56 protein-coding genes are annotated in these 52578 nt (G+C 69.9%); 23 read left to right on the top strand and 33 right to left on the bottom strand.

Going from position 1 to position 52578, the window contains the following annotated elements:
- Positions 1-158 precede the first annotated feature (158 nt).
- The 4 genes from ACK4TH_RS07315 to ACK4TH_RS07300 are packed head-to-tail and all read right to left on the bottom strand — an operon-like array spanning position 159 to position 1746.
- Positions 159-737, bottom strand: coding sequence for a chemotaxis protein CheW (locus ACK4TH_RS07315; RefSeq protein WP_409624403.1), 579 nt, complete (start codon positions 735-737; stop codon positions 159-161).
- The gene (locus tag ACK4TH_RS07310) at positions 721-1113 is read right to left on the bottom strand and encodes a PleD family two-component system response regulator (protein WP_409624400.1); all 393 of its coding nucleotides are present in this window, start codon (positions 1111-1113) and stop codon (positions 721-723) included. The genes ACK4TH_RS07315 and ACK4TH_RS07310 overlap by 17 nt, the downstream gene beginning before the upstream one ends.
- A 20-nt stretch (positions 1114-1133) precedes the next feature.
- The gene (locus ACK4TH_RS07305) at positions 1134-1541 is read right to left on the bottom strand and encodes a response regulator (RefSeq protein ID WP_409624397.1); all 408 of its coding nucleotides are present in this window, start codon (positions 1539-1541) and stop codon (positions 1134-1136) included.
- 28 nt (positions 1542-1569) lie between these two features.
- The gene (locus ACK4TH_RS07300; RefSeq protein WP_082955266.1) at positions 1570-1746 is read right to left on the bottom strand and encodes a rubredoxin; all 177 of its coding nucleotides are present in this window, start codon (positions 1744-1746) and stop codon (positions 1570-1572) included.
- Positions 1747-1808: 62 nt separating this feature from the next.
- On the opposite strand from ACK4TH_RS07300, the gene ACK4TH_RS07295 reads away from it, so the two are divergent.
- Genes ACK4TH_RS07295 through ACK4TH_RS07285 form a run of 3 tightly spaced genes read left to right on the top strand, consistent with a single transcriptional unit; the run spans position 1809 to position 4943 of the window.
- Positions 1809-2678 carry a hydroxymethylpyrimidine/phosphomethylpyrimidine kinase gene (locus tag ACK4TH_RS07295; RefSeq protein ID WP_409624393.1) on the top strand — a complete coding sequence of 290 codons (870 nt, stop codon included), beginning with the start codon at positions 1809-1811 and terminating at the stop codon, positions 2676-2678.
- Positions 2675-3970 carry a glutamate-1-semialdehyde 2,1-aminomutase gene (gene hemL, locus ACK4TH_RS07290; RefSeq protein WP_409624390.1) on the top strand — a complete coding sequence of 432 codons (1296 nt, stop codon included), beginning with the start codon at positions 2675-2677 and terminating at the stop codon, positions 3968-3970. Before ACK4TH_RS07295 ends, hemL begins: the two co-directional genes overlap by 4 nt.
- Before the next feature lie 7 nt (positions 3971-3977).
- The gene (locus ACK4TH_RS07285) at positions 3978-4943 is read left to right on the top strand and encodes a cyanophycinase (RefSeq protein WP_409624387.1); all 966 of its coding nucleotides are present in this window, start codon (positions 3978-3980) and stop codon (positions 4941-4943) included.
- 13 nt (positions 4944-4956) lie between these two features.
- Here the strand turns inward: ACK4TH_RS07285 and yegQ are convergent, their stop codons facing one another.
- From yegQ to ACK4TH_RS07265, 4 genes are all read right to left on the bottom strand, one after another.
- Positions 4957-6414 (bottom strand): tRNA 5-hydroxyuridine modification protein YegQ, encoded by a 1458-nt coding sequence (gene yegQ / locus ACK4TH_RS07280; RefSeq protein ID WP_409624384.1) that lies wholly within the window; start codon positions 6412-6414, stop codon positions 4957-4959.
- Positions 6415-6499: 85 nt separating this feature from the next.
- Positions 6500-9094: a bifunctional aconitate hydratase 2/2-methylisocitrate dehydratase gene (gene acnB, locus ACK4TH_RS07275; protein WP_409624381.1), complete on the bottom strand. Its 2595-nt coding sequence runs from the start codon at positions 9092-9094 to the stop codon at positions 6500-6502.
- 26 nt (positions 9095-9120) lie between these two features.
- Entirely contained in the window at positions 9121-10134 is a 1014-nt protein-coding gene (locus tag ACK4TH_RS07270) for an HpcH/HpaI aldolase/citrate lyase family protein (RefSeq protein WP_409624378.1), read from the bottom strand.
- 17 nt (positions 10135-10151) lie between these two features.
- On the bottom strand, positions 10152-11138 hold the full coding sequence (locus ACK4TH_RS07265) for a malate dehydrogenase (protein WP_409624375.1): 987 nt from the start codon (positions 11136-11138) through the stop codon (positions 10152-10154).
- Positions 11139-11242: 104 nt separating this feature from the next.
- Between ACK4TH_RS07265 and ACK4TH_RS07260 the strand changes: the two genes are divergently transcribed.
- The 19 genes from ACK4TH_RS07260 to ACK4TH_RS07170 all read left to right on the top strand — a co-directional run bounded on the left by ACK4TH_RS07260 (position 11243) and on the right by ACK4TH_RS07170 (position 30764).
- Positions 11243-12064, top strand: coding sequence for a GntR family transcriptional regulator (locus ACK4TH_RS07260; RefSeq protein ID WP_409624372.1), 822 nt, complete (start codon positions 11243-11245; stop codon positions 12062-12064).
- A 150-nt stretch (positions 12065-12214) separates the two neighbouring features.
- Positions 12215-12646 (top strand): succinate dehydrogenase, cytochrome b556 subunit, encoded by a 432-nt coding sequence (sdhC, locus tag ACK4TH_RS07255; RefSeq protein ID WP_409624369.1) that lies wholly within the window; start codon positions 12215-12217, stop codon positions 12644-12646.
- A 25-nt stretch (positions 12647-12671) separates the two neighbouring features.
- Positions 12672-13037: a succinate dehydrogenase, hydrophobic membrane anchor protein gene (sdhD, locus tag ACK4TH_RS07250; RefSeq protein ID WP_409624366.1), complete on the top strand. Its 366-nt coding sequence runs from the start codon at positions 12672-12674 to the stop codon at positions 13035-13037.
- A 3-nt stretch (positions 13038-13040) separates the two neighbouring features.
- The gene (gene sdhA, locus ACK4TH_RS07245) at positions 13041-14846 is read left to right on the top strand and encodes a succinate dehydrogenase flavoprotein subunit (protein ID WP_409624363.1); all 1806 of its coding nucleotides are present in this window, start codon (positions 13041-13043) and stop codon (positions 14844-14846) included.
- Between the two features lie 24 nt (positions 14847-14870).
- Positions 14871-15572: a succinate dehydrogenase iron-sulfur subunit gene (locus ACK4TH_RS07240; RefSeq protein ID WP_068606612.1), complete on the top strand. Its 702-nt coding sequence runs from the start codon at positions 14871-14873 to the stop codon at positions 15570-15572.
- Positions 15573-15597: 25 nt separating this feature from the next.
- Positions 15598-15894 carry a succinate dehydrogenase assembly factor 2 gene (locus ACK4TH_RS07235; protein ID WP_409624360.1) on the top strand — a complete coding sequence of 99 codons (297 nt, stop codon included), beginning with the start codon at positions 15598-15600 and terminating at the stop codon, positions 15892-15894.
- 27 nt (positions 15895-15921) lie between these two features.
- Positions 15922-17232, top strand: coding sequence for a citrate synthase (gene gltA / locus ACK4TH_RS07230; protein ID WP_409624357.1), 1311 nt, complete (start codon positions 15922-15924; stop codon positions 17230-17232).
- A gap of 106 nt (positions 17233-17338) precedes the next feature.
- Positions 17339-18760 (top strand): 3-isopropylmalate dehydratase large subunit, encoded by a 1422-nt coding sequence (gene leuC / locus ACK4TH_RS07225; protein WP_409624354.1) that lies wholly within the window; start codon positions 17339-17341, stop codon positions 18758-18760.
- 19 nt (positions 18761-18779) lie between these two features.
- Positions 18780-18908, top strand: coding sequence for an entericidin A/B family lipoprotein (locus tag ACK4TH_RS07220; protein ID WP_068606618.1), 129 nt, complete (start codon positions 18780-18782; stop codon positions 18906-18908).
- Entirely contained in the window at positions 18909-19562 is a 654-nt protein-coding gene (gene leuD, locus ACK4TH_RS07215) for a 3-isopropylmalate dehydratase small subunit (RefSeq protein ID WP_409624351.1), read from the top strand.
- Positions 19563-19631: 69 nt separating this feature from the next.
- Positions 19632-20702: a 3-isopropylmalate dehydrogenase gene (gene leuB / locus ACK4TH_RS07210; RefSeq protein WP_409624348.1), complete on the top strand. Its 1071-nt coding sequence runs from the start codon at positions 19632-19634 to the stop codon at positions 20700-20702.
- Between the two features lie 274 nt (positions 20703-20976).
- Entirely contained in the window at positions 20977-22095 is a 1119-nt protein-coding gene (asd, locus tag ACK4TH_RS07205) for an aspartate-semialdehyde dehydrogenase (RefSeq protein WP_409624345.1), read from the top strand.
- A 190-nt stretch (positions 22096-22285) separates the two neighbouring features.
- Positions 22286-24883, top strand: a complete 2598-nt coding sequence (locus ACK4TH_RS07200) for a FimV/HubP family polar landmark protein (protein WP_409624342.1) — start codon at positions 22286-22288, stop codon at positions 24881-24883.
- 36 nt (positions 24884-24919) lie between these two features.
- Complete coding sequence (gene truA / locus ACK4TH_RS07195) at positions 24920-25708, top strand: tRNA pseudouridine(38-40) synthase TruA (protein WP_409624339.1); 789 nt, start codon at positions 24920-24922, stop codon at positions 25706-25708.
- A gap of 46 nt (positions 25709-25754) precedes the next feature.
- Complete coding sequence (locus ACK4TH_RS07190; protein ID WP_409624336.1) at positions 25755-26438, top strand: phosphoribosylanthranilate isomerase; 684 nt, start codon at positions 25755-25757, stop codon at positions 26436-26438.
- Between the two features lie 53 nt (positions 26439-26491).
- Complete coding sequence (gene trpB, locus ACK4TH_RS07185) at positions 26492-27799, top strand: tryptophan synthase subunit beta (protein ID WP_409624333.1); 1308 nt, start codon at positions 26492-26494, stop codon at positions 27797-27799.
- Positions 27796-28641, top strand: coding sequence for a tryptophan synthase subunit alpha (gene trpA, locus ACK4TH_RS07180; protein WP_409624330.1), 846 nt, complete (start codon positions 27796-27798; stop codon positions 28639-28641). The genes trpB and trpA overlap by 4 nt, the downstream gene beginning before the upstream one ends.
- Before the next feature lie 63 nt (positions 28642-28704).
- Positions 28705-29574 (top strand): acetyl-CoA carboxylase, carboxyltransferase subunit beta, encoded by an 870-nt coding sequence (gene accD / locus ACK4TH_RS07175; protein ID WP_409624327.1) that lies wholly within the window; start codon positions 28705-28707, stop codon positions 29572-29574.
- A 44-nt stretch (positions 29575-29618) separates the two neighbouring features.
- Positions 29619-30764: a GGDEF domain-containing protein gene (locus ACK4TH_RS07170; RefSeq protein WP_409624323.1), complete on the top strand. Its 1146-nt coding sequence runs from the start codon at positions 29619-29621 to the stop codon at positions 30762-30764.
- Positions 30765-30795: 31 nt separating this feature from the next.
- Here ACK4TH_RS07170 and nagZ read toward each other — a convergent pair whose 3' ends face one another.
- The 22 genes from nagZ to ACK4TH_RS07060 all read right to left on the bottom strand — a co-directional run bounded on the left by nagZ (position 30796) and on the right by ACK4TH_RS07060 (position 49795).
- A complete protein-coding gene (nagZ, locus tag ACK4TH_RS07165) occupies positions 30796-31881 on the bottom strand; it encodes a beta-N-acetylhexosaminidase (RefSeq protein WP_409624320.1) in 1086 nt (361 codons plus the stop codon).
- A complete protein-coding gene (gene acpS, locus ACK4TH_RS07160; protein WP_409624317.1) occupies positions 31878-32273 on the bottom strand; it encodes a holo-ACP synthase in 396 nt (131 codons plus the stop codon). The genes nagZ and acpS overlap by 4 nt, the downstream gene beginning before the upstream one ends.
- Positions 32274-32278: 5 nt before the next feature.
- Positions 32279-33067 carry a pyridoxine 5'-phosphate synthase gene (locus ACK4TH_RS07155; protein WP_409624314.1) on the bottom strand — a complete coding sequence of 263 codons (789 nt, stop codon included), beginning with the start codon at positions 33065-33067 and terminating at the stop codon, positions 32279-32281.
- The gene (gene recO / locus ACK4TH_RS07150; RefSeq protein WP_409624311.1) at positions 33064-33858 is read right to left on the bottom strand and encodes a DNA repair protein RecO; all 795 of its coding nucleotides are present in this window, start codon (positions 33856-33858) and stop codon (positions 33064-33066) included. The genes ACK4TH_RS07155 and recO overlap by 4 nt, the downstream gene beginning before the upstream one ends.
- A gap of 1 nt (position 33859) precedes the next feature.
- Positions 33860-34897 carry a GTPase Era gene (gene era / locus ACK4TH_RS07145; protein WP_409624308.1) on the bottom strand — a complete coding sequence of 346 codons (1038 nt, stop codon included), beginning with the start codon at positions 34895-34897 and terminating at the stop codon, positions 33860-33862.
- The gene (gene rnc / locus ACK4TH_RS07140) at positions 34894-35586 is read right to left on the bottom strand and encodes a ribonuclease III (RefSeq protein ID WP_409624418.1); all 693 of its coding nucleotides are present in this window, start codon (positions 35584-35586) and stop codon (positions 34894-34896) included. Before rnc ends, era begins: the two co-directional genes overlap by 4 nt.
- A gap of 15 nt (positions 35587-35601) precedes the next feature.
- Positions 35602-35946 carry a DUF4845 domain-containing protein gene (locus ACK4TH_RS07135; RefSeq protein WP_409624415.1) on the bottom strand — a complete coding sequence of 115 codons (345 nt, stop codon included), beginning with the start codon at positions 35944-35946 and terminating at the stop codon, positions 35602-35604.
- A 74-nt stretch (positions 35947-36020) separates the two neighbouring features.
- Entirely contained in the window at positions 36021-36986 is a 966-nt protein-coding gene (lepB, locus tag ACK4TH_RS07130; protein ID WP_409624412.1) for a signal peptidase I, read from the bottom strand.
- Between the two features lie 11 nt (positions 36987-36997).
- A complete protein-coding gene (lepA, locus tag ACK4TH_RS07125; RefSeq protein ID WP_068606653.1) occupies positions 36998-38812 on the bottom strand; it encodes a translation elongation factor 4 in 1815 nt (604 codons plus the stop codon).
- A 97-nt stretch (positions 38813-38909) separates the two neighbouring features.
- Positions 38910-40355, bottom strand: coding sequence for a DegQ family serine endoprotease (locus tag ACK4TH_RS07120; RefSeq protein ID WP_409624409.1), 1446 nt, complete (start codon positions 40353-40355; stop codon positions 38910-38912).
- Between the two features lie 142 nt (positions 40356-40497).
- Positions 40498-41517 (bottom strand): MucB/RseB C-terminal domain-containing protein, encoded by a 1020-nt coding sequence (locus ACK4TH_RS07115; RefSeq protein ID WP_409624305.1) that lies wholly within the window; start codon positions 41515-41517, stop codon positions 40498-40500.
- Positions 41518-41535: 18 nt separating this feature from the next.
- A complete protein-coding gene (locus ACK4TH_RS07110) occupies positions 41536-42162 on the bottom strand; it encodes an RseA family anti-sigma factor (protein WP_409624302.1) in 627 nt (208 codons plus the stop codon).
- Between the two features lie 37 nt (positions 42163-42199).
- Positions 42200-42832, bottom strand: a complete 633-nt coding sequence (rpoE, locus tag ACK4TH_RS07105) for an RNA polymerase sigma factor RpoE (protein WP_409624406.1) — start codon at positions 42830-42832, stop codon at positions 42200-42202.
- The gene (locus tag ACK4TH_RS07100) at positions 42832-43347 is read right to left on the bottom strand and encodes a hypothetical protein (protein ID WP_409624299.1); all 516 of its coding nucleotides are present in this window, start codon (positions 43345-43347) and stop codon (positions 42832-42834) included. Before ACK4TH_RS07100 ends, rpoE begins: the two co-directional genes overlap by 1 nt.
- Before the next feature lie 5 nt (positions 43348-43352).
- The gene (gene fabF / locus ACK4TH_RS07095; protein WP_409624296.1) at positions 43353-44597 is read right to left on the bottom strand and encodes a beta-ketoacyl-ACP synthase II; all 1245 of its coding nucleotides are present in this window, start codon (positions 44595-44597) and stop codon (positions 43353-43355) included.
- Positions 44598-44603: 6 nt separating this feature from the next.
- Positions 44604-44843 carry an acyl carrier protein gene (acpP, locus tag ACK4TH_RS07090; protein ID WP_068606668.1) on the bottom strand — a complete coding sequence of 80 codons (240 nt, stop codon included), beginning with the start codon at positions 44841-44843 and terminating at the stop codon, positions 44604-44606.
- Between the two features lie 86 nt (positions 44844-44929).
- Positions 44930-45679, bottom strand: a complete 750-nt coding sequence (gene fabG, locus ACK4TH_RS07085; RefSeq protein WP_409624292.1) for a 3-oxoacyl-ACP reductase FabG — start codon at positions 45677-45679, stop codon at positions 44930-44932.
- A 49-nt stretch (positions 45680-45728) separates the two neighbouring features.
- Positions 45729-46682, bottom strand: a complete 954-nt coding sequence (gene fabD, locus ACK4TH_RS07080; protein ID WP_409624289.1) for an ACP S-malonyltransferase — start codon at positions 46680-46682, stop codon at positions 45729-45731.
- A gap of 28 nt (positions 46683-46710) precedes the next feature.
- Positions 46711-47730: a beta-ketoacyl-ACP synthase III gene (locus ACK4TH_RS07075; protein ID WP_409624286.1), complete on the bottom strand. Its 1020-nt coding sequence runs from the start codon at positions 47728-47730 to the stop codon at positions 46711-46713.
- 40 nt (positions 47731-47770) lie between these two features.
- Entirely contained in the window at positions 47771-48823 is a 1053-nt protein-coding gene (plsX, locus tag ACK4TH_RS07070) for a phosphate acyltransferase PlsX (RefSeq protein WP_409624283.1), read from the bottom strand.
- A gap of 56 nt (positions 48824-48879) precedes the next feature.
- Positions 48880-49062, bottom strand: coding sequence for a 50S ribosomal protein L32 (rpmF, locus tag ACK4TH_RS07065; RefSeq protein WP_068606675.1), 183 nt, complete (start codon positions 49060-49062; stop codon positions 48880-48882).
- Positions 49063-49162: 100 nt separating this feature from the next.
- Positions 49163-49795, bottom strand: coding sequence for a YceD family protein (locus tag ACK4TH_RS07060; protein WP_409624280.1), 633 nt, complete (start codon positions 49793-49795; stop codon positions 49163-49165).
- A gap of 103 nt (positions 49796-49898) precedes the next feature.
- Here ACK4TH_RS07060 and pdxH point away from each other — a divergent pair, with 103 nt between their 5' ends.
- Positions 49899-50531 (top strand): pyridoxamine 5'-phosphate oxidase, encoded by a 633-nt coding sequence (gene pdxH, locus ACK4TH_RS07055; RefSeq protein ID WP_409624277.1) that lies wholly within the window; start codon positions 49899-49901, stop codon positions 50529-50531.
- A gap of 15 nt (positions 50532-50546) precedes the next feature.
- Here pdxH and ACK4TH_RS07050 read toward each other — a convergent pair whose 3' ends face one another.
- From ACK4TH_RS07050 to ACK4TH_RS07040, 3 genes are all read right to left on the bottom strand, one after another.
- Positions 50547-50966, bottom strand: a complete 420-nt coding sequence (locus tag ACK4TH_RS07050) for an ACT domain-containing protein (RefSeq protein ID WP_409624275.1) — start codon at positions 50964-50966, stop codon at positions 50547-50549.
- 29 nt (positions 50967-50995) lie between these two features.
- A complete protein-coding gene (gene folK, locus ACK4TH_RS07045; RefSeq protein WP_409624272.1) occupies positions 50996-51472 on the bottom strand; it encodes a 2-amino-4-hydroxy-6-hydroxymethyldihydropteridine diphosphokinase in 477 nt (158 codons plus the stop codon).
- A partial coding sequence (locus ACK4TH_RS07040; protein WP_409624270.1) for a polynucleotide adenylyltransferase PcnB occupies positions 51465-52578 on the bottom strand: 1114 nt, incomplete at its 5' end. The genes ACK4TH_RS07040 and folK, both read right to left, overlap by 8 nt.

Raw genomic sequence — 52578 nt, 5'->3', positions numbered from 1 at the left:
GGCCGCGGGCGGACGGGCCCCCGCGCCCCGCGGCGGAGGGACGGGCGTAGGTCGAGTCCCCCAGGGTCGACCCCACCTCGCCCAGCGTGGAGTCGAGCCCGGACGGCACATCGTCCGCGACCGGGGCGCGGGAGGGAGCGGCGCGCTGGCGCAGGGCATCAAACATGGTCGGTCCTCGGTGGCGGTGCCCAGGCGGGCTGGTGCAGCCCCCCTGGGGCGATGCGGTCGCGGATCAGGGCGGCGTCCATTTGGGGATACACCCGGCCATCGGCGTCCCGCCAAGCGCTGCGCCATGGGTCCGGCGCAGCAGCCGGCGTCAACGGCGCGGGGCCGCGCAGCCCCGGCAGCCGGTCCACGCACAGCGCCAGGGGCAAACCGGTGGCGGGGGCCAGGATCAGCCAGTGGGTCGGCACGGGCCAGTGCGGGCCACCCACACCACCGGCAGGCGGCAGACCCAGCGCCTCGACCCAGTCGATGAGGGCGACCACCGCCCCGCGCACACCGGCGACACCCCGCACCCACGGTCGGGTGTGCGGCAGCGGCTGCACCGGCAGGGGGGACACGATCTCGCTGGCATCGGTGAGGGGCAGCAGCACCTCGACGCCCCGCCAACTCAAGGCCATCCAGCCCGGGCGCACCGGCTCGCGCACAGCCGCCGCGAGCCGCCGGGCCAGATCGGCCTGAAACGCCGACAGACCATGCGAGCGCTGTGCCGAATGCTCAACCGGCGCCGCCATCGCCCTCTCCGCTGGCCGCCAGAATCGCCTCGATCTTGCCGAGCAGCACGGCCGGATCGAGCGGCTTGGTCAGATAATCGCGCGCCCCCTGCCGCAGGCCCCAGACGCGATCGGTCTCCTGGCGCTTGCTGGAGCAGATGACGATGGGCACACCGGCATAGGCCGGATGGCGGGCAATCGTTCGGGTGAGCGCAAAGCCGTTGGTCCCCGGCATGACCACATCCATCAGAATCAGGTCGGGCCGTTGGGCCTCGAGCGCGCGCCACGCCTGCTCGGCATCGTAGGCGCTGCGCACTTGGTAGCCATGGCGCGTGAGCAGATGGCGCAGATACACCTGCTCGGTGCGCGAATCGTCGACCACCAGGATGTCCTTCACGGCCGCCGCTCCGCCGCCCGCTACGGCGCCTCCGCCACCGCGCCGGCAGGGGCGTAGCGCGCCACCGCCTCCAGCAGCCCCTCGGCCGTGAACGGCTTGGGCAGATGATCGCTGGCGCCGGCCAAGCGGGCACGCGCAATGTCAAACACCCCATCGCGCGAGGACAGCATCACCACCGGCACGGCCGCAAAGCGCGGGTGGCGCTTGATGATGGCGCAGGTCTGGTAGCCGTCCAGCCGCGGCATCAGAATGTCGCAAAAGACCAAGTCCGGCGCAAAGTCGTGGATCAGCGCCAGCGCCTCGAAGCCGTCGGCCGCCAGCAACACCTCGTGCCCCCCGCCGCGCAAGGCGCGCTCGGCGCTGCGGCGCACGGTCAGGCTGTCGTCGACCACCAGCACCTTGCGAGTCGTGGCAGGGCGGGGGTCCATGGCCGGTGCGGGCGTCGGGGGCGGGGTGTCAGATCTGCACCATCTCGAAATCTTCCTTGCGCGCGCCGCATTCCGGGCAGGTCCAGTTGACCGGCACGTCCTCCCAGCGGGTGCCCGGCGCGATGCCATGCTCGGGGTCGCCCGCCGCCTCGTCGTAAATCCAGCCGCAGATCAGGCACATCCAGGTACGGTTTGGGGTGGTCATGGCAGGTGGGTCAGGCGCGTCCAAGTAGAATGGGCTCATTGTAGCCACGGCCCCCGCGCCCCATGCCCGAGACCCCGACCGCTGCCAGCGAAGCGCCGGCCCGCCCGCCTTGCGTGCTGTGCTTCAATGCCAGCGACCCCAGCGGCGCCGGCGGACTGGCGGCCGACCAGACCGCCATCGCCAGCGCGTCATGCCATGTGCTGCCGGTGGCCACTTGCGTGTGGTTGCGCGACACGCGCCACCTGCACGGCCACCATGCGCTGGAGGCCGACTGGATCGACGATCAAGCCCGTGCCGTGCTGGAAGACGTGTCCGTGGCGGCGATCAAGGTGGGCTTTGCCGGCAGTCCGGCCGGGCTGGCCGCCATCGGCGCCATCCTGAGCGACTACGACGAACTGCCCGTGGTCACCTACCTGCCCGAGCTGGCCTGGTGGACCGACGGCGAGCGCGAGGCCTACCTGGAAGCCTGCGAGGCGTTGGTGCTGCCCCAGACCGATGTGCTGGTGGGCAACCACCACACCCTGGCGCGCTGGCTGCTGCCCGATTGGGACGACGAGCGCCCGCCCGGCCCGCGCGACATCGCCCGCGCGGCGGCGGTGCACGGCGTGCCCTACACCCTGGTCACGGGCCAGGCGCGCGGCGAGCGCATCGACAACCATCTGGCCTCGCCCGAGGTCGTGCTCGCCCACGCCGAGTTCGAGCGCATCGACGCCACCTTCATCGGGGCTGGCGACACGCTCTCCGCCGCCCTGACCGCGCTGCTGGCACACGGTAGCGAGCTCTCGCAAGCCGGCGCCGAGGCGCTGGGCTACCTGGACCAGGCGCTGGCCCATGGCTTTCAGCCCGGCATGGGCCACGCCGTGCCCGACCGACTGTTCTGGGCCGACGACGACAGTGCCGACGCCCCGGACGAATCCTCTCCCTCACCATGACCGACCGCAATCAACTCTTGTTCGACCGCGCCAAGGCCGTCATCCCCGGCGGCGTCAACTCGCCGGTGCGCGCCTTCCGCGCCGTCGGCGGCACGCCGCGCTTCATCACCCGCGCCGAAGGCCCCTACTTCTGGGACGCCGACGGGCGGCGCTACATCGACTACATCGGCTCGTGGGGGCCGATGATTCTCGGCCACGGCCATCCGGAGGTGGTCGAGGCGGTGCAGGCCGCCGTGCGCGACGGTTTTTCGTTCGGCGCGCCCACCGAGCGCGAGATCGAACTCGCCGAAGCCATCATCCGCCTGCTGCCGAGCCTGGAGATGGTGCGCCTGGTCAGCTCCGGCACCGAGGCCGGCATGAGCGCGATCCGCCTGGCGCGCGGCGTCACCGGCCGGCCCAAGATCATCAAGTTCGAGGGCTGCTACCACGGCCATGCGGACGCGCTGCTGGTCAAGGCCGGCTCGGGGCTGGCGACCTTCGGTCACCCCACCAGCGCCGGCGTGCCGCCGGAGGTGGTGCAGCACACGCTGGTGCTCGAATACAACAACGTCGAGCAGCTGGAAGCGGCCTTCGCCGAGCATGGGCCGCAGATCGCCGCGCTGATGATCGAGCCGATCGCCGGCAACATGAACTTCGTGCGCGCCAGCGTGCCGTTCATGCGCCGCTGCCGTGAGCTGTGCACGCAGCACGGCGCGCTGCTGGTGTTCGACGAGGTCATGACCGGCTTTCGCGTCGCGCTGGGCGGTGCGCAAAGCCTCTACGCGCGCCTGATCCCGGGCTTTGCGCCGGACATGACGGTGATGGGCAAGGTCATCGGCGGCGGCATGCCGCTGGCGGCCTTCGGCGGCAAGCGCGCGGTGATGGAACAGCTCGCCCCGCTCGGGCCGGTCTATCAGGCCGGCACGCTGTCGGGCAACCCGGTGGCCACGGCCTGCGGGCTGGCCACGCTGCGCGTCATCCAGCGCCCGGGCTTCTTCGAGCAACTGGCGGCGCGCACGCGTGCGCTGGTGGAAGGCCTGAAGGCCGAGGCCGACCGCGCCGGCGTGCCGTTCAGCGTCGACAGCGAAGGCGGCATGTTCGGCTTCTTCCTGCTGCCCGAGCTGCCGCAAAACTACGCGCAGGTGATGGCCAGCGACGCACAGCGCTTCAACCGCTTCTTTCACGGGATGCTGGAGCGCGGCGTCTACTTCGCCCCGGCGCTGTACGAGGCCGGCTTCGTCAGCGCGGCTCACGCCGAGGCCGACATCGAGGCGACGTTGCAGGCCGCGCGCGCCGTTTTGACCACCCTGTAAGCCGCGCATGCCCACCCGTCGTGACTGTGTGCTGGGCGTGGCTAGCAGTCTGGCCGCAGGACTGGCTGGGGTGCTGGGCCTGCCCGGCATCGGGCACGCCGTCCCCGCCCGTCGCCGCTACGGCCATCTGATCGCGGTCGGCGGAGCCGAGGATCGCCAGCGCGACCGGCTGATCCTGCGCCGCTTTCTGGAGATCAGCGGCGGCCCGCAGGCGCGCCTGCTGGTGCTGACCGCCGCCAGCAGTGATCCGGCTGCCGCCTGGGAAGGCTACCGCCGCGTCTTCGAGGAGCTGGGGGCGCAGCGCGTCGAGCCGCTCGACTTCCGCAGCGCCGAGGAGGCCAACGACCCCGCAGCGGTGCAGCGCATCCTCGACGCCGACGGCATCTACCTGAGCGGCGGCGACCAGCGCCGGCTCATGGCCGCGCTGTGGGAGACCGCGGCGGCGCGCGCCCTGCACCTGGCCTTCCATGTGCGCGGCTGCTGCATCGGCGGCACCAGCGCGGGGGCGGCAGCGCTGTCGCGGCAAATGCTGGCCATTGGCGAGCCCACGCTGCGGCCCTACCGCGACGCGGTGTCGCTCGACATCGGCCTGGGGCTGCTCGCCAGCGCCATCATCGACCAGCACTTCAACGAGCGGCACCGCCTCGGACGGTTGCTGTCGGCGCTCGCCCTGCGGCCGGATCTGCTGGGCGTGGGCATCGACGAGGACACCGCGCTGCTGATCGAGCGCGGCCGGGCCATCGAAGTCCTGGGCAACGGCGCCGTGACCCTGGTGGACGGTCGCCAGATGCGCTCCAACGTGCGCGAGGCGGATCCCGAGCAGCCGCTGCAGCTGCTGGACGTGCGCGTGCACCTGCTGCCGGCCGGCACCCGCTACGAGCTGGTGGACACCGACCCGGACACGCCTGCCCCGCCACCGGCCCTGCGGCAGGCGCTCGAGTTGCTGGTTCGCCCCGGTCCCATCCGGGGCTGAGGCCTGCGCCCCATCACAGCAAACGGGCCAGCAAGGCCCCGTGGGCCGGCCCCTCCAGCGGCACCCAGACGCGCAGCGGATTGCCGGCCGCCACCTCGATCGCACGCCCCTCGGCGTCCTGCATCGCCGCCAGCGTCACCACGCGGTTGCCGCGCGGGTGGATGACCTCCAGCCGGTCGCCGACGGCAAAGCGGTTCTTCGTCTCCACCTCGGCCCAGCCGTCGGCGCGCACACCAACGACGTCCCCCACATACTGGCTGCGGGTGGGCGCGGAATGACCGCTGGCGTAGTTCTGATAGTCCTGCGCCGGCCGGCGCTCCAGCAGTCCGCTGGTGTAGCCGCGGCTGGCCAGCCCCTCCAACTCCGCCAGCAGGCTGGGGTCGAACGGCCGGCCCGCCACCGCGTCGTCGATCGCGCGCCGGTACACCTGCGCGGTGCGCGCCACGTAGTACACGCTCTTGGTGCGGCCCTCGATCTTGAGCGAGTCGACGCCGATGCGCACCAACCGCCCCACATACTCCACCGCGCGCAGGTCGCGGCTGTTGAGGATGTAGGTGCCGTGCTCGTCCTCCATCACCGGCATCAGCTCGCCGGGGCGCGAGGTCTCCTCCAGCAGCCAGACGCGGTCCGCCAGCGGATGGCGCCGCCCGTCGCCGGTGGTGGCCGGCGCCGCTTGCCACTGCGCCTCGGCCTGCGCCTGCTCGCGCGCGAAGTCGAAGTCGGCGCCCAGGCGTGCCGCTTCGCCCTCGCCGTCCGTGCCCGCCGCGCCACCGCAGCCGGTGCTGCAGCCCGTGGGGGCCAGCGGCTGCACGTCGCCGGCGTCGGTCCCGGCGGTCGCGTGCGTGCGGTAGCCCCAGCGGCAGGCGTTGGTGCAGGTGCCCTGGTTGGGGTCGCGGCGGTTGAAGTAGCCGCTCAGCAGGCAGCGCCCGGAGTAGGCGATGCACAGCGCGCCGTGCACGAACACCTCCAGCTCCACGTCCGGGCAGGCGTCGCGGATCTGCGCGATCTCCTCCAGGCTCAGCTCGCGGCTCAGGATGATGCGCGCCACCCCGGCGCGCTGCCAGAACTTCACCGCCGCCCAGTTGGTGGTGTTGGCCTGCACCGACAGGTGGATGGGCACCTCGGGCCAGCGGCCGCGTTCCATCTCCTCGCGCACCAGCATGATCAGGCCCGCGTCGGCCATGATCAGCGCATCCGGCCGCAGCGCCACCACCGGCGCCAGGTCGCGCAGGTAGGTGCGCACCTTGTCGTTGTGCGCGATCAGGTTGCTGGTGACGAAGAAGCGCTTGCCGCGCGCGTGCGCCTCGGCGATGCCCTGCGCGATCTGCTCGAGGCGAAATTCGTTGTTGCGCGCGCGCAGCGAGTAGCGCGGCTGGCCGGCGTAGACGGCATCGGCGCCGAAGTCGAAGGCCGCGCGCAGGTGCGCCAGCGATCCAGCCGGCAGCAGCAGTTCGGGAATCCGCAAAGTCATGCGTAATGGTAGCGGCCCGCTCGCGAGCGGGGCAAACGAAAAACGGCCCCCGAGGGGGCCGTTCGGCAGGGCAAACGCCGCGGCGTCAGACCGTCACGGCCTTGGCGGTCTCCGCGTACTCCTCGATTTGGTCGAAGTTCATGTAGCGGTAGACCTCGCCGGCCTTCTGGTTGATGACGCCCATCTCGGCCATGTACTCCTCCACCGTCGGCAGGCGCCCCAGGCGCGAGGCGATCGCCGCCAGCTCCGCCGAGGCCAGGAACACGTTGGTGTTGCGGCCCAGGCGGTTGGGGAAGTTGCGGGTGCTGGTGGAGACGACCGTGGCGCCCTCGCGCACCTGCGCCTGGTTGCCCATGCACAGGCTGCAGCCGGGCATCTCGGTGCGCGCGCCGGCGGTGCCGAAGGTGGCGTAGTAGCCTTCCTTGATGAGCTCGTTCTGATCCATCTTGGTCGGCGGCGCCACCCACAGCCGCACCGGGATGTCACGCTGGCCGTGCAGCAGCTTGGCCGCGGCGCGGAAGTGGCCGATGTTGGTCATGCACGAGCCGATGAAGGCCTCGTCGATCTTGGTGCCGGCCACCTCCGACAGCGGGCGCGCATCGTCCGGGTCGTTGGGGCAACACAGGATCGGCTCCTTGATCTCGTTGAGGTCGATCTCGATCACGGCGGCGTATTCGGCGTCGGGGTCGGCCTCCAGCAGCTCCGGCTTGGCCAGCCACGCCTCCATCGCCTTGATGCGGCGGGCCAGCGTGCGGGCGTCCTGGTAGCCGTCGGCGATCATGTTCTTGAGCAGCACGATGTTGCTCTGCAGGTACTCGATGATCGGTTCCTTATTGAGCTTGATCGTGCAGCCCGCCGCCGAGCGCTCGGCCGAGGCGTCCGACAGCTCGAACGCCTGCTCCACCTTCAGATCGGGCAGACCCTCGATCTCCAGGATACGGCCGGAGAAGATGTTCTTCTTGCCCTTCTTCTCCACCGTCAGCAGGCCCTGCTTGATGGCGTAGTAGGGAATGGCGTGCACCAGGTCACGCAGCGTGATGCCGGGCTGCATCTGGCCCTTGAAGCGCACCAGCACGCTCTCGGGCATGTCCAGCGGCATGACGCCAGTGGCGGCGGCAAACGCCACCAGCCCGGAGCCAGCCGGGAAGCTGATACCGATCGGGAAGCGCGTGTGGCTGTCGCCGCCGGTGCCGACCGTGTCGGGCAACAGCATGCGGTTGAGCCACGAGTGGATGACGCCGTCGCCCGGGCGCAGGCTGACGCCGCCGCGGCTGCTGATGAAGGCCGGCAGCTCGCGGTGCATCTTGACGTCCACCGGCTTCGGATAGGCCGCCGTGTGGCAGAACGACTGCATCACCAGATCGGCCGAGAAGCCCAGGCAGGCCAGGTCCTTGAGCTCGTCGCGCGTCATCGGGCCGGTCGTGTCCTGGCTGCCGACGGTGGTCATCTTGGGCTCGCAGTAGGTGCCGGGGCGGATGCCCTTGCCTTCCGGCAGCCCGCAGGCGCGACCCACCATCTTTTGCGCCAGCGTGTAGCCCTTGCCGCTGTCCACCGGCGCCTTGGGCAGGCGAAACACCGTGGAGGCCGGCAGACCCAGGAACTCGCGCGCCTTGCCCGTCAGGCCGCGGCCGATGATCAGGTTGATGCGGCCGCCGGCACGCACCTCGTCCAGCAGCACCTCGCTCTTGAGCTGGAAGGTGGCGATGACCTCACCGTTCTTCTCGATCTTGCCGTCGTAGGGGTAGATGTCGATGACGTCACCGAACTCGATCTTGCTGACATCCACCTCGATCGGCAACGAGCCGGAGTCCTCCTGCGTGTTGAAGAAGATCGGCGCGATCTTGCCGCCCAGCGTGACGCCGCCGTAGCGCTTGTTGGGCACGTAGGGAATGTCGTGGCCGGTCCACCAAATGACGCTGTTGGTGGCCGACTTGCGGCTGGAGCCGGTGCCCACCACGTCGCCGACGTAGGCCACCAGGTGGCCCTTCTCCTTGAGCTTTTGCAGCACGCTGATCGGGCCGCGCTTGCCGTCCTCGTCCGGCTCGAACGGCGCGTCCGGGCGCTTGTTCTTCAGCATCGCCAGCGCGTGCAGCGGGATGTCCGGGCGGCTCCAGGCGTCCGGCGCGGGCGAGAGATCGTCGGTGTTGGTCTCGCCAGGCACCTTGAAGGCGGTGACGGTGATTTTCTTCGGCACTTCCGGACGCGACAGGAACCACTCCGCATCCGCCCAGCTCTGCATGACGGCGCGCGCGAGCGCGTTGCCCGCCTGCACCTTCTCGGCCACGTCGTGGAAGGCGTCGAACATCAGCAGCGTCTTCTTCAGACCCTCGGCCGCGATCGGCGCCACCTCGGCGTCGTCCAGCAAGTCGATCAGCGGCTTGACGTTGTAGCCGCCCACCATCGTGCCGAGCAACTCGGTCGCTTTGGCCTTGCTGATCAGCCCGACCTGGATGTCGCCATGGGCCACGGCGGCCAGGAACGAGGCCTTGACCTTGGCCGCATCGTCCACCCCCGGCGGCACGCGATGCGTCAGCAGGTCCAGCAGAAACTGCGGATCCTCGCCCGCGGGCGGGTTCTTGATCAGCTCGATCAGGTCGGCCGTCTGCTGCGCATTCAGCGGCAGCGGCGGGATGCCCAGCGCGGCGCGCTCGGCCACATGGTCACGATAGGCTTGCAACATGGTGTGTGCTCCAGTCGGTGGAAATCTCATCGAAAGTGGCCGCGCACCGTCTCGGGCAGCGCCACGCCGGTGGCGTGGGCCCGCTCCAGCACCTGCCAAAAGTAGCGGAAAGACGCGCGGTCGTGCAAATGCCCCTGGTGGGATATCGGGGCCCAATCGGCCGCGGCGGCGCGGCCGATGATCTCGGCAGCCTGCTCGACCTCATCGGGTCGCGGCCGAAACGCCGCGACGATGGGCTCGATCTGGTCGGGGTGGATGCTCCACATGCGCGTGTAGCCGAAAGCCCCGGCGGCGCGCTCGGCGGCGCGCCGCACCGCGTCGCGGTCGCGAAACTCGGTCACCACGCCGTGCGACGGCACCTTGCCGTGCGCATGTGCGGCGCTGGCGATCTCCAGCTTGGCACGACAGACCAGCGGATGCTCGAACTGCCCCTGCACCGTCATCGCCGCGGCGGGAATCGCCCCGCCGTGCGCGGAGACGAAGTCCATCAGCCCAAAGCTGAGCGACGCCACGCGCGGATGCGCGGCGATGTCGAACGCGCGGTGCACCGCCGCCGGCGACTCGATCAGCGCGTGCAGCGGCAGCGCGGGCGCGCCGGCGGCATCGACCGCCGCCACGGCACGCGCGACGTCGGCCACCGACTCGACCTTCGGGATCATCACGTGCGTCAGGCGCGCGCCGACGGCGCCGACGATGGTGGCCACGTCGGCCTCGAAGGCCGGGTGGTCGACCGGGTGCACCCGCACACCCACGCGCGGGGGCACCGGCGCGGCCCAGTCCAGCCCGCGCACCAGTTCGACCACCAGCGCGGCGTGCTCGGCCTCGCCCCCCACCGGGGCGCCGTCCTCGCAATCCAGCGTGACGTCGAACAGGCACGTCCCGTGGCGCGCAGACCACTCGGCCTGCAGGTCCAGGCTCTTGCGCATGCGTGCCTCGACACCTGCATAGTGGTCGCAGGCCGGCAGCCAGACCGCCCCGGCCTGGGCCCCAAGCAACACCTCGCGCGGATGGCGCGATGGGGCCGACGGGGGCGTGGACATGCGCGCGTCCGTCCTGTTCAGATCAGGTGCGCGACGCCCTGGCGCTCTTCTTCCAGCTCGGCCAGGGTCTTGTTCAGGCACTGCTGGCTGAAGTCGTCGATCGGCAGGCCTTCGACCACCGTGTACTCACCGTTGGCACAGGTGACCGGGAAGCCGAACATGACGTCTTGCGGAATGCCGTACCAGCCCTGCGACGGGATACCCATGGTCACCCACTTGCCGTTCGTGCCCAGCGCCCAGTCGCGCATGTGGTCGATGGCAGCATTGGCGGCCGAGGCCGCCGACGACAGGCCGCGCGCCTCGATGATGGCCGCACCGCGCTTGCCGACCGTGGGCAGGAAAACGTTGCGGTTCCAGTCCTCGTCGTTGATCATCGCCTTGACCGACTGGCCCTCGATGGTGGCGAAGCGGTAGTCGGCGTACATCGTCGGCGAGTGATTGCCCCACACGCACAGCTTCTCGATGCTGGAGACCGGCTTGCCGGTCTTGGCCGCGATCTGCGACGCGGCGCGGTTGTGGTCCAGGCGCAGCATCGCGGTGAAGTTCTTCGCCGGCAGGTCGGGCGCCGACTTCATGGCGATGTAGGCGTTGGTGTTGGCCGGGTTGCCCACGACCAGCACCTTGACGTTGCGCGACGCCACGGCGTTGAGGGCCTTGCCCTGCACCGTAAAGATCTGCGCATTGGCGGCCAGCAGGTCCTTGCGCTCCATGCCGGGGCCGCGCGGACGCGCGCCGACCAGCAGCGCGTAGTCGGTGTCCTTGAACGCACCCATCGGGTCGCTGTGCGCCTCCATCCCGGCCAACAGCGGGAAGGCGCAGTCCTCCAGCTCCATCATCACGCCCTTGAGGGCTTTTTGCGCTTTCTCGTCGGGAATCTCGAGCAACTGCAGAATCACCGGCTGGTCCTTGCCCAGCATCTCGCCGGAAGCGATGCGAAACAGCAGCGCATAACCAATCTGGCCGGCGGCACCGGTGACGGCCACGCGGACGGGCTTTTTGCTCATGGAAATCTCCAAAGGGGAACGTGGGGATGAACGGCGCGAGTGTACTCTGGTAAACCCGGAGGCGTCAATTTGTCTTATGTCTTATATAAGATATGATTGCGACCATGAGACCCGACGGCCCGCTGTCCGCCCGCCCCCCGACCCCCGCCTTGGGCGCGGAGGGTTCGGCCGTCGGCGCCGCGCCAGCCGCCAGCACCTCCACGCCCGCCTTCAGTCCGCTCTATCAGCAGATCAAGACGCTCATCCTGCACAGCCTGCAGGCCGGCGAATGGAAACCGGGGGACCTGATCCCCAGCGAAACCGAGCTGGCCGCCCGCTTCAAGGTCAGCCAGGGCACGGTGCGCAAGGCCATCGACGAGCTGGCGGCCGACAACCTGCTGGTGCGCCGGCAAGGCAAGGGCACCTTCGTCGCCACCCACGCCGAGCAGCACATCCAGTACCGTTTTCTGCGGCTGCACCCCGACGTGGGCACGCTGGACAGCGAAGGCCCCGCGATGCGCGAGGTGCTGGGCTGCCGGCGCATGCGTGCCAGTGCCGAGGTGGCCGCCGCCCTGCAACTGCGCGCGGGGGATGCGGTGGTGCAGGTCAGCCGCGTGCTCAGCTTCCAGGGCATGCCGACGATCCTGGAGGATCTCTGGCTGCCCGGCGGTCCGTTCCGCGGCCTGACGCTGGAGACGCTGTCCGAGCACGCCGGCCCCATGTATGCCCTGTTCGAGACGCAATTCGGCGTGCGCATGGTACGCGCCGAAGAGCGCATCAAGGCGGTCGCCGCCAGCGAGACGGCCGCCGAGCGCCTGCAGGTCCCCGCCGGCACCCCGCTGCTGAGCGTGGAACGCTTGGCCTATACCTACAACGGCGTGCCGATGGAACTGCGCCGCGGCCTGTACCGCACCGACCGGCACCACTACCGCAACGAGCTCAGCTAGTCCTTTGTCCACCCCTTCGTCATGCTGCATTGCAATAGAATGTGACAGTTCCCCGTCAGCGACCTGATGAACCATAACGAGTTCGCCGTCATGGCCGCCAACGGCCTTGCCGACCATGGTGGCACGTTCTGACCCCCAGGAGAAAACCCCATGACGCCCTTGCGCCCTGCGCGGCCCGAGTTCCGCAACATCAATGCCTTCAAGGACCTGACGACCTACCGCCTGCCGCCGGCGGGCTGGGTGTCGATCCTGCACCGTGTCAGCGGCGCCCTAATGTTCTTGCTGCTGCCGTTCGTGGTCTGGATGATGGACACCTCGCTGTCATCGGAGTTGTCCTACGGCAGCTTCACGGCGGCCTTCTCTGCGGGGATCGGGTTCCTGCCCGGCTGGTTCGTCAAACTGGTGGCGCTCGCGCTGATCTGGGCCTATCTGCACCACTTCTGCGCCGGTGTGCGCCACCTCATCATGGACGCCACCCACAAGGTGGACAAGGCCTACGGTCGCTCGTCGGCCATCGTCACGCTGGCGCTGAGCATCGGCTTGACGGTCGTGCTGGGCGCCAAGCTGTTCGGCCTGTACTGATTTTCCCCTGACGGAGTAACGACAAATGGCAGTCAACTACGGCTCCAAGCGCGTCGTCACCGGCGCCCACTATGGCCTGCGCGACTGGATGGTCCAGCGCGTCACGGCGGTGCTCATGGCCCTCTTCACCGTGATCCTGCTGGCGCAGGTCATCTTCACGGCCGGCCCCATCGGGTACGAAACCTGGGCCGGCATCTTTGCGGCGCAGTGGATGAAGTTCCTCACCTTTGCCGTGGTGATCGCGCTGGCGTGGCACGCCTGGGTGGGTGTGCGCGACATCTGGATGGATTACGTCAAACCCGTGGGCCTGCGCCTGGCCCTGCATGTGTTCACCCTCGTCTGGCTGGTCGGTTGCACGGGCTGGGCGTTTCAAGTGCTTTGGAGGCTGTAAGCCATGACCCTGACTGCGAACCTTCCCCGCCGGCGCTTCGACGTGGTGATCGTCGGCGCCGGTGGCTCCGGCATGCGCGCGTCGTTGCAGCTGGCGCGCGCCGGCCTCAACGTCGCGGTGCTGTCCAAGGTGTTCCCGACGCGCTCGCACACCGTGGCCGCCCAGGGCGGCATCGGGGCGTCGCTGGGCAACATGTCCGAGGACAACTGGCACTACCACTTCTACGACACCGTCAAGGGCTCGGACTGGCTCGGTGACCAGGACGCCATCGAGTTCATGTGCCGCGAGGCGCCCAAGGTCGTCTACGAGCTGGAGCACATGGGCATGCCGTTCGACCGCAACCCGGACGGCACCATCTACCAGCGCCCGTTCGGCGGCCACACCGCCAACTATGGCGAAAAACCGGTGCAGCGCGCCTGCGCCGCCGCCGACCGCACCGGTCACGCCATGCTGCACACGCTGTACCAGCAGAACGTCGCCGCGCGCACCACCTTCTTCGTCGAGTGGATGGCGCTGGACCTGATCCGCGACGCCGACGGCGACGTGGTCGGCGTGACCGCGCTGGAGATGGAGACCGGCGACGTCTATATCCTGGAGGCCAAGGCGACGCTGCTGGCCACCGGCGGCGCTGGGCGCATCTACGCCGCCAGCACCAACGCCTTCATCAACACGGGCGACGGCCTGGGCATGGCGGCGCGCGCCGGCATTCCGCTGCAGGACATGGAGTTCTGGCAGTTCCACCCGACCGGCGTGGCTGGCGCGGGCGTCCTGCTGACCGAGGGCTGCCGCGGCGAGGGGGCCATCCTGCTCAACAGCAACGGCGAGCGCTTCATGGAGCGCTATGCGCCGACGCTCAAAGACCTGGCGCCGCGCGACTTCGTCAGCCGCTGCATGGACCAGGAGATCAAGGAAGGCCGCGGCTGCGGGCCGAACAAGGACTACATCCTGCTCAAGCTCGACCACCTGGGCCCCGAGACGATCCACAAGCGCCTGCCCTCGGTGTACGAGATCGGGATCAACTTCGCCAACGTCGACATCACCAAGGAGCCGATCCCGGTGGTGCCGACCATCCACTACCAGATGGGCGGCATCCCGACCAACATCAACGGCCAGGTCGTCGTGCCGGACGGCCAGGGCGGCCAGAAGGTGGTCAACGGCCTGTACGCGGTGGGCGAGTGCTCGTGCGTGTCGGTGCACGGCGCCAACCGCCTCGGCACCAACTCGCTGCTGGACCTGCTGGTGTTCGGTCGCGCGGCCGGCAACCACATCGTGGCCCACCTCGACCGCGGTCGCGAGCACAAGAATCTGCCCAAGGACGCGGCCGACCGCACGCTGGAGCGGCTCAGCCGCCTGGAGTCGCGCACCGATGGCGAGTATGCGCAGGCCGTGGCCAACGACATCCGCGCCACGATGCAGCAGCACGCGGGGGTCTTCCGCACCCAAGCCAGCATGGACGAGGGTGTGCGCAAGATCAACGCGCTGCGCGAGCGCGTCGGCGCCATCGTGCTCAAGGACAAGTCCAAGGTGTTCAACACGGCGCGCGTGGAGGCGCTGGAGGTGGAAAACCTGATCGAGGCCGCCCAGGCCACGATGACCTCCGCCGCCGCCCGCCACGAGTGCCGCGGTGCGCACACCGTCAAGGATTACGAGCGCGGCCCGGACGACGCCGAGTGCCCGCTGGGCCGCAACGACAAGGTGTGGATGAAGCACACCCTGTGGCACAGCGCCGACAACTCCCTGACCTACAAGCCGGTCAACCTCAAGCCGCTGACGGTCGAGTCGATTCCGCCCAAGGTCCGCACGTTCTGACGTCCCCACGCCGGAGGTTTTTCCATGGCCAAACGCATCTTCAAGATCTACCGCTACGACCCGGACAAGGACGCCAAGCCCTACATGCAGACGCTGGAGGTGGAGCTGACCACCGAGCGCATGCTGCTGGACGCGCTGATCAAGCTCAAGGAAATCGACCCGACGCTGGCGTTTCGCCGCTCGTGCCGTGAGGGCGTCTGCGGCTCCGACGCGATGAACATCAACGGCAAGAACGGGCTGGCGTGTCTGACCAACCTGCGCACGCTGCCCGACACCATCGTGCTCAAGCCCCTGCCGGGCCTGCCCGTGGTGCGCGACCTGATCGTGGACATGACGCTGTTCTTCAAACAGTACCACTCGATCAAGCCGTACCTCATCAACGAGACCCAGCCGCCCGAAAAGGAGCGCCTGCAATCGCCCGAGGAGCGCGAAGAGCTCAACGGCCTGTACGAGTGCATCCTGTGCGCCAGCTGCTCCACCAGTTGCCCGAGCTTCTGGTGGAACCCGGACAAGTTCGTCGGCCCGGCCGGCCTGCTGCAGGCCTACCGCTTCATCGCCGACAGCCGCGATCAGGCCACCAGCGAGCGGCTGGACAACCTGGAAGACCCGTACCGGCTGTTCCGCTGCCACACCATCATGAACTGTGTCGATGTGTGCCCCAAGGGGCTCAACCCCACCAAGGCCATCGGCAAGATCAAGGAACTGATGGTGCGCCGCGCCGTCTGACCGCCCCGCGCTCACGGACCCGGCCATGGACGACCGCGCACGGCTCGACGAACGCCAGCTCAGCAAGCTGCGCTGGCGTTGTCGCCGCGGTCTGCTCGAAAACGACCTGTTCATCGAGCGCTTCTTCGATCGGCATGGCGAGGCCCTCACCGTGCGGCAGGCCCGCGGCCTCGAAGCGCTGATGGACCTCAGCGACAACGATCTGCTCGACCTGTTGCTGCGCCGCCGCGAGCCCGACGGCGCGCTGGCGGCCCCCGAGGTCGTCGACGTGCTGGCCCTGCTGCGCACCCCGCCGCGGGCCGATGCGCCGTCATCCCCGTAGCTCCCCCGCTAGACCCTAGGAATCCGCATGAAACTTCAAGACCACAAAGCCACGCTGTCGTTTTCCAACGGCGCGCCCAGCGTCGAGCTGCCGATCTACTCCGGCACCGTGGGTCCGGACGTGATCGACATCCGCAAGCTCTACGCCCAGACCGGCATGTTCACCTACGACCCCGGGTTCCTGTCCACGGCGTCGTGCCAGTCGTCCATCACCTACATCGACGGCGACAAGGGCGAGCTGCTCTACCGCGGCTACCCCATCGAGCAGCTCGCCACACAGTGCGACTATCTCGAAACCTGCTATCTGCTGCTGTACGGTGAGCTGCCCAACGCCCAGCAAAAGGCCGACTTCAGCCAGCGCGTGACCATGCACACCATGGTCAACGAGCAGATGCAGTTCTTCCTGCGCGGCTTCCGCCGCGATGCGCACCCGATGGCGGTGCTCACGGGCCTGGTCGGCGCCATGTCGGCCTTCTACCACGACAGCACCGACATCAACAACCCGCAGCATCGCGAGATTGCGGCCATCCGCCTGATCGCCAAGCTGCCCACGCTGGTGGCCATGGCCTACAAGTACGGCATCGGCCAGCCGTACATGTATCCGCGCAACGACCTGAGCTACGCCGGCAACTTCCTGCGCATGATGTTCGGCACACCGTGCGAGGAGTACAAGGTCAACCCGGTGCTCGAGCGCGCGATGGACCGCATCTTCATCCTGCACGCGGACCACGAGCAAAACGCCTCGACCTCCACGGTGCGCCTGTGCGGCAGCTCCGGCACCAACCCGTTTGCGGCCATCGCCGCCGGCGTGGCCTGCCTGTGGGGTCCGGCCCACGGCGGCGCCAACGAGGCGTGCCTGAACATGCTGGAAGAAATCCAGGCCATGGGCGGCGTGGACAAGATCGGCGAATTCATCGCCAAGGTCAAGGACAAGAACTCGGGCGTGCGCCTGATGGGCTTTGGCCACCGCGTCTACAAGAACTACGACCCGCGCGCCAAGCTGATGCAGGAGACCTGCAACGAAGTGCTGGGCGAGCTGGGGCTGGAGAACGATCCGCTGTTCAAGCTGGCCAAGACGCTGGAGAAAATCGCGCTGGAAGACGACTACTTCGTGCAGCGCAAGCTCTACCCCAACGTGGACTTCTACTCCGGCATCGTGCAACGCGCCATCGGCATTCCGGTCAACCTGTTCACCGGCATCTTCGCGCTGGCGCGCACCGTGGGCTGGATCGCCCAGCTCAACGAGATGATCAGCGACCCCGAGTACAAGATCGGCCGCCCGCGCCAGCTCTTCACCGGCGCGGCCAAGCGCGACGTCGTGCCGATCGCCCAGCGCTGATCGGTCCGGGCGGCGGTGCCCGCGTGTTCAACCTCGGCACCGCCGTTGACGCGCCCCGTTCGTCGCGGCCTACAATGGCAGGCCGCCCACGCCTTTTCCCTCCGCCATGGGACGCACCCTTTACGACAAGATCTGGGACGAGCACGTCGTCCACACCGAGGAGGACGGCACCGCCATCCTCTACATCGACCGCCATCTGGTGCACGAGGTGACCAGCCCGCAGGCTTTCGAGGGGCTGCGCGTGGCCGGCCGCAAGCCGTGGCGCGTGTCGTCGGTGGTCGCCACCGCCGACCACAACACCCCCACCACCGGGTGGGAGCACGGCTACGACGGCATCGCCGACCCGATCAGCAAAGAGCAGATCATCACGCTGGATGCCAACATCCGCGAGTTCGGGGCGGCGGCGTATTTTCCGTTCCTGAGCAAGCGGCAGGGCATCGTGCACGTCATTGGGCCGGAAAACGGCGCCACCCTGCCCGGCATGACCGTGGTGTGTGGCGACAGCCACACCAGCACCCATGGCGCCTTTGGCGCACTGGCGCATGGCATCGGCACCAGCGAGGTCGAGCATGTGCTGGCCACGCAGACGCTGCTGGCCAAGAAGGCCCGCAACATGCTGATCCGCGTCGAGGGGACGCTGCCGCGCGGCTGCACGGCCAAGGATATCGTGCTGGCCATCATCGGCCGCATCGGCACCGCCGGCGGCACCGGCTACACCATCGAGTTTGGCGGCAGCGCCATCCGGGCGCTGAGCATGGAAGGCCGCATGACGGTCTGCAACATGGCCATCGAGGCGGGCGCGCGCGCCGGCTTGGTGGCGGTCGACGACAAGACCCTCGAGTACGTGCGCGGCCGGCCCATGGCCCCCAGCGGGGTGGAGTGGGATCAGGCCGTCGCCCATTGGCGCACCCTGCACTCCGACCCCGACGCCCACTGGGACGCCGTCGTCGAGCTGGATGCCACCCAGATCCTGCCCCAGGTCACCTGGGGCACCTCGCCCGAGATGGTGCTGCCCGTGACCGAGCGTGTGCCCGATCCCGACAAGGAGAAGGACCCCGTCAAGCGCAGCGCCATGGAGCGCGCTCTGCAGTACATGGGCCTGCAGCCGGGCAAACCGCTGACCGACATCGCCGTGGACAAGGTCTTCATCGGCTCATGCACCAACAGCCGCATCGAGGACATGCGCGAAGCGGCGGCCGTCGTGCGCAAGCTCGGCCAGAAGGTGGCGCGCAACGTCAAGCTCGCGATGGTCGTGCCCGGATCCGGCCAGGTCAAGGAGCAAGCCGAACGCGAGGGGCTGCACGAGATTTTCCGCGCCGCGGGCTTCGAGTGGCGCGAGCCCGGCTGCTCGATGTGTCTGGCCATGAACGCCGACCGGCTGGAGCCGGGCGAGCGCTGCGCCTCGACCAGCAACCGCAACTTCGAAGGGCGCCAGGGCGCGGGTGGGCGCACGCACCTGGTCAGCCCGGCCATGGCGGCGGCAGCGGCCATTCACGGCCACTTCGTCGACGTGCGCCAATTCATCTAACCCCCCCAAGGAGTTCACCATGAAACGCGCGCTGTGCTGCACCCTCGCTTGTCTGGGCCTGCTGCTTGCGGGCTGCAACACGGTTCAGGGGCTCGGCAAAGACATCCAGAAAGGTGGCCAGGTCATCCAGGACGCTGGCAAGAAATAAATGGAGCGTTTCACCATCCACAAGGGGCTCGTCGCGCCCATCGACCGGGAAAACGTCGACACCGACGCCATCATTCCCAAGCAGTTTCTCAAGTCGATTCGCAAGACCGGCTTCGGCCCCAACCTGTTCGACGAGTGGCGTTATCTGGACCAGCCGGGCCAGCCCGGCGTGCCCGAGAGCCAGCGCAAGCCCAACCCCGACTTCGTGCTCAACCAGCCGCGCTACCAGGGTGCCAGCATCCTGCTGGCGCGCAAGAACTTCGGCTGCGGCTCCAGCCGCGAGCACGCGCCGTGGGCGATCCAGCAGTACGGCTTTCGCGCGCTGATCGCGCCGAGCTTCGCCGACATCTTCTTCAACAACTGCTTCAAGAACGGGCTGCTGCCGATCGTGCTGCCGGAGGCCACGGTCGACCGCCTGTTCCACGACGTCTACGCCTTCCCCGGCTACGAGCTGACGATCGACCTGGAGCGCCAGGTCATCGTGCAGCCCGACGGCGCCGAGATCGCGTTCGAGGTGCAGCCGTTTCGCCGCTACTGCCTGCTCAACGGGCTGGACGACATCGGCCTGACGCTGCGCCACGCCGACAAGATCCGCGCCTTCGAGGCCGAGCGGCTGGCGCGTTTCCCGTGGCTGGCGCGCACCTTCGCCGGCTGATCGATCGCCCCACGCTCCCCGCGCGGCTGGGTTCGGCCCCGGCCGCGCCCCCACGACAACAGGACATCCATGAAGATCGCCATCCTGCCCGGTGACGGCATCGGGCCCGAGATCGTCGCCGAGGCCGTCAAGGTGCTCAAGGCGCTTGCCCTGCCGCTGGAGATGGAAACCGCCCCGGTCGGCGGCGCCGCCTACGAGGCCGCCGGCCATCCGCTGCCGCAGGCGACGCTCCAGCTCGCGCAGCAGGCCGACGCGGTGCTGTTCGGCGCCGTGGGCGACTGGAAGTACGACACGCTGCCGCGGCCGTTGCGGCCGGAGCAGGCCATCCTCGGCCTGCGCAAGGCGCTGGGGCTGTTCGCCAACTTCCGCCCGGCGATCTGCTACCCGCAGCTCACGCACGCCTCCAGCCTCAAGCCCGAGCTGGTGGCGGGGCTGGACATCCTGATCATCCGCGAGCTGACCGGCGACATCTACTTCGGCCAGCCGCGCGGCCGCCGCAGCGCGCCGGACGGGCCGTTTGCCGGCGCGGACGAGGCGTTCGACACCATGCGCTACAGCCGCCCGGAGATCGAGCGCATCGCGCGCGTGGCGTTCGAGGCCGCGCGCCAGCGTCGCCGCAAGGTCACCAGCGTCGACAAGGCCAACGTGCTGGAGACCTTCCAGTTCTGGAAGGACGTCGTCACCGAGGTGCACCGCGACTACCCCGACGTCGAGCTGGAGCACATGTACGTCGACAACGCGGCGATGCAGCTCGTGCGGGCGCCGAAGAAATTCGACGTCGTCGTCACCGGCAACATGTTCGGCGACATCCTCTCGGACGAGGCGGCGATGCTGACCGGCTCGATCGGCATGCTGCCGTCGGCCAGCCTCAACGAGCGCGGCCAGGGCCTGTACGAGCCGAGCCACGGCAGCGCGCCGGACATCGCCGGCAAGGGCATCGCCAACCCGCTGGCCACGATCCTGAGCGCCGCGATGATGCTGCGCTTCTCGCTCAAGCAACCCGAGGCGGCCGACCGCATCGAGGCCGCGGTGCAGAAGGTGCTGGCCGACGGCCTGCGCACGGCCGACATCGCCAGCGAGGGCTGCACCGTGGTCGGCACCGCGGCGATGGGCGACGCGGTCGTGCGCGCACTGGGGTGAGGGCGCCGCCGCTTCAGTCTCGCACGAAACCGGCGCGCATCGTCAGCGTGGCATCAGGTCGCTTCCGTTAAAATCGGGCCATCATGCCCGCGCCCTATCCGTTCCTGCCGAACCCCGCCGCCGCCCAGGCGGCAGTCGGCGCGCGCGCCACCACCAAAACCACGACCACCATTACCGGCTGATTCCAGCCTGGTTCGTCGTGCGCCCACACCGGCCAGACGAGCCGGGCAGCAGAAGGGTTTTTCCCACTTCCTCTACTGAAAGGGCACACGCGATGAGCAACGTTGGCAACAAGGTCGGCCTGGTCGGCTGGCGCGGCATGGTCGGCTCGGTCCTGATGGACCGCATGATCGCCGAGGGCGACTTCGACCTGATCGAGCCGATCTTCTTCTCGACCTCCAACGCCGGCGGGCCGGCGCCGGCGCAGGCCAAGGCGCACCCGACGCTGCGCGACGCCCACGACATCGCCGCGCTGGCCGAGTGCGACATCGTCATCACCTGCCAGGGCGGTGACTACACCAAGGAGGTGTTCCCGAAGCTGCGCGCCGCCGGCTGGCAGGGCCACTGGATCGACGCCGCCAGCGCGCTGCGCATGGAGCCGGATGCGGTCATCGTCCTCGACCCGGTCAACGAGCACGTCATCCGCAAGGCGCTGGCCGCCGGCGGCCGCAACTGGATCGGCGGCAACTGCACCAACTCCATCCTGCTGATGGGGCTGGGTGGGCTGTTCCGCGAGAACCTGGTGGAGTGGGTCAGCTCGATGACCTACCAGGCCGCCAGCGGCGCCGGCGCCAACAACATGCGCGAGCTGCTCAAGGGCATGGGCGTGATCCACGGCGCGGTGGCCGATCTGCTGGCCGACCCGGCCTCGGCGATCCTGGAGATCGACCGCAAGGTCGCGCAGGCGATCCGCGAGGACGTGCCGACCGAATTCTTCGGCGCGCCGCTGGCCGGCAGCCTCATCCCCTGGATCGACGTGCAGCTGCCCAACGGCCAGTCGAAGGAGGAGTGGAAGGGCCAGGCCGAGGTCAACAAGATCCTCGGCACCGAGCAGACCATCCCCGTCGACGGCCTGTGCGTGCGCATCGGCGCGATGCGCTGCCACAGCCTGGCCCTCACGGTCAAGCTCAAGCGCGACCTGCCGCTGGACGAGATCGAATCGATCATCAAGAGCGGCAACCCGTGGGTCAAGTGGGTGCCGAACGACCGCGCCCTCACCGTCCGCGAGCTGACCCCGGCGGCCATCACCGGCGGGCTGCAGGTGGGCGTGGGCCGCGTGCGCAAGCTCAACATGGGGCCGCAGTACCTGTCGGCGTTCGTGATCGGCGATCAGCTGCTGTGGGGTGCGGCCGAACCGCTGCGCCGCATGCTGCGCATCCTGCTCGGCGCCTGACGGCGGTATAGTCGGGGCATCCCGGTGCGCCAGGCGCGCTGGGCGTTGCTCGGCTGCAACGCCCAGCGGGTCGGCGGGACGGCGACGGGTGGCGCGCGGTGCTTGCCGCACGCCGTCAGCTTGTCGCCGTAACACATTGATGCTAAGGTGTTTTGACGCCGCTTCCGTGATGCGCCCACAAAGGACCCCTGTGCCGAAAACCCGCTCCTCCCCGCGCCCGCCATCCCTGCCGACCGTCGGCCGCCCGGCCGGTGGCGGCGGGTGGCGCACGGGCGGTGCTTGGCGGGGCATTGCTTTGGCGGCGACACTGGCCTCGACCCTGGCGGGCAACGCCTGGGCCTTGGCGCTGGGTCGGGTCTCGGTCCAGTCGCAACTGGGCGAGCCGCTGCGCGCCGAAATCGACGTGCCGACCCTCACCGACGCCGAGGCCGCCAGCCTGCAGGTCGGCATTGCACCGGCCGAGCGTTTTCGCGCCGCCAATCTCGAATTCAACGCCCTGCTGCAGGACGTGTCGCTGGAGGTGCAGCGGCGTTCGGACGGGCGCACGGTCATCGTGGTGCGCAGCGCCCGTCCGGTGTCCGAGCCCTTCCTCGACCTGGTGGTGCAGGCCCGCTGGGCGGGTGGCGAACTGCTGCGTGGCTACACCCTGCTGTTCGATCCGCCCAACCTGCGCCCACCCACTCCGGTGGCACCGGCCGTGACGGCAGCGCCCCCCACCCCGGCCGCCCCCGTCGTGACGGACGTACGGCCGGCGCAACCGGTGCCTCCCGCCCCGCCGTCGGCGGCGGCGCCCGGCTCACCCTCCGGCGCTGCGCCGACCGGCCGGCCCGCGACCCAAACGGTGACCCCACCCAACAAACGGATCACCGTCAAACCCGGGGAAACGGCCGGACGCATCGCCGCGGAGCATAAGCCGGCCGACGTCACGCTGGAGCAGATGCTCGTCGCGCTGCTGCGCGCCAATCCCCAGGCCTTCATCCGCAACAACATCAACCTGGTGCGCGCAGGCGCCGTCCTCGATCTGCCGGACGCCGCGGGGGCGGCCGCCGTCGATCCGCAGGAAGCGCGCCGCATCGTCGCCGCACAGACGCGGGACTTCAACGAATACCGCCGGCGCCTGGCCGCCGCCGCTCCGGCGCAAGAGGCCCCCCCCGCCTCGCGCACGGCAACCGGCGCCGTGCAGGCGGCCGTGGCGGAAGACAAACCGCAAGCCAGCGCCCAGGACAAGCTGACCTTGAGCAAGCCCGGTGCCCCGGCACCGGCCGAGGCCCAGATCGCCGAAGCACGCCAGCGCAACGAAACCGAGCAGCGTGTCGCGGAGCTGAACCGCAACCTGCAAGAGCTGGAGCAACTGCGGCAAGCGGCGTCGGCGCCAGCCAGCGCACCGGCCACGCCCGCGGCAACCGCTCCGGCCCCGGCGGCTGCCCCGGCCACCGCGGGCGACGGTGCCGGCCCTCAGGTAACGGCGTCGCCACCGGCACCGCCCGCCCCGCCAGCGGAGCCCCCCGCCCCCCCTGCGGCGGCGACCCCACCCCCACCCCCACCCCCACCCCCGGCCCCGGCCCCCGCGCCGGCACCGGCACCCACCCCGCCCGAAGCCGGCGTGGTGGGTACCCTGCTGGCGCATCCGCTGACCCTGCCGGCGGCCGGCGGCGTGGCCGTGCTGCTGGCCGTGCTGGCCTGGTGGCGCGTGCGGCAACGCCAGCGCCGGGCGAGCAGCGACCAGCCGGCCGAACCGCACGTCGATGCGGTGGGCCAAACCGTGGACACCGACGACGAGGCTCCGGTGTCGTCGATGATGTTCTCGCCCAGTCAGCTCGACGCCGGTGGCGATGTCGACCCCGTGGCCGAGGCCGACGTGTATCTGGCCTACGGCCGCGATCAGCAGGCCGAAGAAATCCTGCTCGAGGCGCTGCGACTGCACCCCGACCGGCTGCCGGTGCGGCTCAAGCTGTTGGAGATTTATGCGCAGCGGCCGGATGCGGCCCGATTCGAGGCCGCAGCGCGCGAGTTGCACACCCTGACCCAGGGACAGGGCCCCGAGTGGCAGCGCGCCTGCGAGCTGGGCATGACCCTCGACCCCGACAATCCGCTCTACCGCCCCGCGGGCGCTGGCGGCGGAGCTGCCGCAGCGGGGGCCATGGCGGCCGGAGCCGCAGGGATGGCTGGGGCGGGGACCGCCGCGCCGGACGACGGCATCGTGCCCGAGCTGGACCTGACCTTCGATACCCCGGCGGCCGAATCGGTCAGCGCGCCGACCGCCACCGCCGCCCCGGCGGCTGACGACCTGGACTTCGACCTCGATCTGACCGAGCAAGCCCCGGCGCCGGAACTCACCGACGCATCGACCTCGCAGCCCGATGCTGCGGCCCGCAGCCCGGCGGACGCGAAAGACTCGGGCACTGCGGACGACATGGCCGGCATCGACTTCGACCTTGATATCCCCGAGCCGGCCCCGCAGTCCGCGCCCTCCGAGGCCGCGGCGCCGGGTCTGCCACCAGAGCTGGCGGGCCTGTCGCTCGATCTGCCCACGGACGAGCCGCCCCGCGCAGAGCCGGCCAGCGCGGCCACCCCCGCCGACGAGGCCCCGGTCGACGACCTGTCGAGCCTGGAGATTGCCGAGGGACTGGGCGAGAACGACCCGCTGGAGACCAAGCTGTCGCTGGCGCGCGAGTTCGAGGCCATCGGCGACGTGGACGGTGCGCGAACCTTGGCCGAGGAAGTCGTTGCCGAGGCCAGCGGCGAGCTGCAGGAACGCGCCCGCGCCTTCCTGGCGCAGCTGGCCTGACGCCGTCCGCCAGGCGTGCACGGCAGCGATCGAGCGATGCGCATAGCGCTGGGGGTGAGCTATCTGGGGACCGCCTACCAGGGCTGGCAAAGCCAGCCCGGGGGGCAAACCGTGCAGGACCGGCTGGAGCGGGCGCTGGCGACCTTTGCCGACGTGCCCGCGATCGCCACCCTGTGCGCCGGCCGCACCGATGCGGGGGTGCACGGCCTGAACCAGGTGGTCCATTTCGACGCCCCGGTCGAACGGGCCATGAACTCGTGGGTGCGGGGCACCAACCGCTATCTGCCCGACGACATCGCGGTGCAGTGGGCGCAGCCCGTGCCCGCCACCTTCCACGCCCGCAACAGCGCCCGCTCGCGCCGCTATGCCTATGTGCTGCTGGAGTCGCCCGTGCGCCCCAGCATCGAAGCCGGGCGCGTGGGCTGGGTGTTTCGCCCGCTGGCGCTCGAGCCCATGCAACGCGCCGCGCGCCACCTGCTCGGCGAGCACGACTTCAGCTCGTTTCGCGCCGCGCAGTGCCAGGCGCTGTCGCCCGTCAAGCACCTGTACCGCATCGACATCGGCCGCCGCGGCCCCTACTGGCGCTTCGACTTCGAGGCCAACGCCTTTTTGCACCACATGATCCGCAACATCATGGGGTGCCTCATCGCCGTGGGCCAGGGGTTGCGCCCGCCCGACTGGATGGCGACCGTGCGCGATGCGCGCAATCGCGAGATCGCCGCGCCAACCTTCGCACCGGACGGGCTGTACTTTCTGGGTCCCGTGTACGATGCCGACCTCGGGCTGCCGCGGCACACCCCGGCTTTCGACTGGCTGCCCCTGTGAACGCCCCCCACCCGGGCCGCACCCGCGCGCCCCATCCCGCCCAGCCATGCGACGCACCCGCATCAAAATCTGCGGCCTGACGCGCGAAGCCGATGTGGACCACGCCGCCGCCGCCGGCGCGGACGCGATCGGCTTCGTGCTCTACCGGGCCAGCCCTCGCCACGTCAGCGTCCAACGCGCCGCCGAGCTGGCGCGCCGTCTGCCCGCCTTCGTCACGCCGGTGCTGTTGTTCGTCAACGCCACGGCCGACGAGGTGGCCGCCGGTCTGGAGGCGGTACCGAACGCGCTGCTGCAATTCCACGGCGACGAAACGCCCGACCAGTGCGCGGCCCTGGCCGGCCCCCGCCCCTGGATGCGGGCCGCGCGCGTCCCGGTCGGCGCTGGCGCCGCCGGCTTCGATCTCCTAGAATACGCGCAGCGTTTTGCCGCCGCGCGGGCCGTGCTGATCGATGCGCACGTCCCCGGCTACGGCGGTGGCGGACAACCCTTCGACTGGACAGCCTTCCCGTGGTCACACCCTCGACTCAACGCCGCCGATCGGGTCGTTTTGTCTGGTGGACTCACACCCGCAAATGTGACCGATGGCGTCCGTCTGGTGCGCCCGTGGGCGGTTGACGTCTCTTCCGGCGTCGAAGCCGCCAAGGGCATCAAGGATCCGGCCCGCGTCGAGGCGTTCATCGCCGCGGTGCGCCGTGCCGATCTGACGCCGACCGACCCTCCCCACCCCTGACGGGCCCCGCCGCGCGCGGGCCGCCGTCCGCCCCCAGGATTCGAACCCTACCCATGTCCGCTTACGCCTATCCCGACGCCCAGGGCCACTTCGGCCCGTACGGCGGCAGCTTCGTCAGCGAGACGCTGACGCACGCCATCGCCGAGTTGCGCGCGGCCTACGACCGCTACCGCCAGGACCCCGATTTCCAGCGCGAATTCCGCTACGAGCTGGCCCACTTCGTCGGCCGCCCCTCGCCCATTTACCACGCGCAGCGCCTCAGCCGTGAGCTAGGTGGCGCCCAGATCTTCCTCAAGCGCGAGGACCTCAACCACACCGGCGCGCACAAGATCAACAACGTCATCGGACAGGCGATGCTGGCGCGGCGCATGGGCAAGCCGCGCGTGATCGCCGAGACCGGCGCCGGTCAGCACGGCGTGGCCACCGCCACCATCTGCGCGCGCTACGGGCTGGAATGCGTGGTCTACATGGGCAGCGAGGACGTCAAGCGCCAGAGCCCCAACGTCTACCGCATGAAGCTGCTCGGCGCCACCGTGGTGCCGGTGGAGTCCGGCAGCAAGACGCTGAAGGACGCGCTCAACGAGGCGCTGCGCGACTGGGTCACGAACGTCGAAAACACCTTTTACATCATCGGCACCGTCGCCGGGCCGCACCCCTACCCGATGATGGTGCGCGACTTCCAGAGCGTGATTGGCGAGGAATGCCTGCGCCAGATGCCGGAGATGCTGGCCGACCTGGGCCTGCCCGGCAACGGCGCGCAGGCCCAACCGGACGCGGTGATCGCCTGTGTCGGCGGGGGCAGCAATGCGATGGGCATCTTCTACCCCTATATCCCCCACGAGCGGGTGCGCCTGATCGGTGTGGAAGCGGCCGGCAGCGGCCTGGACAGCGGCCGGCACGCCGCCTCGCTGCAGCGCGGCGTGCCCGGCGTGCTGCACGGCAACCGCACCTATGTGCTGCAAAACCCCGACGGCCAAATCACCGAGACGCACTCCATCAGCGCCGGGCTGGACTACCCCGGCGTCGGCCCCGAGCACGCTTGGCTAAAGGACAGCGGCCGCGCCGAGTATGTCGGCGTCACCGACGGCGAGGCGCTGGAGGCCTTCCACCGCCTGTGCCGCACCGAAGGCATCATCCCCGCGCTGGAGTCCAGCCATGCCGTGGCCTACGCCATGAAGCTCGCGCCGACGATGCGCCCCGACCAGTCGCTGCTGGTCAACCTGTCCGGGCGCGGCGACAAGGACATCGGCACCGTCGCCGATTTGTCGCAGGCGGATTTCTACTGCCGCCCGAGCTGCCGGGGACAGAGCGTCAAGACCGCCGAGCAGCCCCTCACGCTGACGCCGGGAGCCGCCCGATGAGCCCGCACCGCCTTGCCGCCACCTTCGACCGCCTGCGCGCCCAGGGCCGCCGGGCGTTGATCCCCTTCGTCACCGCAGGCTTTCCGCAACCCGATGCGACGCCCGGGCTGATGCACGCCCTGGTGGCCGCCGGGGCCGACGTGATCGAGCTGGGCGTGCCATTTTCGGACCCGATGGCCGACGGCCCCGTGATCCAGCGCGCCGGCGAGCGCGCGCTGGCCGCAGGCGTGGGCTTGGCGCAGGTGCTGCAGATGGTGCGCGACTTCCGCACCCGCGACGCCACCACGCCCGTGGTGCTGATGGGCTACGCCAATCCCATCGAGGCCTGGGAACACCGGCACGGCACCGGCAGCTTCGCGCGCGAGGCCGCCGCCGCAGGTGTGGACGGCGTGCTGGTCGTGGACTACCCGCCCGAGGAGTGCGAGGCCTTCGCCGCCACCCTGCGCGCGCACGGGCTGGACCTGATTTTTTTGCTCGCGCCCACCAGTACGGACGCGCGCATGGCGCAGGTCGGCCGGCTGGCCAGCGGCTATGTGTACTACGTCTCGCTCAAGGGTGTCACGGGGGCCGGCCACCTGGATACCGCGGCGGTGGAAGCGATGCTGCCGCGCATTCGCGCGCATGTGTCCATCCCGGTGGGGGTCGGCTTCGGCATCCGCGATGCGGCCAGCGCCCAGGCCGTGGGCCGCAGCGCCGATGCGGTGGTGATCGGCACCCGTTTGATCCAGTTGATCGAAAACGAACCCCCCGCGCGTGTGCCCGAGGTCGCCGCGGCCTTTCTGCGCGAGATCCGCGCGGCACTGGACGCCCTGCCCGCCCGGTCTGCCGCGGCTGTCGCATAATCGCCCTCGCCCCGGCGCGGCAGACCCTGCGGGTCTGCGGCGCCGCCATTGCAAGGAGTTGCCATGTCCTGGCTGGAAAAACTGCTGCCGCCCAAGATCGCCCCGGCGAGCGCCCAGCGGCGCAGCATCCCCGAGGGTCTGTGGATCAAGTGCCCGAGCTGCGAGGCCGTGCTCTACAAGACCGACCTCGAGAAGAACCTCAACGTCTGCCCGCACTGCGCGCACCACCACCGCATCGGCGCGCGCGCGCGGCTCGATGCCTTCCTCGACCCCGAGGGCCGCTACGAGATCGGGCAGGAGGTGCTGCCGGTCGATGCGCTGAAGTTCAAGGACAGCCGCAAGTACCCCGAGCGCCTGAAGGAGGCGCTGGAGGCCACCGGCGAGACCGATGCGCTGATCGTGATGGGCGGCGCGGTGCACACGCTGCCGGTGGTGGTGGCCTGCTTCGAGTTCGACTTCATGGGCGGCTCGATGGGCTCGGTGGTCGGCGAGCGCTTCGTGCGCGGCGTCGAAAACGCCATCGAGCAGAAAGTGCCGTTCATCTGCTTCACCGCCACCGGCGGCGCGCGCATGCAGGAGGGGCTGCTGTCCCTGATGCAGATGGCCAAGACCAACGCGGCGCTGACCCGGCTGGCCAAGAAACGCCTGCCCTACATCAGCGTGCTCACCGACCCCACCATGGGCGGCGTGTCGGCGGGCTTCGCCTTCATGGGGGACGTGGTCATCGCCGAGCCCAAGGCGCTGATCGGCTTTGCTGGCCCGCGCGTGATCGAAAACACCGTGCGCGTCAAGCTGCCGGAGGGCTTCCAGCGCGCGGAGTTTCTTCAGAGCAAGGGCGCGGTGGACTTCATCTGCGACCGGCGCGAGCTGCGCGGCACCGTGGCCAACGTGCTGGCGATGTTGCAGCGCCAAAGCGCCGACGCGGTGGCCTGAGGCTGCGGCGTCGGCCCCTCACCCCCTTGCACCGAGACCCCCGGATGGTCGCCGATCCGCGTGCCCGTGTGCGGCTGGCCCAGTTGCACCTGTACGTGGACGTGCATCGCCACGACCGGTATGTGGCGCCGGTGTTGGCGATCATCACCGCGCTGTTGCTGTCGCGCTGGGTGCCCACGTCATGGGCGCTGGGCTGGCTGGTGCTCGAGCTGGTCATCATCGCGCACTATCTGTGGGTGTACCGGCGTTTCAAACGGGCCAACCCGCCGCCGAGCGAGGAACGCCGCTGGGCCAACCGCATCGCGCTGGCGCACGGCGCGCACATGCTGGCCTGGTCGTCGCTGGTGGTGTGGGCGTGGCAACCGGGGGATTTCGGCAACCTCATGTTCGTAATGCTGGTACACGTCGGCCTGATCTCGCTGACCGTGTCCATGTCCAACGCACACCTGCGCCTGCTGTGGCTGGACATGACGTTTCCGGTGTTGGCCCTGGTCGCACCGCCGCTGCTGGAGCCAAGCGGGTTCCACCTCGGCCTGAGCCTGCTCGGGGTCGGCTTCTGCGCGCTGATGGTGCTGGTGGGCCGGCAGATCAACACGGCGACCACCGAGGCGATCGAACTGCGCCAGCGCAACGAGCAGCTCATCCAGGAGCTGCATTCGCAGGCCACGCGCGATGCGCTGACCGGGCTCATCAACCGCCGCTATCTGCTGGAGGCCGGCGCGCGGCTGCTCCAGCAGCGCCACCGCAGCGGCGAGCCGCTGGCGCTGTTGATCATCGACCTGGACCACTTCAAACGCATCAACGACCAGCACGGGCACCTGGGCGGCGACGAGGTGCTGGTGGCGGTGGTCGGGACCTGTGTGCAGCATGTGCGCGCCGGCGATTGCTTTGGCCGCCTGGGCGGGGAGGAGTTCGCGCTCGTGCTGCCCGACACCCAGCTCGCCCAGGCGCGCGATCTGGCCGAGCGGCTGCGCTCGGCCACCGCGGCGCTGGCCATCCCACTGCCGGGCGAAACCATCCGCCCGACCATCAGCGTCGGCCTGGCGATGGCCACGGACGACGACACCACGCTGTCCGACCTGCTGCGCCGGGCCGATGCGGCCATGTACGAGGCCAAGGCCGGCGGGCGCAACCGCGTCGTCTGTGCCCATCCAGCGGGCGGCTCCCGGGCCGATCCGGTGCCGGCCTGAGGCGGCAACCGCCCCGGCGAGTACGGCCCCGTCAGGGCAGCAGTTCCAAGGCGTGCTGGTAACGGGGATCGGCCATCAAAGCGTCCCAGTCCGGCGCGGGCGACGTGGGCAGCAGCGCGCGCCGGCGGGCGTCGGCGGTCTCGTCCGGCACCCAGCGGCCTTCGATGAGGGCACGGCTCAGCCCCTCGATCAGGTCGTCGATCGGCTCGCCGTCGGCCACGGTGCTCTGGTTGCACAGCAACACCAGGTCGCAGCCGGCCTCCAGCGCGGCCAGCGCCGCCTCGGTAGGGGTCACGCGGCGGCCGTCCAGCACACGCGCACCGGCCATGCTGAGGTCGTCACTGAAGACGGCGCCGGTAAAACCCAGCCGCTCGCGCAGGATGTCACGCAACCAGCGGCGCGAGAACCCCGCCGGCCGAGCGTCCACCTGCGGGTAGACGACGTGCGCGGGCATCACCGCCGCCAGCGACGCACTCAGCCACCCGTAGGGCGCGGCGTCGTCGGTCAGAATCGCCTCCAGCGGCCGATCGTCCACCGGCAGGTCCACATGGGAGTCGGCCTCGGCCCAACCGTGACCGGGAAAATGCTTGCCGCAGTTGGCCATGCCCGCCAGGCGCAGCCCGTGCATCAGAGCCTGCGCCAGCGCCGTCACAACGCGGGCATCACCGTCGAAGGCGCGGTCGCCAATCACCTCGCTGCGCCCGTAATCCAGGTCCAGCACCGGCGCAAAGCTGAAGTCCACGCCACAGGCGCGCAGCTCGGCCCCCAGCACATAGCCCGCGGCCGTCGCCGCATTGCAGGCGGCCAGCGCGGCCTCACCGGGGCGCGTCTCGGGCGCCTCGCGCCACAGGCGACCGAAGTCGCGCATCGGCGGCAGGTGGGTGAAGCCATCGGTGCGAAAGCGCTGCACGCGCCCGCCCTCGTGGTCCACAGCGATGAGCAGGTCGCGGCGCACCCGCTTGATCTGGCCGCACAGGCGCTGCAACTGCGCCCGATCACGCCAGTTGCGGGCAAACAGGATCACCCCGCCGACCAACGGATGGCTCAGGCGGGCACGGTCGGCATCGGTCAGACGGGTGCCGGCGACGTCGATGACGAGGGGGGCATGCAGGGTCATGGGTCTTGCTCCACCACCACGAAGCTGGCGGCATAGTCGGATTCGTCGGTCACGCTCAGATGGGCGCGCAATCGCCGCTCGGTGCACCACGCCAGCAGCGCCCCATGCAGGCGGAAGGCGGGCTGACCGCTCGGCCGCCGGATCACCTCGCAGTCGCGCCAGGTCATGGGCGCGCGCAGGCCCAGGCCAATGGCCTTGCTGAACGCCTCCTTGGCCGAAAAGCGCGTCGCCACGAAGCGCACACCCCGCTCTGGCCAGCGCGCACGGCGCTCGTGCCACAAGGCCAACTCGCCCTCGGCCAGCACGCGCTGCGCAAAGCGCTCGCCGTGCCGCTCCAAAGCGGCGGCGATGCGGCGCACATCGCACAGATCGGTGCCCACGCCATAGATCATGGGGGTCAGCCCATCGCGGCCGCAATGCAGCGCCGGTAGTCGCGCACGGTGGCGGCGTAGCCGAACTCCAGCGCATCGGCGATCAGGGCATGGCCGATGGAGACCTCGGCCACGCCCGGCACGGCGCGCAGGAAATCGGTCAGATTGTCGCGGTTGAGGTCGTGCCCCGCGTTGACACCCAGCCCGGCCGCCTGGGCGGCCACGGCGGCGTCGCGATAGCGCTGCAACTGGACGGCGCGCGCGCCAGCGTCGGGCCAGGCAGCAGCATAGGGTTCGGTATAGAGCTCCACACGGTCGGCACCCACGCCCCGAGCACCGGCCATCTGCGCCGGATCGGGGTCCATGAACAGGCTCACACGCGCCCCGAGCGCCTGTGCCTGCTCGATCACGGGCCGCAGCCGCTGTGCATCCTCGGGGAACCGCCAACCGTGGTCGCTGGTGAACTGGTCCACCGCATCCGGCACGAAGGTGAGCTGGTGCAGCGGCAGGCCCTGCTGCACCACCTCGCGCGCAACGTCGAGCAGGTTGTGGAAGGGATTGCCCTCGATGTTGAATTCGCGGTCCGGCCAGTCGCGCAGCAGGCGCGCCAGATCGAACACGTCGTGCCAACGGATGTGCCGCTCGTCCGGGCGGGGATGCACGGTGATGCCATCGGCACCGGCCTGCAAACACAGCGTCGCCGCCCGCGTCACGCTGGGAATGTCCAAGTGGCGGCTGTTGCGCAACAGCGCCACCTTGTTGACGTTGACGGACAACGCCGTGCGGGATGCGCCGGGGGCAGAGGGAAGGCTCATGGCGAAAGGTCGTTCAGCGGCGGGGTGGGTCGCGGCCCGATGCGGCGCAGCGCCCGCATGAGCTCGCGGGTCTGGAAGGACCGCACCCCACTATGGTAGTGCAGCAAGCCGGAGAGGCCCACGCGCATTGCGGTGGTGCCCAGAGTCGGCGCGTGCGCCCACAGGGCGGACCAGGGGTCGGAGGCGTCCAGCGCAGCCTGAACCGCCTGCCAGTGCGCACCGGGCAAGGCGCCCGCATCGTCCGGCCCGCTGGGTTGCAGGCCTGCCTCCGGCAGGAGGCGGTAGGGCTGCCCGGCCTCCAGGGGCAGCAGGCGCAGCCCCTCCTGCGCCAGGTGGGGCAACCAGCCCAACTCGCGCAGCAGCAGCAACTCGAAGGCCCGCAGCGTTACCGCCACGTCGGCCCCGCGGGCCAGGGCCTGAACCGCCGCGGCATAGGGATCGAACAGCGCCGGGTGGGGATCGTCGCGGGCCATCAGGCGCAGCATCAGCTCGTTCAGGTAGTAGCCCGCCAGCAGCGCATCGCCCGCCGGCATCGCATGGCCGCCGGCATACTGCGCGGCCTTGAGGGTGCGCACCTCCGCCTCGCCCGACCAATCCACGCGTAAGGGCACCAGGGGCAGCAGTACGGCGCGAAACTGCGACGTGGGTCGCTTGACCCCCTTGCCCACCAGCACCACACGGCCATGGTGGCGGGTGAACAGCTCCAAGATCAGGCTGGACTCGCTCCAGTCGTGGTGGTGGAGCACGAAGGCGGGCTCGTCGTGCACCCGCACCCGCTGGCGTGTGGCCACGTCACTCGTAACCGTAAGCGCGCACCCGGGCCTCGTCGTCGGACCAGCCGGAGCGCACCTTGACCCACAGCTCCAGGAACACCTTGCCGCCCCACAGGCGCTCCAGTTCCTGGCGCGCCTCGGTGCCGATGCGCTTGAGGCGCTCGCCCCCCTCGCCAATGACCATGCCCTTGTGGCCCTCGCGCTCGACGATGATGGTGGCAGCGATGCGGCGCAGCTCGCCCTCCTGCTCGAAGCGGTCCACGACGACCGTCGAGGTGTAGGGCAACTCGTCGCCGGTCAGACGAAACAGCTTTTCGCGCACCAGCTCGCCGGCCAGAAAACGCTCGCTGCGGTCGGTGAGGTCGTCCGCGTCGTACAGCCACGGCTGCTCGGGCAGGTAGCGCTCGCACAGCGCCAGCAGGCGCTGCACATCACGCGGCTGCTTGGCGCACATGGGGAAGAACTCGGCAAACGGGTGGCGATCCTGCATGCTGCGCAGCCAAGGCGCGATCTCCACGCGGCGGTGCACGCGGTCCAGCTTGTTGGCCACCAGGATCACCGGCACGCCAGGGGGCAGCAGCGCCAGCACCTTGGCGTCCGCCAGGTCGAAGCGTCCCGCCTCGACCACGAACAGCAGCAGATCCACATCGGCCACCGCGCCCAGCACGGTCTTGTTGAGCGCGCGATTGAGCGCGTTGCCGTGCCGGGTCTGAAAACCCGGCGTGTCCACGAAGACGAATTGCGTCGCCCCCTCGGTGCGAATGCCGGTGATGCGGTGGCGGGTGGTCTGGGCCTTGCGTGAGGTGATGCTGACCTTGTGGCCCACCAGGGCATTGAGCAGTGTGGACTTGCCCACGTTGGGCTTGCCGACGATGGCGATGAAGCCGCAGCGCTGGGGACCGGTCGGCGCGGCCGCAGGGGCCGACGCCGATGCGGCTGCTGCGGCCGCGGCAGAGGCGTCGGCGGCGCGACCCAAGGCCCGCGCCAGCATGGCCTCGAGGTCATCGGCGGGGGGCGCGGATGGCGCAGATGGCGCGCCGGGGGGCTGAGGGGTCATGGCTGGGAGACTCGGCTGGACAGGCCGTGGGTGTGCAGTTGGTCCAACATCACGGCGGCGGCCGCCTGCTCGGCTGCGCGGCGCGAGGGCCCCCGCCCGGTGGCGGGCGCCGCGCCCTCGACGCGGCACGCCACCTCGAAGGTCTGGGCATGCGCTTCCCCGTGGATGGCGACCACCTCGTAGACGGGCAGGGGCCGGCGGCGGGCCTGCAGCCACTCTTGCAGCGCCGTCTTGGCGTCCTTGCCCAGGCCGGGCCGCAGCTCGACACCCTCGTACCAGCGGCGAGCCACGGCCTGTGCCGCCTCGAAGCCCGCATCCAGATACAGGGCCCCCAACACCGCCTCGGCCGCATCGGCCAGGATGGAGGCCCGCTCCCGCCCGCCCGAGCGCTGCTCGCCCTCGCCCAGGCGCAGCAAGGGGGGCAGACCCAGGTCCAGCGCGATGCGGTGCAGGGCGTCCTGCCGCACAAGGCTGGCACGCGCACGCGAGAGCTCGCCCTCCGCCTGCTGTGGCAGGCGCTCGACGAGCAGCGTGGACACCGCCAAGCCGAGCACAGCATCGCCCAGGAACTCCAGCCGCTCGTAGTGGTCGGCCGAATAACTGCGGTGCGTCAATGCCCGCACGAGCAAATCGGGCTGGCGGAAGCGGTGCCCCAGCCGGCGCTGCAGCGCCTCCAGCCCCGGCGCCAAAGAATCAGTCATGGATCATGAGTTGCGGCCCCGGTACTTGAGCAGCAGGTACGCCGGGCCGAAGAGGTGGATTTCCTTGTCGTAGGCAAACTCGACGACGATGCGGTCACCGTCCTTGCTGATCTCCAGATCCTTGCCGCTGACGGCATCGAAATAATCGGCGGTCTTGGCGCGCTCGAAGGCGTTGCGGATCTCGGCAACGGTGGTGCCGCTTTGCGCGGCGCGGTTGACGGCCTGTTGGATCGCCAGGTACTCGGTGACCGTGGGCACCACCTTGGCCACCAGCACGATCAGCAGTGCCGCGACGATCCCGAAAAACACCATCCCGATCACGGTCACCCCGAGCTGACCCCGCTTCATGCTCACCCCCGTGCAGAAGTCGCCGCACCCGGCGACAGTTCGGCCCATGATAGCGCCAATCGAACCGGGTGCGTTCATTCGAACGCGCCAATGCGCCCCAGATCGCCGAAGTTCATCCACACGAATACCGCCTTGCCGACGATGTTGCGCTCGGGCACGAAGCCCCAGTAGCGCGAGTCGAGCGAATTGTCGCGGTTGTCGCCCATGACGAAGTAGTGCCCTGCGGGCACGCGGCAGGTCACGCCTTCGACGGTGTAGCGGCAGTGCTCGCGCCCCGGAAAATCGGCCGCCGCCGGGATGAAGGCGGGGCGCTCGTCGTCCAGCAGGGTGTGCACCCGCCGGCCACCGATCTCCTCGACGAACTGCTTGCGGTAGCGCATCGCCTCGGCATCGTAAAAATCCGCCTCGGCGGTGCGCGGCACCGGCTGCCCGTTGATGAACAGCCGCTTGTTCAGATACGCCACCTCGTCACCCGGCACGCCGACGACGCGTTTGATGTAGTCCAGGCTGGGCTGAGGCGGGTAGCGAAAGACGATCACGTCGCCGCGCTGCGGGTTGTGGTTGTCCACGACCTTGGTATTGACCACCGGCAGACGGATGCCGTAGTGGAATTTGTTGACCAGGATCAGGTCCCCCACACGCAGCGTCGGGATCATGGAGCCGGAGGGAATCTTGAACGGCTCGAACAAAAACGAGCGCAGCAAAAATACCGCCAGAATGACGGGAAACAGCCCCGCCGTCCAGTCCAGCCACCAGGGCTGGGCGAGGAACTTGCGCCGCAGGGCGTCCGGGTCGCCGTGATCGGCGGTGATGCCCTGGCGGGCCAATTCCTCGCGGCGGCGGCGGGCCTCGGCCACGGCGCGCTCGGCGGCAGCCCGCCGGCGCGGCAGAAACACCCAGCGCTCGGCCACCCAGTAGGCGCCCGTCACCACCACGGCCAGCAACAGCAGCAGCGCGAAGTTGCCATCGATGGCCCCCACATACCACGCGACGCCGTAGCCGGCGAATGCCGCCAGGACGACGCCCGTCAGGGCGCCCATGGTCTGGTCGTTCATGACTCCTCCACCTGCAGGATGGCGAGGAAGGCCTCCTGCGGCACCTCGACGGTGCCGATCTGCTTCATGCGCTTCTTGCCGGCCTTTTGCTTTTCCAGGAGCTTGCGCTTGCGGGTGATGTCACCGCCGTAGCACTTGGCCAGCACGTTCTTGCGCAGCGCTTTGACGGTCTCGCGCGCGATGATGTTGGCGCCGATGGCGGCCTGGATGGCCACGTCGAACTGCTGGCGGCTGATGATCTCGCGCATCTTGCTGACCACCGCGCGCGCGCGCGACTGCGACTGGCTGCGGTGCACGATCATCGACAGCGCGTCCACCTTCTCGCCATTGAGCAGGATGTCCACCTTCACCACGTCCGAGGGGCGGTACTCCTTGAACTCGTAGTCCATCGATGCGTAGCCGCGGCTGACGGATTTGAGCTTGTCGAAGAAGTCCAGCACGATCTCGGCCAGCGGCAGATCGTAGGTCAGCATCACCTGCTTGCCGTGGTAGGCCATGTTGAGCTGCACGCCGCGCTTGCCGTTGCACAGCGTCATCACCGGGCCGACATAGTCCTGCGGCAGGTAGATGTGCACCGTGACGATGGGCTCGCGGATCTCCTGGATCTTGCTCGGCTCCGGCATGCGCGAGGGGTTTTCTACCATCAGCACCTCGCCGTCGCCCTTGACCACCTGGTACACCACGCTCGGCGCGGTCGTGATCAGGTCCTGGTCGAATTCGCGCTCCAGCCGCTCCTGCACGATTTCCATGTGCAGCAGGCCCAAAAAGCCGCAGCGGAAACCAAAGCCCAGCGCCTGCGACACCTCCGGCTCGAAGTGCAGCGACGCGTCGTTGAGCTGCAACTTTTCCAGCGCGTCGCGCAACTGGTCGTATTCGCTCGCCTCGGTGGGGTACAGCCCGGCAAACACCTGCGGCTGCACTTCCTTGAAGCCGGGCAGCGGCTCGGTGGCCGCGGCCAGATTGGCGCCGCTGGCGGTCTTGAACGAGGTGATGGTGTCGCCCACCTTGGCCGACTTCAGTTCTTTGATGCCGGCGATGACGTAGCCCACTTCGCCCGCCTGCAGCCGCTCGCGCGGCTGGTTGGCGGGGGTGAAGACACCCACCTTCTCGCACGGGTACTGCGCGCCCGTGGCCATCAACCGGATGCGGTCGCCCCGGTTGAGGCAGCCATCCACCACCCGCACCAGCATCACCACGCCGACGTAGTTGTCGAACCACGAGTCGATGATCATCGCCCGCAGCGGGCCATCCGGGTTGCCATGCGGTGGCGGGATCTTGGCCACCACCGCCTCCAGAATGTCGTCGATGCCCATGCCGGTCTTGGCTGAGCAGGGGATGGCCTCGGAGGCATCGATGCCGATGACGTCCTCGATCTCCTGCTGCGCGCGCTCGGGGTCGGCCTGCGGCAGATCCATCTTGTTGAGGACGGGCAACACCTCGACCCCCAGGTCCAGCGCGGTGTAGCAGTTGGCCACCGTCTGCGCTTCGACGCCCTGGCTCGCATCCACCACCAGCAGCGCGCCTTCGCACGCCGACAGCGACCGGCTGACCTCGTAGGAAAAGTCCACATGGCCGGGCGTGTCGATCAGATTCAGGTTGTAGACCTGCCCGTCGCGCGCGGTGTACTGCAGCGCCGCGGTCTGCGCCTTGATCGTGATGCCGCGCTCCTTCTCCAGATCCATGGAGTCGAGCACCTGCTCGGTCATCTCGCGCTCGCTCAAGCCCCCGCAGCGCGCGATCAGGCGGTCGGCCAGCGTGCTCTTGCCGTGGTCGATGTGCGCGATGATGGAAAAGTTGCGGATGTGCTTCATGGCCACAGAAAAAGGGCGCGCTCCCCAAGCAGCGCGCCCGATCGACTCAAACCCGTGATTGTAGGCGTTGTGCGCCCGCGGCCGCGGACGGCGCCGCTCAGGGCCGCACCAGAATCCACTGCGCCCAGTCACCCCGGCGGATGAGCAGACTCACCGGCCGGCCCTTGGGCCACTCGGCCACCGCACGCTCGAATTCGCGCACGCTGGCGATGGTCTGGTTGCCCAGCCCGACGATGACATCGCCCGGCCGCACGCCCGCCGTCGCGGCCGGGCCGGCCACCTCCGCAACGCGCACGCCGCCGGCCACCTTCAGCTCGCGCCGCTCGGCGGCGGTCAGCTCGCGCACGGTCAAGCCCAGCGGTCCGGCCTTGGCGGTCTTGGGCTCCTCCGTCGCCGGGGCGGCGGCGGATTCGTCCTCGAACGTGCCCACGGTGAGGGTGAGGGACTTGGTCGCCCCGCGCCGCCACACCTCGACCGTGGCACGGGTGCCCGGCTTGGTGTTGCCAACGATGCGCGGCAGATCCGCCGACTTCTCGATCGCCTTGCCGTCGAAGCGCAGGATGATGTCGCCCGGCTCGATACCGGCCTTGGCCGCGGGCGAGCCGTCCTCCACCCCGCGCACCAGCGCCCCGCCCGGCCGCGGCAGGCCGAGCGATTCGGCCACGTCCTTGTCCACCGGCTCGATGGCCACGCCGATGCGCCCACGCGTGACCTTGCCGTTGGCCTTGAGCTGCTCGGCCACGCGCACCGCCTCGTCGATCGGGATGGCAAAGCTGATGCCCATGAAGCCGCCCGAGCGCGAATAGATCTGGCTGTTGATGCCGACCACCTCGCCGCGCATGTTGATCAGCGGCCCGCCGGAGTTGCCGGGGTTGATCGCCACGTCGGTCTGGATGAAGGGCAGGAAGTCGCCGGTCTCGCGCTGCTTGGCGCTGACGATGCCGGCGGTGACGGTGTTGTCCAACCCGAACGGCGAGCCGATCGCCATCACCCACTCGCCGACCTTGAGCCGCTCGACGTCGCCGATGCGCACGGGCTTCAGGCCCGTGGCGTCGATCTTGACCAGCGCCACGTCGGTGCGCTTGTCGGCGCCGACCACGCGCGCCTTGAACTCGCGCTTGTCCGGCAGCGTGACGATCACCTCGTCCGCGCCATCGACGACGTGCGCATTGGTCATGACAAAGCCGTCGGCACTGTAGACGAAACCGGAGCCAACCCCGCGCTGGCGCTGCTCCGGCCCCCGGTCGGGGCGCTGCGGACCGCGCGGCAGCGCGCCGGGAGGCAGCGGAATGCCGAAGCGGCGGAAAAACTCACGCATGTCCTCGTCCGGCGCGGCCGACTCCGGCTCGCGGGGCTGCACGCGCTCGACCGTGCGGATGTTGACGACCGACGGGCCGACCTCGTCGACCAGCACGGTGAAATCCGGCAAGCCGGTCAGGCGCGGCGCGGCCGCCGCCGTGCTGGCCGGGGCAGCCACGCCCGTCGCCGGCTGTGCGCCGACGACATGCTGTGCGGCGCCCCACAGCAGGGCAACGGCCCCCATCAGAGACACACCCGCCAGCGCCACGGAACGGCGCCGCTGCGGCATTCCGGCCGCCACGGAAGGTTCAGATCGGTTCATCATGTGAAAGCCTCGTCGGATGCAAGCGTCCCGGCCGCTGGGCGGGGCCGGTTGTGCGGACGGCTCATCGCGTGCGCTCGAGCGCGCCCAAAAAACGTTCCAGCGTGGCCAGCGGCACTTCGCCCAGCGCCGTGACCGCATAGCCGCCCACCCGCTGCGACAGCACATGTGTGGCCCCCGCCTGGGTGCGGTGCACCGGGGGCCCGTCGGCCGCCGAGAAGAACAGCGACACCGACGCCAGTCCGTCCGAATAGACGCACTGCAGCGGCGGACGCGCCCGCGCCGGCTCCTCGGCCCGGACCCAGCAGGTGACCGGGCGGAATCCGGGCACCTCGGCCTTCAGACGCCAACCCTCGGCCTCCGGCGTGGTTTTGCGCAGCGTCGGGCGCTCGATGCGGTAGCCGCGCGTGTCGTCCATCTGCCGCGCCATCGCCTCCAGCCGCAAAGGCGCATCGAGCTGCAGCTCCGTGAACGCGACCTGCTCCAGCACCTCGCCATCGGCATTGAGCGTCTGCAGTTTGAGCACGAGGCCGGTGCGCTTCTCGGACCAGATGCGGTAGCCGTAGCGCAACGCATCGCGGGGCTGAAACTCCACCACCCAGGCATCGAAGCCGGCCAGCCGTTCGCTGCCGCGCACGTCGGCGCGATAAAAGCCGGCCACCTCGATGCCCGGCACCCGAACCGGCCCTGGGAACAGGCGCAGCAGCTCGCGCCGATCGCGCACCGCCCACTGCTTGTCCGGCAGCAGCGTCATGACCTCGTCGTCCCGACGCCAGGTGATGCGCGCCGGCCCGTTGAGCGACTCGATGCGCTCGATCTGCTGCCGACCGTCGCAGACGTGCGCGATGCGCGCCGCTGCGATTTCACTGCCGCGCGTGACGACGAACGTCCCGCTGTAGGCACGGTTGCGCGTGGCGTCGTGCAACCGCTCGATCCAAGCCTGGATGTCGCCCGCGGGCTCAGGGGTCGCGCCATGGGCAACCTGCATCCCGACCATGAGCACGGACAAGCCCAAAGCAGCCGCAGCCACCCGACCCGCCCAGCGTTGGCCCCAGCGGGTGGGGTACGCGTGTCGCATCGTCATGGACCGTTTCACCCCGCCTCAGCGCGCCGGCACATCGTAGCTGGCCGCCCGCAGAAAACCGGCGCTGGTCTGCAGCGCCGACGCCCCGCCCCACTGGCGATGCGCGGCCATCAGTTCTTCGAGCTGGGGATCGCGCACCACCACGCCCACCCCCGGCTTGGGGGCGCTCGGCAGGCTGACGGTCACGGTCTGGGGCGGCTCGGCCTGGGCCATGCGCGGCGCGGTCTCGACCGCCCCTGGCACCGCACCCACCTGCCATGCGACGGCCACCACGGCGGCCAGCGCGGCCACCCCCGCCACCATCTTCCAGCGGAAGACGGCATCGTTGGCCGCGACCGGCAGCGGGTCCGCCACGGCTGGCGACACCTCGATGCGCTGCGGCGCAGGCTCGGCCGCCACACGCGCCATCACGGCGCGCACGAAGGCGGGATCCGCCCCGCCCTCGGTGCGGGCCGCCCGGGCGCGCAGGGCATCCCCGATACAACGGTACGCATCCCACGCCGCCCGGTCGGCGCCGGCATCGGCCCCGTCGAGCGCGGTCTGCGCCTGCGACGGCCCGCATTCGCCGTCGAACAGCGCCGACAACCATTCCCGCCGCGCGGCTTCGGCGGCGGACGGATCGTTCGATGGGGCTACAGGCTTCATGGTCGGACATCCAATCTGGTGACCCTGCACAGGCACGCTACCAACGCTTGCCGGATTGGCGCTCCAGCATGGGCTTGATGCGCGCCGAAATCGCCTCCCGGGCGCGGAAGATGCGCGAACGCACCGTTCCAATCGGGCAGTCGAGCGCTTGCGCGATCTCCTCGTAACTGAGACCGTCGATTTCGCGCAGCGTGATCGCCTGGGCCAGCTCGGTCGGCAGGGCATCCACCGCCGCCTGCACCGCCTGGGCAATCTCCTTACTCGCCAGCACCGCGTCCGGGGTTTCGGTATCGGCCACCTGCGCGGTTAGTTCCTGCTCCAGGGCGGAAGTTTCATCGCCATCGTCCCCGTTGTGCAGGGCGCTCATCGGCACCAGCGGATCGCGCTTGAGTTCCTGCAGCGCCTTCTTGGCGGTGTTGACGGCAATGCGGTACAGCCAGGTGTAGAACTGGGCATCGCCGCGAAACTGCCCCAGCGCCCGGTAGGCGCGAATGAAGGTCTCCTGCGCCAGATCGGGGACGAGGTCGGTGTCGCGCACGAGACGCCCGATCAGGCGCTCGACCCGGCGCTGGTATTTGATGACCAGCAGCTCGAACGCCCGTTGGTCGCCAGCGATCGCGCGCTGCACGAGCGCGGCGTCGGCGTCGGGGGAACGGCGGGTTTCGTCCATCATGGCCTCGGCGCAGGGCGCCCGAATATACCCGATCGGCCTTCGGGGTCGGCCGCGGCCGCAAGGGCCCGGCGCAAGGCGAGCCAGTCCGCGGGATCGTCGCCGGCGGCGGCCCGCTGGCACCACAGCCACAGGCGCTGCCCATCGGGCGTTCGCCCCTCCAGCAGCACCACGTCGGTGCCGTCCCATGCAATGCGCACGTCGAGCATGGGCACCCCGGACGGCCGCTGCGCACCGATCCAGCGCCACGTGCCGCTCTGCGCACCGTCGGGGCCGGACGTCGGCAGCCACACCAATTCGCCGTACCGGGCATGGCGCAGGCTCCAGACGGCCCACAGGGCACTGGCGACCACCCCGGCCAGCAGTCCCCACCATGCCGCGGGCAGGTCGGGACGCGCCCAGGCCCACAGGCCCAGCACGGCCACGCCGCCGGACAGGCCGATCGCGGTGACCCAGGTCTCCAGCCGGGCGGAGCCGGCCGGGTAGCGGATGCCGGCTGCCCCGGTTCGGGCCATAGGAGTCAGACGCGCTTGAATACCAGCGTGCCGTTGGTGCCGCCGAAGCCGAAGTTGTTCTTCAACGCCACGTCGATGCGGGCATCCCGCGCCGTATTGGCGCAGTAGTCCAGGTCGCATTCGGCGTCCGGCTCGACCAGGTTGATCGTCGGCGGAATCTTCTGGTGATGCACGGCAAGGACGGTGAAGACGCTCTCCAGCCCGCCTGCGCCGCCCAACAGGTGGCCGGTCATCGACTTGGTGGAGCTGACGACCACGCGGCGTGCATGATCGCCCAGCGCGGCCTTGATGGCATGGGTCTCGTTGACGTCCCCCAGCGGGGTGGACGTGCCGTGCGCGTTGAGGTAGTCCACCTGATCCGCATTCACGCCCGCGTTGCGCAGGGCGTTGAGCATGGCGCGGCGGGGGCCGTCCATGTTGGGGGCGGTCATGTGGCCCGCATCGGCGCTCATGCCATAGCCGACCAACTCGGCGTAGATCTTGGCGCCGCGTGCCTTGGCGTGCTCGTACTCCTCCAGCACCAACACACCGGCCCCCTCACCCAGCACGAAGCCGTCACGGTCCTTGTCGAACGGGCGCGAGGCGGCCTGCGGATCGTCGTTGCGCGTGGACAAGGCCCGCATCGCGGCAAAGCCACCGATCCCAAGCGGCGACACGGTCGATTCCGTCCCACCGGCGATGACCACGTCCGCGTCGCCGTACTCGATCATGCGCCCCGCCTCGCCGATGCAGTGCAGGCCGGTGGTACAAGCCGTGACGACCGCCAGATTCGGGCCCTTGAAGCCGTAGCGCATGGACACGTGGCCGGACACCATGTTGATGATGGAGGCGGGCACGAAGAAGGGCGAAATGCGGCGCGGCCCGCGGTTGGTGAGCTCCGTGTGCGTCGCCTCGATGAGCGGCAGGCCGCCGATGCCCGAACCGATCACGCAGCCGATGCGGCAGGCCTCGTCCTCGGACAGCGCGTCACCCACCGGCAGGCCCGAGTCGGCCACGGCCTGGGCCGCGGCGGCGATGCCGTAGTGGATGAAGGTGTCCATCGTCCGCGCCTCCTTGGGCGGGATGTAGGACTCGAGGTCGAAATTCTTGACCTCACCGGCAATCTGACAGGCAAAAGCGCTCGCATCGAACTTGGTGATGCGGTCAATGCCCGAGCGGCCCGCGAGCAGATTGGCCCAGGCCGCCTCCACCGTGTTGCCCACGGGACTGACGCAGCCCAAGCCGGTCACGACGACACGGCGGCGGCTCATGGGGGATCAGGCCTTCTGGTGCGCCTTGGCGTAGTCGATCGCCTGCTGCACGGTGGTGATCTTTTCGGCGTCCTCGTCGGGGATCTCGATGCCGAATTCGTCTTCGAGGGCCATCACCAGCTCCACGGTGTCGAGGGAGTCGGCACCCAGGTCGGCGACGAACGCCTTCTCGGGGGTGACCTGGCTCTCCTCCACGCCGAGTTGCTCGGCAATGATCTTCTTCACACGTGCTTCGATGTCGCTCATAGTTCCCTCTGCGGGTGGTTGAAAACAGCCCCGGCATTGTAGCGGCCCCGCCGCTGCGGGCCCGCCAGCCGGCGATCGGACGGGGATCAGGCCATGAACATGCCGCCGTTGACGTGCAGCTCCTGCCCGGTGATGTAGCCGGCCTGCGGACTGGCCAGAAAGGCCACTGCATGCGCCACGTCGGCGGGTTTACCCAGATGGCCCAGTGGAATTTGCGCCAGCAGCGCCTGCTGCTGCTCGGCCGGGAGGCTGGCGGTCATGTCGGTTTCGATGAAGCCCGGCGCCACGCAGTTGACGGTGATGCGCCGGCTGCCCAGCTCGCGCGCCAGCGCGCGCGTCATGCCCGCCACCCCGGCCTTGGCCGCGGCATAGTTGGCCTGTCCGGGATTGCCCGAGGCGCCGACCACGCTGGTGATGTTGACGATGCGGCCATAGCGCTGCTTCATCATCGGACGGATCGCGGCGCGGCACAGGCGGAACACCGCCTTCAGGTTGGTGTCGAGCACCGCGTCCCAGTCCTCGTCCTTGAGCCGCATGGCCAGCATATCGCGCGTGATGCCCGCGTTGTTGACCAGAATGTGCAGCGCCCCGTGCTCTTTGACCAGGGCGTCCACCAGCGCCTCGGCGGCGGGGGCGTCGTTGACGTCCAGGCACGCGCCGCGACAGCCTTCGAAGCCGGCGAGCGCCTGTGTGATGCGCTGGGCGCCTTCCTCGCTGGTGGCGGTGCCGACGACGCGCACGCCGCGGCCGGCCAGTTCGCGCGCAATGGCCGCGCCGATGCCGCGCGAAGCGCCCGTGACGAGGGCCACCTGGCCCGCGAAAACCGGTTCAGACATGGGTCGATTTCCTCCTGCGTATTCGTTGGGGTGACCAGCGGCGCGCGAATCAGCCCGCGAGCAAGGCGCGCACCTCGGCGAGTGTGGCGGGGTCGTACAGCACGGCCGCTTGCAGTTCCGGCGCGATGCGCTTGGTCAAGCCGGCCAGCACCTTGCCCGGGCCGCACTCGACGATGGCCTGCGCGCCGCGCGCGCGCAACGCCTGCACGCACTCCACCCAGCGCACGGGCCCGGCGGCCTGGCGCACCAGCGCGTCGCGGATGCGCGCCGGGTCGGTCTCCACCGCGACGTCGATGTTGTTGACGACCGGAATCGCCGGCGCCTGGATGGCCACCTCGGCCAGCGCCGCGCGCAGCGCCTCGGCCGCCGGCCGCATCAGGCTGGAGTGGAACGGCGCCGACACCGGCAGCGGCAGCGCGCGCTTGGCGCCGCGCGCTTTGAGCACTTCGCAGGCCTTGTCGACCGCCGCCTTGGAGCCGGCGATGACGGTCTGCGCCGGATCGTTGAAGTTGACCGCCTCGACGACCTCGCCGCTGTCCGGCGCGAACGCGGCCTGCGCCTCGGCGCAGCCGGCGCGCACCGCCTCGGCGTCCAGCCCGAGGATGGCGGCCATCGCCCCGGCCCCCACCGGCACGGCCTGCTGCATGGCCTGCGCGCGCAGCCGCACCAGCGGCGCGGCCTGCGCCAGCGTCAAGGCCCCTGCCGCCACCAGCGCCGAGTACTCGCCCAGCGAATGGCCGGCCACCGCGATCGGATCGGCTCCGCCCTCGGCCTTCCAGACGCGCCACGCAGCCACGCCCGCCACCAGCATCACCGGCTGCGTGTTGGTGGTCAGCGCCAGCGCCTCCTTCGGCCCCTCGTGGATCAGGCGGCCCAGGTCCTCGCCGAGCGCGTCGGAAGCCTCCTGCAGCGTGGCACGCACCACCGGGTGGTCGCCCCAGGCGTCGAGCATGCCCACCGACTGCGAGCCCTGGCCCGGAAACACGAATGCGAACGTCGTCATCTTGCGAATGCTCCCACGTGTTGTGTCTTCAGTAGCGCACCAGGGCCGAGCCCCAGGTGAAGCCGCCGCCCACGCCCTCCAGCAGCAGCAGTTGGCCCGGCTGGATGCGGCCGGCGCGCACCGCGTGGTCGAGCGCCAGCGCAATCGACGCCGCCGACGTGTTGCCATGCTGATCGACGGTCACGACGACCCGCTCCAGCGGCAGTTTGAGCTTGCGCGCCGTGCTCTGCATGATGCGGATGTTGGCCTGGTGCGGAATCAGCCAATCGACATCGGCCTCGGTCTTGCCGGCCTTGCCCAGCGTGGTGCGAGCCGTCTCCTCCAGCACGCCGACCGCCAGCTTGAACACCGCCTGCCCGTCCATGCGCAGCAGCGGCTCGCCCAGCACGTGGCCACCGGCCACCGTGCCCGGCACGCACAGGATGCCGGTGTGGCGGCCATCGGCGTGCAGGTCGGTGGCGAGCACGCCGGGGCCGTCGCCGCCGTGCTCCACGGCCTCCAGCACCACGGCGCCGGCGCCGTCGCCGAACAGCACGCAGGTGGTGCGGTCGTCGAAGTCGAGGATGCGCGAGAACACCTCCGCCCCGACCACCAGCGCGCGGCGCGCGCTGCCGGTGCGGATCAGCGCGTCGGCCAGCGTCAGCGCGTAGATGAAGCCGGTGCACACGGCCTGCACGTCGAACGCCGCCGCGCCGATCGGCCCCTGGCCGCCGGCGGCCTGCGCCGCCTCGTGCAGCTTGCGCTGCAGGATGGTGGCGGTGGAGGGAAAGACCATGTCCGGCGTCGAGGTCGCCACGACGATCAGGTCCACCTCGTGCGGCTGGCGGCCGGCGGCGGCCAGCGCCTTGAGGCTGGCCTGCAGCGCCAGGTCGCTGGCCATCTCGCCCTCGGCGGCGAAGTGGCGCGCGCGGATGCCGGTGCGCTCGACGATCCAGTCGTCGCTGGTCTCGAGCCCACGCGCGGCGAGCAGGGCCGCCATGTCGTGGTTGGTCAGGCGCTTGTTGGGCAGGTGGCTGCCCGTCCCGGTGATGCGGGCGTACAGACTCATCGGCGATCAGATTCCTGGCAATGGACGACGGGGCGCCCGCTCAGAGGGAGGTGGCGACCGGCGACTCGCCCGACGGCGTCGCCATCAGGGGCGCCGCCCGAGCGATGCGGCGCTGCACGCGCTCGAGCAGCCGGGCCTCGGCCGCATCATACGCGCGTCGCAGCGCCTGCTCGAAGGCAAACGCATCGGCCGAGCCGTGGCTCTTGAAGACCAGTCCACGCAGACCGAGCAACGCCGCCCCGTTGTAGCGGCGGTGGTCCACGCGGCGTTTGAAGCGCGCGAGCACCGGCCACGCCACCAGCGCCGCCAGCCGCGAATGCCAGCCGCGCCCAAACTCCTCGCGCAGGAAGGCGCCGATCATGCTGGCCAGGCCCTCACTCGCCTTGAGCGCGACATTGCCCACGAAGCCGTCGCAGACGACGATGTCCGTGGTGCCCTTGAAGATGTCGTTGCCCTCGACGTTGCCGTGGAAATTGAGGTCGCCGCGGGCCGCCGCCTCGCGCAACAACTGGCCGGCGCGCTTGATGACGTCGTTGCCCTTGATGACCTCTTCCCCGATGTTGAGCAGGCCCACGCTCGGGTTTTCGCGGCCGTTGGCGGCGACCAGGGCCGAACCCATGACGGCAAACTGCAGCAGATGCTCCGCGGTGCAGTCGACGTTGGCGCCCAGATCCAGCACGGTGGTCGCACCGCCGGCCGCGTTGGGCATTTGGGTGGCGATCGCCGGGCGATCGATGCCGTCCAGCGTCTTGAGCACATAGCGCGCGATGGCCATCAGCGCCCCGGTGTTGCCGGCCGACACCGCCACATCCGCCGCCCCGTCCTTGACCTGCGCGATGGCCACGCGCATGGACGAATCTTTCTTGCGGCGCAGGGCGACCTCGACGGGATCGTCCATCTCGACGACCTCCGCCGCGGACACGACCGCACAACGGCTGGCATCCAGCCCCGGCGGCAGCGCGGACAGCGCTTCGGGGCGACCCACCAGCAGCAGGCGCGCCTGAGGGTGTGCCGCCAAAAAGGCGGCGCAGGCGGGCAGTGTCACGGAGGGGCCGTGATCCCCCCCCATGCAATCGACGGCAATCCGAATCACGGCAGTTTCAGGCGACCGCACGCTAGACGCCGCGCCGCCCATGTCCGCCGTGGCGATCAAGCCTCGGACTTGTTCTTGAGGACCTGACGGCCGCGGTAGAAGCCGTTGGGGCTGATGTGGTGGCGCAGGTGCGTCTCGCCCGTGGTGGGCTCGACGGCGATGCCCGGCGCCGACAGCGCATTGTGCGAGCGGTGCATGCCGCGCTTGGACGGCGACTTCTTGTTTTGCTGAACGGCCATGATCGGTTCCTGGAATACGGGTGCTGGCTAAGAAAACCCTGCATTATACCCGGCCAGCCTCGGCGCACACAAACACGCCGCGAGCTGGCCGACCCAGCGGTCAGGAGCGCCCCCCCGCCTTCAGGGCCGCCAACGCCTCGAAGGGATTGCGGCGCGGCTCGGCGGCCGCGGCCTCCCCGCCCGCTCCCAGAACATCGCCCGCCGCCAACGGGATGGGGTGCGGACAGACCTCGTGCAGCGGCACCAGGGGCGCGGCCAGCAGCAGTTCCTCCTCCACCAGCTCCAGCAAGGGGTAGCGCGGACCATCGAGCACCAGCAGGTCCTCTTCGCAGGATTCGTCTTCCGACTCGGCCGCGGCCTCGTTGGCGACGAAGCGGAACCAGCGATCCACCGTCACGGGCTGCCAGTACGGCTCCAGACAGCGCTGGCACACCAGCGGCACCCGGCCTTCGGCCTGCAGATGCAACCACAAGTGCCGCGGCACCGCCGCGCGACGCCCACCGGCCAGCGCACGCACGGCCGCCGCCACCGCCGGCGGCGGATCGCGCCATTCGGCCTGCACGCGCCAGCGGACGGTCTCCTGCGCCTGCTCCGGCAGATCGGGAGCATCAGCCAGCACGCGGGGCAGACGGGCCAGGGCAAATACCCCCGACAGGCCGTCGCCGCGGCGCGTCAACGCATCGACGTCGATCCAGTCGTGGGGCTCGGCGGCATGGGGGCTGGGGACACGCATGCGGCGGATTATCCCCCTGCGGCGGCGCAAAGACCACCCAGCGGCCAACCCAAGGCCACTGTCAGGCCGCCACCGGCCGGGTCAGCCGTGCCATACTGCCGCCATGAACATCGCCGACCTGCGCAAAAGCTACGAGAAGGCCGAGCTCAGCGAGGACGCTTCGCACGCCGACCCGCTGCGGCAGTTCGACCAGTGGCTGCACGAGGCCATCCGTGCCGAGCTGCCCGAGCCCAACGCCATGACGTTGGCCACGGTGGGCTGCGATCTGCGGCCCAGCACCCGCGTGGTGCTCATCAAGGGCTACGACGAGCGCGGCATCGTCTGGTACACCAACTACGACAGCCGCAAGGGCCGCGAGCTGGCGGGTAACCCCTACGCGGCACTGCAGTTCCACTGGGTGGAGCTGGAGCGCGTGGTGCGCATCGAGGGCGTGGTCGAGAAGGTCAGCGCCGAGGAGAGCGACGCCTACTACGCCAGCCGCCCCCTGGACAGCCGTATCGGCGCGTGGGCCAGCCCCCAGAGTCAGGTGATCGACGGCCGCGGCGTGCTGGTGGCCAACGCCGCCAAATATGCCGCGCAATTTTTGATGAACCCGCCCCGACCGCCCCACTGGGGAGGCTTCCGCCTCAAACCCGACGCCTGGGAGTTTTGGCAGGGCCGCAAGAGCCGTCTGCACGACCGGCTGCGCTACCGGCTGGAGGACGGGCGGTGGGTGCGGGAGCGGCTGGCGCCCTGAGCCTGGCGCTCCGCGTCAAGCCGGGCGCTGTGCTTGCGCCTCCTGCTGAAGCGCGCGCAGAGCCGACAGGGCAGCATCGGCCTGGTCCACCGGCACGAAGAGGTGGTCGTGAAAGGCCCCGGCTACCACATTGCAGCTCACGCCGGCGCGGCCCAGCGCCGCCGCAAACGATGCGGTTAGGCCCACCGCCTGCAGATCGGAGTGGACGGTCAGCGTGATCCAGGCAGCGCGGAACAGCACCGGATACCCGGCCTGCAGGGCCTGGGATTCGGGCAGCACCAGGGTCAGCCCCTCCGACTCCGCTACCGTGACCACCGGCGACAGCCCCCGCCCATCCGTCCCGGGCGGGGCGACGCAGTAAACGTACGTGCCCTCATGGAGTTCCGGCTCCATGGAGGCCAGAAGGGTCGCCAAATCGGCGATCGGTGTGCTCATGACAGACGGCGTTGTCCGTTGTCGACCAATCAGGACGGTTGGGCAATCGGCTCGATGGCTTGCCCGGCCACCGCCTTCAGCGCATCGGCTGGCACCCGGTCGGGCGCGATTTGCGCCAACGGTATCAGCACGAATGCGCGCTGCCCCATGCGCGGGTGGGGTACGGTGAGGTGCGGGGACTGGATGCGCGCGCTGCCGTAGAGCAGCAGGTCCAGATCCAGCGTGCGTGGGGCGTTGCGGTAGGGGCGCTCGCGGCCGGCGCGGGCCTCCAGCGCATGCAACGCCTGCAACAGCGCGGGGGCGCTCAGGTGAGTGGACACCGCGGCGACCGCATTGCAGTAGTCCGGCCCGTCGGCATCCACGGGCGCGGTGCGCCACAGACCCGAAGCGGCGATGCGCCGCGTCTGCGGCAGCTCGTCCAGCCACTGCAGCGCGGCCCGCACCTGCGCCGGGGCGTCGCCCAAATTGGCGCCGATGCCGATATACGCCGTGACGGCGTCACGCATCGGGTGCACTGCCATCGGCCGGGGCGCCCCCGCCCTCCCCGCCGCCTGCGGGCTTGCGCCGACGCCGGCGGCGCTTGCGCGGCGCGGCAGGGGCTTGCGCCTCACCATCCGGACCATCCGCAGGCGACGCCACCGCATCCGGCACGGCGGTTGTGGCGGACGTCACGGCCTCGTCCCCGGTGGGATCGTCGGCACGCCGGCGGCGGCTGCGCGGGGCTTTGCCGGGAACCTTGGCACGCTGCTGCTCCAGCCGGACGGCCTCCACCATGTCGCGCCGCACGGCTTCGCTGGCCAGGCTGAAGGTCTCCCACCAGTGCGAGAGTTCTTCCTCCACCTCGCCCACCTGCGCACGCAGGCGAAGAAAATCGAAGCCCGCCCGAAAGCGCGGCTGCTCCACCAGCGTGAAGGGGCTCTGCCCCGTGCGCTTGTCGAAGCGCGGCTGCATCATCCAGATCTCGCGCATGTCGGCGCCGAGCTTGCCGCGGCCAGAGACGTCGCCGATGCGCGACTCGAACACCTCGTCCACCGCCTCGGCCAGGGCCGGAAACGGCGGCACCCCCTCGCCCAAACGACGCTGCCACGCGCCGCGCACGTCCTGCCACAGCACGCAGGCGAGCAAAAAGCTCGGCGCCACCGGCTTGCCCTCGGCCACGCGGCGGTCCGTGTCCTGCAGCGCCGCGCGCACGAAGGGGTCCTCGCCCCGCTCGACCACCACATCCAGCAGCGGGTAGATGCCGCGCGCCAGCCCATTGGCGCGCAGCGCCTCCACGCTGGCGATCGCGTGCCCGGTCTGCAGGAGCTTGAGCATCTCGTCGAACAGCCGGCTGGGCGGCACGTCGGCCAGCAGCGGCAGGTGCGCCGCCATGGGCGCGCGGGTCTTGTCGTCGAGCTTGAAGCCCAACCCGCTGAGCTTGGCCGCAAAACGCACGGCGCGGATGATGCGTACCGGATCCTCGCGGTAGCGGGTGGGCGGGTCCCCGATCATGCGCAGCACACGCTTGCGGGCGTCGCGAATGCCCTGGTGGAAATCGACCACGGTTTCGGTCTCCGGGTCGTAGTACATGGCGTTGATGGTGAAGTCGCGCCGCGCTGCGTCCTGCTCGACC

Source organism: Tepidimonas sp., from assembly GCF_046292505.1.
Taxonomy (GTDB): domain Bacteria; phylum Pseudomonadota; class Gammaproteobacteria; order Burkholderiales; family Burkholderiaceae_C; genus Tepidimonas.
Note: the sequence above shows the minus strand (reverse complement) of the source record. Positions and strands in the feature narration are given on the sequence as shown.

Bases quoted from the DNA above. Each gene is read 5' to 3' on its own strand.
- ACK4TH_RS07315 (WP_409624403.1), bottom strand. From the start codon at position 737: ATGGCGGCGCCGGTTGAGCATTCGGCACAGCGCTCGCATGGTCTGTCG.
- ACK4TH_RS07305 (WP_409624397.1), bottom strand. From the start codon at position 1,541: ATGGACCCCCGCCCTGCCACGACTCGCAAGGTGCTGGTGGTCGACGAC.
- ACK4TH_RS07300 (WP_082955266.1), bottom strand. From the start codon at position 1,746: ATGACCACCCCAAACCGTACCTGGATGTGCCTGATCTGCGGCTGGATT.
- ACK4TH_RS07295 (WP_409624393.1), top strand. From the start codon at position 1,809: ATGCCCGAGACCCCGACCGCTGCCAGCGAAGCGCCGGCCCGCCCGCCT.
- hemL (WP_409624390.1), top strand. From the start codon at position 2,675: ATGACCGACCGCAATCAACTCTTGTTCGACCGCGCCAAGGCCGTCATC.
- ACK4TH_RS07285 (WP_409624387.1), top strand. From the start codon at position 3,978: ATGCCCACCCGTCGTGACTGTGTGCTGGGCGTGGCTAGCAGTCTGGCC.
- yegQ (WP_409624384.1), bottom strand. From the start codon at position 6,414: ATGACTTTGCGGATTCCCGAACTGCTGCTGCCGGCTGGATCGCTGGCG.
- acnB (WP_409624381.1), bottom strand. From the start codon at position 9,094: ATGTTGCAAGCCTATCGTGACCATGTGGCCGAGCGCGCCGCGCTGGGC.
- ACK4TH_RS07270 (WP_409624378.1), bottom strand. From the start codon at position 10,134: ATGTCCACGCCCCCGTCGGCCCCATCGCGCCATCCGCGCGAGGTGTTG.
- ACK4TH_RS07265 (WP_409624375.1), bottom strand. From the start codon at position 11,138: ATGAGCAAAAAGCCCGTCCGCGTGGCCGTCACCGGTGCCGCCGGCCAG.
- ACK4TH_RS07260 (WP_409624372.1), top strand. From the start codon at position 11,243: ATGAGACCCGACGGCCCGCTGTCCGCCCGCCCCCCGACCCCCGCCTTG.
- sdhC (WP_409624369.1), top strand. From the start codon at position 12,215: ATGACGCCCTTGCGCCCTGCGCGGCCCGAGTTCCGCAACATCAATGCC.
- sdhD (WP_409624366.1), top strand. From the start codon at position 12,672: ATGGCAGTCAACTACGGCTCCAAGCGCGTCGTCACCGGCGCCCACTAT.
- sdhA (WP_409624363.1), top strand. From the start codon at position 13,041: ATGACCCTGACTGCGAACCTTCCCCGCCGGCGCTTCGACGTGGTGATC.
- ACK4TH_RS07240 (WP_068606612.1), top strand. From the start codon at position 14,871: ATGGCCAAACGCATCTTCAAGATCTACCGCTACGACCCGGACAAGGAC.
- ACK4TH_RS07235 (WP_409624360.1), top strand. From the start codon at position 15,598: ATGGACGACCGCGCACGGCTCGACGAACGCCAGCTCAGCAAGCTGCGC.
- gltA (WP_409624357.1), top strand. From the start codon at position 15,922: ATGAAACTTCAAGACCACAAAGCCACGCTGTCGTTTTCCAACGGCGCG.
- leuC (WP_409624354.1), top strand. From the start codon at position 17,339: ATGGGACGCACCCTTTACGACAAGATCTGGGACGAGCACGTCGTCCAC.
- ACK4TH_RS07220 (WP_068606618.1), top strand. From the start codon at position 18,780: ATGAAACGCGCGCTGTGCTGCACCCTCGCTTGTCTGGGCCTGCTGCTT.
- leuD (WP_409624351.1), top strand. From the start codon at position 18,909: ATGGAGCGTTTCACCATCCACAAGGGGCTCGTCGCGCCCATCGACCGG.
- leuB (WP_409624348.1), top strand. From the start codon at position 19,632: ATGAAGATCGCCATCCTGCCCGGTGACGGCATCGGGCCCGAGATCGTC.
- asd (WP_409624345.1), top strand. From the start codon at position 20,977: ATGAGCAACGTTGGCAACAAGGTCGGCCTGGTCGGCTGGCGCGGCATG.
- truA (WP_409624339.1), top strand. From the start codon at position 24,920: ATGCGCATAGCGCTGGGGGTGAGCTATCTGGGGACCGCCTACCAGGGC.
- ACK4TH_RS07190 (WP_409624336.1), top strand. From the start codon at position 25,755: ATGCGACGCACCCGCATCAAAATCTGCGGCCTGACGCGCGAAGCCGAT.
- trpB (WP_409624333.1), top strand. From the start codon at position 26,492: ATGTCCGCTTACGCCTATCCCGACGCCCAGGGCCACTTCGGCCCGTAC.
- trpA (WP_409624330.1), top strand. From the start codon at position 27,796: ATGAGCCCGCACCGCCTTGCCGCCACCTTCGACCGCCTGCGCGCCCAG.
- accD (WP_409624327.1), top strand. From the start codon at position 28,705: ATGTCCTGGCTGGAAAAACTGCTGCCGCCCAAGATCGCCCCGGCGAGC.
- ACK4TH_RS07170 (WP_409624323.1), top strand. From the start codon at position 29,619: ATGGTCGCCGATCCGCGTGCCCGTGTGCGGCTGGCCCAGTTGCACCTG.
- nagZ (WP_409624320.1), bottom strand. From the start codon at position 31,881: ATGACCCTGCATGCCCCCCTCGTCATCGACGTCGCCGGCACCCGTCTG.
- acpS (WP_409624317.1), bottom strand. From the start codon at position 32,273: ATGATCTATGGCGTGGGCACCGATCTGTGCGATGTGCGCCGCATCGCC.
- ACK4TH_RS07155 (WP_409624314.1), bottom strand. From the start codon at position 33,067: ATGAGCCTTCCCTCTGCCCCCGGCGCATCCCGCACGGCGTTGTCCGTC.
- era (WP_409624308.1), bottom strand. From the start codon at position 34,897: ATGACCCCTCAGCCCCCCGGCGCGCCATCTGCGCCATCCGCGCCCCCC.
- ACK4TH_RS07135 (WP_409624415.1), bottom strand. From the start codon at position 35,946: ATGAAGCGGGGTCAGCTCGGGGTGACCGTGATCGGGATGGTGTTTTTC.
- lepB (WP_409624412.1), bottom strand. From the start codon at position 36,986: ATGGGCGCCCTGACGGGCGTCGTCCTGGCGGCATTCGCCGGCTACGGC.
- lepA (WP_068606653.1), bottom strand. From the start codon at position 38,812: ATGAAGCACATCCGCAACTTTTCCATCATCGCGCACATCGACCACGGC.
- ACK4TH_RS07120 (WP_409624409.1), bottom strand. From the start codon at position 40,355: ATGGGGGCCGTTGCCCTGCTGTGGGGCGCCGCACAGCATGTCGTCGGC.
- ACK4TH_RS07115 (WP_409624305.1), bottom strand. From the start codon at position 41,517: ATGACGATGCGACACGCGTACCCCACCCGCTGGGGCCAACGCTGGGCG.
- ACK4TH_RS07110 (WP_409624302.1), bottom strand. From the start codon at position 42,162: ATGAAGCCTGTAGCCCCATCGAACGATCCGTCCGCCGCCGAAGCCGCG.
- rpoE (WP_409624406.1), bottom strand. From the start codon at position 42,832: ATGGACGAAACCCGCCGTTCCCCCGACGCCGACGCCGCGCTCGTGCAG.
- ACK4TH_RS07100 (WP_409624299.1), bottom strand. From the start codon at position 43,347: ATGGCCCGAACCGGGGCAGCCGGCATCCGCTACCCGGCCGGCTCCGCC.
- fabF (WP_409624296.1), bottom strand. From the start codon at position 44,597: ATGAGCCGCCGCCGTGTCGTCGTGACCGGCTTGGGCTGCGTCAGTCCC.
- acpP (WP_068606668.1), bottom strand. From the start codon at position 44,843: ATGAGCGACATCGAAGCACGTGTGAAGAAGATCATTGCCGAGCAACTC.
- fabG (WP_409624292.1), bottom strand. From the start codon at position 45,679: ATGTCTGAACCGGTTTTCGCGGGCCAGGTGGCCCTCGTCACGGGCGCT.
- fabD (WP_409624289.1), bottom strand. From the start codon at position 46,682: ATGACGACGTTCGCATTCGTGTTTCCGGGCCAGGGCTCGCAGTCGGTG.
- ACK4TH_RS07075 (WP_409624286.1), bottom strand. From the start codon at position 47,730: ATGAGTCTGTACGCCCGCATCACCGGGACGGGCAGCCACCTGCCCAAC.
- rpmF (WP_068606675.1), bottom strand. From the start codon at position 49,062: ATGGCCGTTCAGCAAAACAAGAAGTCGCCGTCCAAGCGCGGCATGCAC.
- ACK4TH_RS07060 (WP_409624280.1), bottom strand. From the start codon at position 49,795: ATGCGTGTCCCCAGCCCCCATGCCGCCGAGCCCCACGACTGGATCGAC.
- pdxH (WP_409624277.1), top strand. From the start codon at position 49,899: ATGAACATCGCCGACCTGCGCAAAAGCTACGAGAAGGCCGAGCTCAGC.
- ACK4TH_RS07050 (WP_409624275.1), bottom strand. From the start codon at position 50,966: ATGAGCACACCGATCGCCGATTTGGCGACCCTTCTGGCCTCCATGGAG.
- folK (WP_409624272.1), bottom strand. From the start codon at position 51,472: ATGCGTGACGCCGTCACGGCGTATATCGGCATCGGCGCCAATTTGGGC.